54 protein-coding genes, 2 tRNA genes and 1 riboswitch (1 of these 57 only partly in view) are annotated in these 55,554 nt (G+C 66.4%); of the genes, 30 read left to right on the forward strand and 26 right to left on the reverse strand.

What is annotated here, in order from left to right:
* Both DXK21_RS03970 and DXK21_RS03975 read left to right on the forward strand, forming a co-directional pair.
* The coding region (locus DXK21_RS03970) for a FecCD family ABC transporter permease (protein ID WP_162790571.1) at positions 1-610 on the forward strand (610 nt) is incomplete at its 5' end.
* Positions 607-1,374 (forward strand): ABC transporter ATP-binding protein, encoded by a 768-nt coding sequence (locus tag DXK21_RS03975; RefSeq protein ID WP_170136949.1) that lies wholly within the window; start codon positions 607-609, stop codon positions 1,372-1,374. The genes DXK21_RS03970 and DXK21_RS03975, both read left to right, overlap by 4 nt.
* A gap of 397 nt (positions 1,375-1,771) precedes the next feature.
* Here DXK21_RS03975 and DXK21_RS03980 read toward each other — a convergent pair whose 3' ends face one another.
* On the reverse strand, positions 1,772-3,802 hold the full coding sequence (locus DXK21_RS03980; protein ID WP_245945093.1) for a lytic transglycosylase domain-containing protein: 2,031 nt from the start codon (positions 3,800-3,802) through the stop codon (positions 1,772-1,774).
* Between the two features lie 116 nt (positions 3,803-3,918).
* Here DXK21_RS03980 and dapA point away from each other — a divergent pair, with 116 nt between their 5' ends.
* The 4 genes from dapA (at position 3,919) to prfB (ending at position 9,006) form a co-directional block, all read left to right on the forward strand.
* A complete protein-coding gene (gene dapA / locus DXK21_RS03985; protein WP_114816487.1) occupies positions 3,919-4,803 on the forward strand; it encodes a 4-hydroxy-tetrahydrodipicolinate synthase in 885 nt (294 codons plus the stop codon).
* Positions 4,803-5,270, forward strand: a complete 468-nt coding sequence (smpB, locus tag DXK21_RS03990) for an SsrA-binding protein SmpB (RefSeq protein WP_114816488.1) — start codon at positions 4,803-4,805, stop codon at positions 5,268-5,270. The genes dapA and smpB overlap by 1 nt, the downstream gene beginning before the upstream one ends.
* 104 nt (positions 5,271-5,374) lie before the next feature.
* On the forward strand, positions 5,375-7,759 hold the full coding sequence (locus DXK21_RS03995) for a penicillin-binding protein 1A (protein ID WP_114816489.1): 2,385 nt from the start codon (positions 5,375-5,377) through the stop codon (positions 7,757-7,759).
* A 130-nt stretch (positions 7,760-7,889) separates the two neighbouring features.
* Positions 7,890-9,006, forward strand: a protein-coding gene (gene prfB, locus DXK21_RS04000) for a peptide chain release factor 2 (protein ID WP_114816490.1) whose coding sequence is annotated in 2 segments (ribosomal slippage) — positions 7,890-7,958 and positions 7,960-9,006 — 1,116 coding nt in all. Because the reading frame shifts where the segments join, the coding sequence is not laid out codon by codon here.
* A gap of 50 nt (positions 9,007-9,056) precedes the next feature.
* Here the strand turns inward: prfB and DXK21_RS04005 are convergent.
* The 3 genes from DXK21_RS04005 to tyrS form a co-directional block, all read right to left on the reverse strand.
* Positions 9,057-9,611 (reverse strand): bactofilin family protein, encoded by a 555-nt coding sequence (locus tag DXK21_RS04005; RefSeq protein ID WP_114816491.1) that lies wholly within the window; start codon positions 9,609-9,611, stop codon positions 9,057-9,059.
* Positions 9,612-9,738: 127 nt separating this feature from the next.
* A complete protein-coding gene (locus DXK21_RS04010; protein ID WP_114816492.1) occupies positions 9,739-10,206 on the reverse strand; it encodes a peroxiredoxin in 468 nt (155 codons plus the stop codon).
* 138 nt (positions 10,207-10,344) lie between these two features.
* The gene (tyrS, locus tag DXK21_RS04015) at positions 10,345-11,601 is read right to left on the reverse strand and encodes a tyrosine--tRNA ligase (RefSeq protein WP_114816493.1); all 1,257 of its coding nucleotides are present in this window, start codon (positions 11,599-11,601) and stop codon (positions 10,345-10,347) included.
* A 184-nt stretch (positions 11,602-11,785) separates the two neighbouring features.
* Here tyrS and DXK21_RS04020 point away from each other — a divergent pair, with 184 nt between their 5' ends.
* The 3 genes from DXK21_RS04020 to DXK21_RS04030 all read left to right on the forward strand — a co-directional run bounded on the left by DXK21_RS04020 (position 11,786) and on the right by DXK21_RS04030 (position 15,561).
* Positions 11,786-12,928, forward strand: coding sequence for an anhydro-N-acetylmuramic acid kinase (locus DXK21_RS04020; RefSeq protein ID WP_114816494.1), 1,143 nt, complete (start codon positions 11,786-11,788; stop codon positions 12,926-12,928).
* Positions 12,929-12,933: 5 nt separating this feature from the next.
* Entirely contained in the window at positions 12,934-13,875 is a 942-nt protein-coding gene (locus DXK21_RS04025) for a DMT family transporter (protein WP_114816598.1), read from the forward strand.
* A gap of 126 nt (positions 13,876-14,001) precedes the next feature.
* The gene (locus tag DXK21_RS04030) at positions 14,002-15,561 is read left to right on the forward strand and encodes a GNAT family N-acetyltransferase (RefSeq protein ID WP_114816495.1); all 1,560 of its coding nucleotides are present in this window, start codon (positions 14,002-14,004) and stop codon (positions 15,559-15,561) included.
* A 177-nt stretch (positions 15,562-15,738) separates the two neighbouring features.
* On the opposite strand, the gene DXK21_RS04035 is transcribed toward DXK21_RS04030, so the two are convergent.
* Positions 15,739-15,812, reverse strand: a tRNA-Gln gene (locus DXK21_RS04035).
* A 211-nt stretch (positions 15,813-16,023) separates the two neighbouring features.
* On the opposite strand from DXK21_RS04035, the gene DXK21_RS04040 reads away from it, so the two are divergent.
* From DXK21_RS04040 to DXK21_RS04080, 9 genes are all read left to right on the forward strand, one after another.
* Positions 16,024-16,100 (forward strand) — tRNA-Pro (locus DXK21_RS04040).
* Positions 16,101-16,176: 76 nt separating this feature from the next.
* A complete protein-coding gene (locus DXK21_RS04045) occupies positions 16,177-16,725 on the forward strand; it encodes a DUF924 family protein (RefSeq protein WP_162790572.1) in 549 nt (182 codons plus the stop codon).
* A gap of 79 nt (positions 16,726-16,804) precedes the next feature.
* Positions 16,805-17,959: an SH3 domain-containing protein gene (locus tag DXK21_RS04050; protein ID WP_114816497.1), complete on the forward strand. Its 1,155-nt coding sequence runs from the start codon at positions 16,805-16,807 to the stop codon at positions 17,957-17,959.
* 74 nt (positions 17,960-18,033) lie between these two features.
* Positions 18,034-18,981, forward strand: a complete 948-nt coding sequence (locus tag DXK21_RS04055) for an SH3 domain-containing protein (protein WP_245945094.1) — start codon at positions 18,034-18,036, stop codon at positions 18,979-18,981.
* A 265-nt stretch (positions 18,982-19,246) separates the two neighbouring features.
* Complete coding sequence (locus DXK21_RS04060; RefSeq protein WP_114816498.1) at positions 19,247-20,104, forward strand: thymidylate synthase; 858 nt, start codon at positions 19,247-19,249, stop codon at positions 20,102-20,104.
* 5 nt (positions 20,105-20,109) lie between these two features.
* Positions 20,110-20,424, forward strand: a complete 315-nt coding sequence (locus tag DXK21_RS04065) for a nucleoside triphosphate pyrophosphohydrolase family protein (RefSeq protein WP_114816499.1) — start codon at positions 20,110-20,112, stop codon at positions 20,422-20,424.
* A gap of 91 nt (positions 20,425-20,515) precedes the next feature.
* Entirely contained in the window at positions 20,516-21,187 is a 672-nt protein-coding gene (locus DXK21_RS04070; protein WP_211305963.1) for an aquaporin, read from the forward strand.
* A 51-nt stretch (positions 21,188-21,238) separates the two neighbouring features.
* Positions 21,239-21,766 (forward strand): dihydrofolate reductase, encoded by a 528-nt coding sequence (locus DXK21_RS04075; protein WP_114816500.1) that lies wholly within the window; start codon positions 21,239-21,241, stop codon positions 21,764-21,766.
* 15 nt (positions 21,767-21,781) lie between these two features.
* Positions 21,782-22,102, forward strand: coding sequence for a YbjQ family protein (locus DXK21_RS04080; RefSeq protein ID WP_114816501.1), 321 nt, complete (start codon positions 21,782-21,784; stop codon positions 22,100-22,102).
* Positions 22,103-22,106: 4 nt separating this feature from the next.
* Here the strand turns inward: DXK21_RS04080 and DXK21_RS04085 are convergent, their stop codons facing one another.
* The 12 genes from DXK21_RS04085 to DXK21_RS04135 are packed head-to-tail and all read right to left on the reverse strand — an operon-like array spanning position 22,107 to position 31,937.
* Positions 22,107-22,910 carry a MetQ/NlpA family ABC transporter substrate-binding protein gene (locus tag DXK21_RS04085; protein WP_114816502.1) on the reverse strand — a complete coding sequence of 268 codons (804 nt, stop codon included), beginning with the start codon at positions 22,908-22,910 and terminating at the stop codon, positions 22,107-22,109.
* Positions 22,911-22,924: 14 nt separating this feature from the next.
* Positions 22,925-23,581 (reverse strand): methionine ABC transporter permease, encoded by a 657-nt coding sequence (locus tag DXK21_RS04090; RefSeq protein ID WP_114816503.1) that lies wholly within the window; start codon positions 23,579-23,581, stop codon positions 22,925-22,927.
* Positions 23,581-24,570, reverse strand: coding sequence for a methionine ABC transporter ATP-binding protein (locus DXK21_RS04095; RefSeq protein WP_114816504.1), 990 nt, complete (start codon positions 24,568-24,570; stop codon positions 23,581-23,583). The genes DXK21_RS04090 and DXK21_RS04095 overlap by 1 nt, the downstream gene beginning before the upstream one ends.
* Before the next feature lies 1 nt (position 24,571).
* A complete protein-coding gene (locus DXK21_RS04100; protein ID WP_114816505.1) occupies positions 24,572-24,970 on the reverse strand; it encodes a HesB/IscA family protein in 399 nt (132 codons plus the stop codon).
* Between the two features lie 10 nt (positions 24,971-24,980).
* Positions 24,981-25,379, reverse strand: coding sequence for an SUF system Fe-S cluster assembly protein (locus tag DXK21_RS04105; RefSeq protein ID WP_114816506.1), 399 nt, complete (start codon positions 25,377-25,379; stop codon positions 24,981-24,983).
* 5 nt (positions 25,380-25,384) lie between these two features.
* Complete coding sequence (locus DXK21_RS04110) at positions 25,385-26,638, reverse strand: aminotransferase class V-fold PLP-dependent enzyme (RefSeq protein ID WP_114816507.1); 1,254 nt, start codon at positions 26,636-26,638, stop codon at positions 25,385-25,387.
* Positions 26,617-27,639 (reverse strand): Fe-S cluster assembly protein SufD, encoded by a 1,023-nt coding sequence (sufD, locus tag DXK21_RS04115; protein WP_114816508.1) that lies wholly within the window; start codon positions 27,637-27,639, stop codon positions 26,617-26,619. The genes DXK21_RS04110 and sufD overlap by 22 nt, the downstream gene beginning before the upstream one ends.
* Complete coding sequence (gene sufC / locus DXK21_RS04120) at positions 27,636-28,385, reverse strand: Fe-S cluster assembly ATPase SufC (protein ID WP_114816601.1); 750 nt, start codon at positions 28,383-28,385, stop codon at positions 27,636-27,638. The genes sufD and sufC overlap by 4 nt, the downstream gene beginning before the upstream one ends.
* 5 nt (positions 28,386-28,390) lie before the next feature.
* Entirely contained in the window at positions 28,391-28,837 is a 447-nt protein-coding gene (locus DXK21_RS16455) for a hypothetical protein (RefSeq protein ID WP_162790573.1), read from the reverse strand.
* 26 nt (positions 28,838-28,863) lie between these two features.
* Entirely contained in the window at positions 28,864-30,330 is a 1,467-nt protein-coding gene (sufB, locus tag DXK21_RS04125; RefSeq protein ID WP_114816509.1) for a Fe-S cluster assembly protein SufB, read from the reverse strand.
* A gap of 3 nt (positions 30,331-30,333) precedes the next feature.
* Entirely contained in the window at positions 30,334-31,470 is a 1,137-nt protein-coding gene (locus DXK21_RS04130; RefSeq protein WP_114816510.1) for a cysteine desulfurase family protein, read from the reverse strand.
* Positions 31,467-31,937, reverse strand: a complete 471-nt coding sequence (locus tag DXK21_RS04135) for an Rrf2 family transcriptional regulator (protein WP_114816511.1) — start codon at positions 31,935-31,937, stop codon at positions 31,467-31,469. The genes DXK21_RS04130 and DXK21_RS04135 overlap by 4 nt, the downstream gene beginning before the upstream one ends.
* Positions 31,938-32,098: 161 nt before the next feature.
* On the opposite strand from DXK21_RS04135, the gene DXK21_RS04140 reads away from it, so the two are divergent.
* Positions 32,099-32,749: an alpha/beta hydrolase gene (locus DXK21_RS04140; protein ID WP_114816512.1), complete on the forward strand. Its 651-nt coding sequence runs from the start codon at positions 32,099-32,101 to the stop codon at positions 32,747-32,749.
* A 7-nt stretch (positions 32,750-32,756) separates the two neighbouring features.
* Here the strand turns inward: DXK21_RS04140 and DXK21_RS04145 are convergent, their stop codons facing one another.
* Positions 32,757-33,734 carry a TerC family protein gene (locus DXK21_RS04145; RefSeq protein WP_114816513.1) on the reverse strand — a complete coding sequence of 326 codons (978 nt, stop codon included), beginning with the start codon at positions 33,732-33,734 and terminating at the stop codon, positions 32,757-32,759.
* A gap of 405 nt (positions 33,735-34,139) precedes the next feature.
* On the opposite strand from DXK21_RS04145, the gene DXK21_RS04150 reads away from it, so the two are divergent.
* Genes DXK21_RS04150 through DXK21_RS04160 form a run of 3 tightly spaced genes read left to right on the forward strand, consistent with a single transcriptional unit; the run spans position 34,140 to position 38,934 of the window.
* Entirely contained in the window at positions 34,140-35,540 is a 1,401-nt protein-coding gene (locus tag DXK21_RS04150) for a TolC family protein (protein WP_245945095.1), read from the forward strand.
* Complete coding sequence (locus DXK21_RS04155; RefSeq protein WP_114816514.1) at positions 35,537-36,592, forward strand: HlyD family secretion protein; 1,056 nt, start codon at positions 35,537-35,539, stop codon at positions 36,590-36,592. Before DXK21_RS04150 ends, DXK21_RS04155 begins: the two co-directional genes overlap by 4 nt.
* Positions 36,589-38,934, forward strand: a complete 2,346-nt coding sequence (locus tag DXK21_RS04160) for an ABC transporter permease (RefSeq protein WP_114816515.1) — start codon at positions 36,589-36,591, stop codon at positions 38,932-38,934. Before DXK21_RS04155 ends, DXK21_RS04160 begins: the two co-directional genes overlap by 4 nt.
* Here the strand turns inward: DXK21_RS04160 and DXK21_RS04165 are convergent.
* The 4 genes from DXK21_RS04165 to DXK21_RS04180 all read right to left on the reverse strand — a co-directional run bounded on the left by DXK21_RS04165 (position 38,859) and on the right by DXK21_RS04180 (position 46,215).
* Positions 38,859-39,836 (reverse strand): amidohydrolase family protein, encoded by a 978-nt coding sequence (locus DXK21_RS04165; RefSeq protein ID WP_114816516.1) that lies wholly within the window; start codon positions 39,834-39,836, stop codon positions 38,859-38,861. The genes DXK21_RS04160 and DXK21_RS04165 overlap by 76 nt on opposite strands.
* A gap of 61 nt (positions 39,837-39,897) precedes the next feature.
* A complete protein-coding gene (locus DXK21_RS04170; RefSeq protein WP_114816517.1) occupies positions 39,898-41,838 on the reverse strand; it encodes a S9 family peptidase in 1,941 nt (646 codons plus the stop codon).
* Between the two features lie 107 nt (positions 41,839-41,945).
* On the reverse strand, positions 41,946-44,654 hold the full coding sequence (locus DXK21_RS04175; RefSeq protein ID WP_245945096.1) for a TonB-dependent receptor domain-containing protein: 2,709 nt from the start codon (positions 44,652-44,654) through the stop codon (positions 41,946-41,948).
* A 179-nt stretch (positions 44,655-44,833) separates the two neighbouring features.
* Positions 44,834-44,922: riboswitch (glycine riboswitch) on the reverse strand.
* 210 nt (positions 44,923-45,132) lie between these two features.
* Entirely contained in the window at positions 45,133-46,215 is a 1,083-nt protein-coding gene (locus tag DXK21_RS04180; RefSeq protein WP_162790574.1) for an ABC transporter substrate-binding protein, read from the reverse strand.
* 79 nt (positions 46,216-46,294) lie between these two features.
* Here DXK21_RS04180 and DXK21_RS04185 point away from each other — a divergent pair, with 79 nt between their 5' ends.
* Both DXK21_RS04185 and DXK21_RS04190 read left to right on the forward strand, forming a co-directional pair.
* Positions 46,295-46,957 carry a response regulator transcription factor gene (locus tag DXK21_RS04185; protein ID WP_114816520.1) on the forward strand — a complete coding sequence of 221 codons (663 nt, stop codon included), beginning with the start codon at positions 46,295-46,297 and terminating at the stop codon, positions 46,955-46,957.
* Positions 46,954-48,333 carry a sensor histidine kinase gene (locus DXK21_RS04190; RefSeq protein WP_114816521.1) on the forward strand — a complete coding sequence of 460 codons (1,380 nt, stop codon included), beginning with the start codon at positions 46,954-46,956 and terminating at the stop codon, positions 48,331-48,333. Before DXK21_RS04185 ends, DXK21_RS04190 begins: the two co-directional genes overlap by 4 nt.
* A 152-nt stretch (positions 48,334-48,485) precedes the next feature.
* Here the strand turns inward: DXK21_RS04190 and DXK21_RS04195 are convergent, their stop codons facing one another.
* Positions 48,486-49,226, reverse strand: coding sequence for a hypothetical protein (locus DXK21_RS04195; protein ID WP_114816522.1), 741 nt, complete (start codon positions 49,224-49,226; stop codon positions 48,486-48,488).
* Positions 49,227-49,308: 82 nt separating this feature from the next.
* Between DXK21_RS04195 and DXK21_RS04200 the strand changes: the two genes are divergently transcribed.
* Both DXK21_RS04200 and DXK21_RS04205 read left to right on the forward strand, forming a co-directional pair.
* On the forward strand, positions 49,309-49,914 hold the full coding sequence (locus DXK21_RS04200) for an LOG family protein (protein WP_114816523.1): 606 nt from the start codon (positions 49,309-49,311) through the stop codon (positions 49,912-49,914).
* Between the two features lie 117 nt (positions 49,915-50,031).
* A complete protein-coding gene (locus tag DXK21_RS04205) occupies positions 50,032-50,328 on the forward strand; it encodes a DUF8200 family protein (RefSeq protein WP_114816524.1) in 297 nt (98 codons plus the stop codon).
* 85 nt (positions 50,329-50,413) lie between these two features.
* Here the strand turns inward: DXK21_RS04205 and gltX are convergent, their stop codons facing one another.
* The 3 genes from gltX to DXK21_RS04220 all read right to left on the reverse strand — a co-directional run bounded on the left by gltX (position 50,414) and on the right by DXK21_RS04220 (position 52,878).
* On the reverse strand, positions 50,414-51,748 hold the full coding sequence (gene gltX, locus DXK21_RS04210) for a glutamate--tRNA ligase (protein ID WP_114816525.1): 1,335 nt from the start codon (positions 51,746-51,748) through the stop codon (positions 50,414-50,416).
* A gap of 84 nt (positions 51,749-51,832) precedes the next feature.
* Complete coding sequence (gene dksA, locus DXK21_RS04215; protein ID WP_114816526.1) at positions 51,833-52,267, reverse strand: RNA polymerase-binding protein DksA; 435 nt, start codon at positions 52,265-52,267, stop codon at positions 51,833-51,835.
* Positions 52,268-52,452: 185 nt separating this feature from the next.
* On the reverse strand, positions 52,453-52,878 hold the full coding sequence (locus DXK21_RS04220; RefSeq protein ID WP_114816527.1) for a flagellar assembly protein FliX: 426 nt from the start codon (positions 52,876-52,878) through the stop codon (positions 52,453-52,455).
* Between the two features lie 181 nt (positions 52,879-53,059).
* On the opposite strand from DXK21_RS04220, the gene DXK21_RS04225 reads away from it, so the two are divergent.
* The 4 genes in view from DXK21_RS04225 to DXK21_RS04240 are tightly spaced (at most 55 nt apart) and all read left to right on the forward strand, a layout consistent with a single transcriptional unit that may run on beyond the window.
* Positions 53,060-54,178, forward strand: a complete 1,119-nt coding sequence (locus DXK21_RS04225; protein WP_114816528.1) for a flagellar basal body P-ring protein FlgI — start codon at positions 53,060-53,062, stop codon at positions 54,176-54,178.
* Positions 54,178-54,483 (forward strand): rod-binding protein, encoded by a 306-nt coding sequence (locus tag DXK21_RS04230; protein ID WP_114816529.1) that lies wholly within the window; start codon positions 54,178-54,180, stop codon positions 54,481-54,483. The genes DXK21_RS04225 and DXK21_RS04230 overlap by 1 nt, the downstream gene beginning before the upstream one ends.
* Positions 54,480-54,920: a flagellar basal-body protein FlbY gene (locus DXK21_RS04235; RefSeq protein ID WP_114816530.1), complete on the forward strand. Its 441-nt coding sequence runs from the start codon at positions 54,480-54,482 to the stop codon at positions 54,918-54,920. Before DXK21_RS04230 ends, DXK21_RS04235 begins: the two co-directional genes overlap by 4 nt.
* Before the next feature lie 55 nt (positions 54,921-54,975).
* Positions 54,976-55,554, forward strand: the 5' end (the start) of a protein-coding gene (locus tag DXK21_RS04240) for an EAL domain-containing protein (RefSeq protein WP_114816531.1). 1,011 nt of this gene lie beyond the right edge of the window; the window shows 579 of its 1,590 coding nt (coding positions 1-579); the start codon lies at positions 54,976-54,978; its stop codon lies beyond the right edge, outside the window.

Genomic DNA, 55,554 nt, shown 5'->3' on the forward strand with positions numbered 1-55,554 from the left:
GTTGCTGGTGGCCATTGCGACCAGGGTGCGGGCGCCCGAGGCGCTGATCCTGTTCGGGGTGGCGCTGTCGAGCTTTGCGGGGGCGCTGACGGCCCTGATATTCAACCTGTCGCCGTCGCCCATCGCCTCGGCTGAGGTGATGAACTGGCTGCTGGGCTCTGTGCAGAACCGCAGCTGGATCGACGTGGCCTGGGTGTCGCCGGCGCTGGCGGTGGCCGCTGTCTTTGCGGCGGGGGCGTCGCCGGGCTTGCGGATGCTGACCCTGGGCGGGGAAGCCGCGCGGGCGTCGGGTCTGTCGATGGGACGGATGCGGGTTCTGGCCTTGATCGCCTCGGCGGTAGCGGCGGGGGCGGCGGTGGCCGTGGCGGGGGTGATCGGCTTTGTCGGTCTGGCGGCGCCGCATCTGGTGCGGGCGGCGGTGCGCGGTGATCCGGGGCGGCTGCTTTGGCCCTCGGCGCTGGCGGGCGGGCTGATGCTGGTGCTGGCCGATCTGGCCGCGCGGCTGATGCCGACGGATCAGGAGCTGAAGCTGGGCGTGTTCACAGCCCTGGTCGGGGCGCCGCTGTTCGCCCTGATCGCCTGGCGCGCGGCGCGGGAGTGGCGGCTGTGAGCGCCTTGCTGGAGCTGGACGGCGTCGTGGCGCGCATCGGTGCGGCGACCGTGCTGGACGGGGTCAGCCTGTCGGTCGGGTCGGGTGAACTGGTCGCCCTGTGCGGGCCGAACGGGGCGGGCAAGTCCAGCGCCATACGCGCGGGGCTGGGACTGACGGCCTTGCACAGCGGCGTGGCGAAGCTGGGCAACGAGGATGTGCGGCGTCTGTCGGAGCGCGAACGCGGGACGCGGGCGGCCTATCTGCCGCAGGAGCGGCATACCGCGTGGAACCTGCCGGCCATCGAGGTGGCGGCGCTGGGCGCGCCCTTCCTGTCAGGCGCCGAGGCGCTGGAGCGGGCGAGTGCGGCGCTGGACGAGGTCGGGGCGGCCCATCTGGCGGAACGCGGCGTGGCCGAGATGTCGGGCGGCGAGCGGGCGCGGGTGCTGCTGGCGCGGGCGCTGGTGGTTCAGGCGCCCTTGCTGCTGGCCGATGAGCCGATCGCCGGGCTGGACCCGGACGCGCAGTTGCTGGTGCTGGAGCGGCTGCGGGCGCGAGCCGATGCGGGCGGGGGCGTGCTGGTCAGCCTGCACGACCTGACGCTGGCGGCGCGGGTCGCGGACCGGGTGGTGGTGCTGGACGCCGGGCGGGTGGTCGCGGATGCGGCGCCGGTCGAGGCTCTGTCGCCGGGGGTGCTGCGGTCGGTCTTTGGTCTGGGCGGGGTTTGGGTCGAGGGACCCGACGGGCCGCTGCTGGCGGGGCGGCGGCTTTCCGGCGGCGGCTGAGCGGCGGGCTGATTGCACTGTGCGGCGAAAAAAACAGTGCAATTGGTGCAATGGGCCGCCCTGCCACGCCGTCATTCTCGGGCTTGACCCGAGGATCGGACGGTCCGCCTGCGCGACCTTGGCGAGGGTGAGCGCGCCCTTGCGCTCGATCCTCGGGTCAAGCCCGAGGATGACGGCATTTGGGGAAGCGGGATCAGGTTGAGGGTATCGCTAGAGCGGCGTCGGAGGTTTCGCTGCAATGTCAAAGACCGGGAAGGCGATCCTAGCCCGGGTTCTGAGTGCGGCGCGCTGAAGGCTGGAAATGGGGCTGGAACGCCCGCCGTGGCTGGATCGGGCCTGCTGAAGATAAAAAGATGGCGGTCGCCCCTCTCGTGATCCGAAAGGGGCGATGCGCGCGTTACGGCTGATAGGAACGCGGGCCGCTGTTGGGCGGGGTGCCGCGGGCTAGGTCGGCGGACGGCGTCAGCGGGGCCGAGCCGCCGTTCAGGCGGGCCCGATAGACCTGCATGTTTTCCATCACCCGCATCATGTAGTTGCGCGTCTCGGTGAAGGGCGCGCATTCGATGAAGTCGATGGGATCGACCTGCTGGCTGCGCGGGTCGCCGCAGCGGGCCACCCATTGCGGCGGACGGGCGGGACCGGCGTTGTAGCCGACCGTCGCCAGCAGGGGCGAACCGCCGAAGTTGTTGGTCAGTTCCGCCAGATGATAGCTGCCCAGACGCATGTTGACGTCGGGGTCCCACAGTTGATCCGGCGAGAAGGGGAGGCCCATGCGGCGGGCTACGCCCTGGGCCGTGGCGGGCAGGAACTGCATCATGCCGCGTGCATCCGCCCCGGAGCGCGCCATGGGATCGAAGCTGGATTCCTGGCGCGTGATGGCCAGGGTGAACTCCAGCGGCGCCGCGCCCGAGGTCTGGGGCGGGATGCGCACCGGATACATGCGTTCAGGCATGACGAAGCCGCGCTGGCTGGCGGCGCGACCGACCATCATCGAGCCGAACTGGTCGCCATAGCCCTGCATCAGGTCGAACAGCTGCGACAGGTCGTAGGGCGAGGGCAGGGTGTCGTCGAGGTGATAGGCGAAGACCCGCATCAGGGTCTTTTCACCCGCCGCGCCCAGGATGCGGGTGGCGCGGACGACCTCATTGCTCTCGAAGCGGTTGACGTCCTCCGGCGTCGGGGCGGGTTCGCCGGGCAGGGTCAGGGTGGTGATCCCGGCCTTTTCGGCGGCGAGCTGGCCGTAGAAGGTCTGCCAGTGCTCCGCGCCCGCCTGATACCAGCGTTGGGCGCCCGCGCGGTCGCCGCGGGCCTCGGCGGCGCGGCCCAGCCAGTAGAGGGCGCGCCCCTGGGTGATCGGGGTGGAGGAGCTGTTGCGCAGGACCTCGAAGTGTTGGGCCGCGGTCGCGGGGTCGTTCAGCTTGGTCAGGGCGACCCAGCCGGCGAAGAACTCGGCGTCCACCTTGCGCTCGCCCGCGGGGAAGCCGTGGCCGTTCATGGCGGCGTAGGCGGCGCGGGGGTCGCCCTGTTGCAGGGCGTCGAGGAAGTAGTTGCGGCGCTCGCTCCACAGGGTGTCCTGGCCTTCCTTGTGCGAGGGGGCGGGGGGCAGGGCGGACAGCAGGGGGAAGGCCTCTGACTGGCGACCGGCCGAGCGCAGCAGGCGTGCGCGCTCCAGCACTACGGCCGGGTCATTGGCGACAGCGGGGCTGAGGCCGGCCACGAGGGCGTCGGGAGAATAGGCGGTGCGCAGGGCCATGACGGCGTTGGCGACGGCCTGACGGTCGGCGGGGACCATATAGACCATGGCGCGGGTCGCCGGGCCGTGCGGACCGAGCAGCAGCATGTTCAGCCGGGCGACATGATCGTCGGCGTTCAGCCATCCACCCCAGCGGTTGGCGATCGTGGATTGCTGCGCTTCTTCGAACGAACGGGTGCGCCACCAGTCGCGGATCAGGGCCTGGGCTTCGCGGCGCTGGCCTTTTTGCTCCAGGGCGCCGGCCAGGGCGATTGCGCCCTCGGCGGTCGTCGGGGCCGCGCCGTTGAAGAAGGCCAGAACTGCGTCCGGCGAGGCGTTTGCCATGCCCAGGGCGCGCTCGCCCGCCGCCCGGCGCGAATCACCGCGCGGCCAGTTGGCGAGGTCGGTTTGGGCGCGGGCCAGATCGGTGAAGGACAGTTGCTTGTCCGAAGTGTCGACCAGGGCCCATTCGACCAGCTTCCTCGCCGTGGGGTCGGAAATACGGCTCATGATCGACTGCGTGCCGATCACGTCACGGGCGCGGGCCGAGGCCAGACCTTGCTGGAACAGGGCCATGTCCTGGCCGCTGATGACGCCGTTCTGGCTGGAGGCATAGGGCGCAGGCGTGCTGTTCAGCACGTCCTGGGTTGGCGGAGTCAGAATCGCCAGGGCGGCGGCCACGGTCGTCGCGATCATCAGATGTCCGATCCTCATTCATCACTGGTTGCGGCCGAGCGGCGAGCAACCTACGCTCTCTGCCTCTTCAAAAGGGCGGCGTGCCGCCCGAAACTCCGCGCAGGTAACTTGTTTCAATGACCGCCCCCTTGTTCAAGGGCGTGATCACCGCCTTGATCACACCTCTTCGTGACGGAAACGTGGACGAAGGGGCTTTTGAAAAACTCCTGGAACGCCAGATCGCTGCCGGCGTCCATGGCGTGGTCCCTGTCGGCACGACGGGGGAGAGCGCCACCTTGCGCATGGACGAGCACAAGCGGGTGATCGAGCAGTGCGTGAACATCGCCGCGGGCCGCGTGCGCGTGATCGCCGGCGCCGGATCGAACGCCACCCATGAGGCCATCGAGCTTTCGGCCTTCGCCAAGCAGGTCGGGGCTGATGCGACCCTGGTGGTGACGCCCTATTACAACAAGCCGTCTCAGGAAGGCATGATCGCCCACTTCGAGGCGATTTCTGACGCCGTTCAGATTCCCATGATCCTCTACAACGTGCCGAGCCGTTGCGGGGTTGATCTGTCGAACGAGGCGGTCGCGCACCTGGCGAACAATCCGAACATCGTCGGCATCAAGGACGCGACCAGCGATATCTCGCGGGTCAGCTGGATGCGCAGCCATATCAACGGACCGTTCGACCTGATCAGCGGCGACGACGCCACCTGGCTGGGCTATGCCGCCAGCGGGGGCGTGGGCGTGATTTCGGTGACGTCCAATGTCGCGCCGGAAGCCATGGTCGCCATGTATGACGCGGTTGCGGCGGGCGACTACGCGACGGCGCGGACCTGGCAGGACCGTCTGATCAGCCTGCACAAGGCCCTGTTCCTCGACAACTCGCCGTCGCCGGCCAAGTACGCCCTGGCGAAGCTGGGCCTGTGCAGCGAGGAAGTCCGCCTGCCGCTGTCGCTGACCCGCGACGCCGTCAAGCCGCAGATCGACCAGGCCATGGCGGAAGCCGGGGTTAGCTGATGTCCGCTGATGCGCCCAAGAAGGTGATCGCCGAGAACCGGCGCGCGCGCTTCGACTATTTCCTTGAGGACTATATCGAGGCCGGAATCCAGCTGCTGGGGACCGAGATCAAGGCGCTGCGCGACGGTCGGGCCAATATCGCCGAAAGCTATGCGGCGGTGGAGGGGCGCGAGATCGTCCTGATCAACTCGGACATTCCGCCCTACAAGCAGGCCAATCGCTTCAATCACGAGCCGCGCCGCCACCGGAAGCTGCTGCTGCACCGCAAGCAGATCGACAAGCTGATCGGCGCCGTCCAGCGTGATGGACGGACCATCATTCCGGTCCGGCTGTACCTGAACGAAAAAGGCAAGGCCAAGCTGGAGATCGCTCTGGCCAAGGGCAAGAAGCTGCACGACAAGCGCGAGGCCTCGGCTGAGCGCGACTGGCAGCGCGACAAGGCCCGCCTGATGCGCGACAAGGGCTGAGTTTGCGGTACCGCTTTGCGGCGGGACCGACGCGCGATAAACGACGATTTCATGGGGCGCGTCTTGCGGAGTTCACGGTGAAGATAGCCGAACGCTGGTTCGTTATGGCGGGCGTCGCCTTGCTTGGCGGCATCGCTCTGGCCGGGCTGGTCGTGGCCGTCTATGCGGCCTGGGTTCTGCATGACATGCCGGATGCGTCCGAGCTGGCGGACTATCGCCCGGCGACGGCCACGCGCGTCTTTGCGGGCGACGGGACCCTGATAGGCGAATTCTCGGACGAACGCCGAATCTACGTCACCTATGACCAGGTGCCGGAGCAGGTGATCCACGCCTTCCTGGCCGCTGAAGACAGCCACTTCTTCCAGCACGGCGGCATAGACGTGTCCGGCATCGGCCGGGCCATGTTCAAGAACGTCTTCAATGTCGTGTCGGGGCGGCGGCTGGAGGGCGGTTCGACCATCACCCAACAGGTGGCCAAGAACGTCCTGCTGACCAACGAATCCAGCCTGAACCGCAAGCTGAAAGAGGCGATTCTTTCGAGCCGTCTTGAAGCGACCCTGACCAAGGAGCAGATCCTTGAGCTGTATTTGAACGAGATCTACCTCGGCTATCGCTCCTATGGCGTGGCCTCGGCGGCCTACAACTATTTCGGCAAGTCGCTGAATCAGCTGACGCCGGATGAGGCGGCCTTCCTGGCGGCCCTGCCCAAGGGGCCGAACAACTATAATCCGAAACGCCACCCCGAGGCCGCCAAGGGCCGCCTCGACTGGGTTCTGGGCGAGATGGCCGACAACAAGTGGCTGTCGCAGGAAGAGTTGGCGACGGCCCTGGCGCGGCCGCTGAACACCCGTGCGGCGCCGCGTCGGGCCGAATACGCCGACGCCGACTTCTTCGTCGAGGAGGCGCGCCGTCGCGCCATCGGCCTGTTCGGTCAGGAAGAGGTCAACCGCGGCGGCTATTACCTGCGCACGACGCTGGACCCCAAGCTGCAGTCCGCCGCGCGCGATGCCCTGATGAACGGCCTGGAACGCTATGACCGCCGCCACGGCTGGCGCGGCGCCTGGGGCACGACCGATTTCGCACCGGGCTGGCAGGCCGCCGCCCTGAAGAAGAACACCCCGCCGGAACGCCGCACCTGGCAAGCCGCCGCCGTCGAAAGCGTCAGCGGCAACAATGTGCGCGTCCGTTCGGCCAAGGATGACCGCACGGGTTCGCTGATCGTATCCGACGCCGCCTGGGCCAACGCCAACCGTCCGCTGAAGCGCGGCGACCTGATCTTTGTCGAACCGCAAGGCGGCCAGTATGCGCTGAAGCAGGTGCCGGCGGTGAACGGCGCCCTGGTGGCCATCGAGCCGCAGTCGGGCCGGGTCCTGGCCATGGTCGGCGGCTATTCCTACGCCCTGTCCAGCTTCAACCGCGCGACCCAGGCCAAGCGTCAGCCGGGCTCGGCCTACAAGCCCTTCGTCTATGCGGCGGCGCTGGAGGGGGACTTCAACCCGGCCAGCATCGTTCTGGACGCCCCGATCAGCTTCCCCGGCGGCGCCAACGGCGGTCGCTGGACGCCTGAGAACTACAGCCGTCAGTACTATGGCCCCCAGACCGTTCGTCGCGGGCTGGAGCTGTCGCGCAACGTCATGACCGTGCGTCTGGCCCAGGCGGTAGGTATGAGGAACATCGTCGATCTGTCCAAGAAGATGGGCGTGGTCGACGACATGTCGCCTAACCTGGCTATGTCGCTGGGGGCAGGGGAGACGACGCCCTATCGCATCACCGCCGCCTACGCCGCCTTCGTCAACGGCGGTCGCCGGGTCGATCCCTATTTGATCGAGATGGTGCAGGACCGGAACGGCCAGACCATCCACCGCGCCGACCGTCGCCAGTGCCGCGACTGCGGCCGGGGCTTCAGCGGCCAGGAGTCGCCGCGTCTGCAGGATCGCGGGACCCAGGTCATCGACCCGATCACCGCCTATCAGATGAGCTCCATGCTGGAAGGCGTCATCCAGCGCGGCACCGGGGCCGGGGCGCGCAGCCTGGGTCCCTGGGTTGGCGGCAAGACCGGCACCACCAACGAATACCGCTCGGCCTGGTTCGTCGGCTTCTCCAGCGACATCGTGGTCGGCGTCTTCGTCGGCTTTGACGACAACCGCTCGCTCGGCGGCGGCGAGGCCGGTGCGGCGACCGCGGTGCCGATCTTCACCGACTTCATGACGGTCGCCCTGAAGGAACGCCCCGCGCGGCCCTTCGTGCGCCCCAAGAACGCCGTCTTCCGCACGGTCAACGGCATCGAGGAAGCCTTCCGTCCGGGCACTGAGCGTCAGATCCGTGAAGAGGCGCCGCGTCCGGTTCAGCCAGTGGGTCCGCAGAACTATAACGACGTGATCCGCCGCGAGCAGGAAGCTGCGCAGGCCCCTGCGGCCGCGGCGCCGGCGGTCGTCGCGCCCCCGCCGCCGAAGAAGCAGCCCGCCGAGGACTTGAGCGGGCTCTATTGAACCTCTAGTTAGGCCCATTAATCCGGCGCGCCTGTTCGCAGGCGCGCCGTTTATTTTCGTTGCTTTCCCTATCGGTCCGCACGCGGTGCGGCCCTGCTTAAGGGAAGGCGTTGTTTCGCAGGAGATTGCGATGAGACCGGATGTCGAGGCCATGAAGGCCGACATCGAGCAGAGCGCCGCTCTGCTCAGGAGGCGTCTTTGACTGGGATGTCTCGCTTCGAAAACTGGATGAGCTGAACGCTCGGGTCGAAGATCCGACCCTTTGGGACAACCCGGAACAGGCCCAGGCCGTCAGCCGCGATCGCTCGCGTCTGGAAGCCCAGATCAACAGCGTCCGTGAACTGGAAAGCGCCCTGGAAGAGGGCGTCATGCTGGCTGAAATGGCCGATGAAGAGGGCGACGAGGCCACCCTCGAGGAGGCTCGTGAACAGCTGCGCGCCGTGAAGGAACGCGCCGCGCGCGCCGAACTGGAAGCCCTGCTGTCCGGCGAGGCCGACGGCAACGACGCCTATCTGGAAGTGAACTCCGGCGCCGGCGGCACCGAGTCCAACGACTGGGCCGGGATGTTGCTGCGCATGTACTCACGCTGGGCCAAGGCCCACGGCTATGAGGTCACGATCGAGGCCATGGAAGAGGGTGAACAGGCGGGGGTCAAGTCGGCCACCATCCTGATCGAGGGACCCAACGCCTATGGCTGGCTGAAGTCGGAATCGGGCGTGCACCGCCTGGTCCGCATCAGCCCCTATGACGCGGCGGCCAAGCGGCACACCAGCTTCGCCTCTATCGGCGTCTCGCCGGTCGTGGACGATACGATTGAGATCGACATCAACCCGTCGGACGTGCGCACCGACACCTATCGCGCGTCCGGCGCGGGCGGTCAGCACATCAACAAGACCGACTCGGCGGTGCGACTGACGCACATTCCGACCAATACGGTTGTGGCCTGTCAGGCCGGTCGTTCGCAGCACCAGAACCGCGACATGGCGTGGAAGATGCTGCGAGCCCGTCTGTACGAACTGGAGCTGCAGAAGCGCGAGGCGGCGGCTCAGGCCCTGGCGGACGCCAAGACGGACATCGGCTGGGGACACCAGATCCGATCCTACGTCCTGCAGCCCTATCAGATGGTGAAGGACCTGCGGACCGAGGTCGAGACTTCGGATACGCAAGGGGTTCTGGACGGCGATCTGGACGCCTTCATGGGCGCCGCCCTGGCGGCCCGGGTCGGCGAGACCCGCGACGGGAACTAAAAAAGGGGCGGCCTGCGGGCCGCCCCTTTTCATATGTGCGAGGCGCCGGATCAGGCGGCGGGCTTGGCCTCGACTTTGTCGGTTTTGGGGGCGGCGAGAGCGGCGGGCTTTTCCGGGGCGTCCAGCATGGAGGCGCCGGGCGTGTCGCGCTTGGCCTGGGTGCAGCGGCCCTGGAACCAGGCGCCTTGTTCGATGGACAGTTGCTCCTGAGTGATGTCGCCTTCGATACGGGCGGTGGTGAACAGCTTGACCTGCTTGGCGACGATGGCGCCCGAGACACGACCGCGCACATCCAGAACGTCGGCGTGGACCGTACCCTCGACCGAGCCGCCTTCGCCGATGGTGACGCGCACCACGCGGATGTCGCCCTTCAGCGAGCCGTCGACCTGAAGTTCGCCTGCGCCCGAGATGTTGCCTTCATATTTCACGCCGGACGACAGGGTCGACAGGCTGGACGAACGCGAGGCGGCGGGGCGCGACGGTTCAGACGCGCGCGGCGCGGTGGCCGAGGCCGAAGGCGCGGCGGTCGGCGCAGGCTCCGGCGCGGGCGGGATGCCCAACCCGCCGGACGGGCCGTTGTCGAAGGGTTTGCTCTTGTTGAACATGGTGCTCTCCGCATCTCGCCAGCAAGGCCGGCCTAATCCTACTGTTAGCCCCTTGGGCGGCAGTTAGGGTCAGGTTGGCGACCGAGGCAAGCTTGGCCTCAGAGCATTGCGTGGATCAAAGCGCCCGTCAGAGAGATTGAGCCGCTTCGAGCACCTGTTCGGCGTGTCCCTTGACCTTGACGTTGCGCCAGACGCGGCGGACCAGGCCCGCGCCGTCGATCAGGAAGGTGGCGCGTTCGACGCCCATATATTCACGGCCATAGAGCTTCTTCATCACCCAGGTTCCGTAGGGCTCGCAGACCACGCCGTCCTCGTCCGAGCCGAGAATGACCTTGAGGTCGTGCTTGGCCTTGAAGCGGTCCAGCTTCTTCACCGCATCGCGCGAGACGCCGATGACGACGGTGTTGGCGGCGGCGAACTGGTCGGCCAGGGCCGAGAAGTCCAGACCCTCGGTCGTGCAGCCGGGTGTGTCGGCCTTGGGGTAGAAGTAGAGGACCACCGACTTGCCCTCCAGGCCGGCCAGGGTGACGCGGCCGTCGCCGTCGGTGGCGAGATCGAACGCGGGGGCGGCTTGGCCTTCGGTGATGTCGGTCATTTTTGATCTCCGCTCATCCCGGCGGACGCCGGGACCCGGTGAGAGCCCCGACGACGCCGGTTGAGTAATTTGCAGCGAAACCAAGGGCTGCGTTTGAAGCCAAAGCACTGGGTCCCGGCGTCCGCCGGGATGAACGGGTTAAACGGGGCGCACCAGGACGATTTTCTTCTTGCCGGCGGCCAGCTTGAACACGCCTTCGGCGTTGACGTCGGCGTCTTCGATCAGGCGCGCGCCGTCGGCGATGGCTTCGTCGTTGAGGCGCAGACCGCCGCCCTGGGCCAGGCGACGGGCCTCGCCGTTGGAGGTGCTGAGCCCGGCCTTGGTGACGACGGCGGCGATCATGGCGCCGATCACCTCATCACGCGGCAGCTCGACGGTGGGCAGGTCGGCCGAAAGCTGGCCCTTTTCGAAGGCGGCCTCGGCGGCGGCGCGGGCGGCGTGGGCGGCCTCCGAGCCGTGCAGCATGGAGGTGGCGGCGTCGGCCAGGGCCTTCTTGGCCTCGTTGATGCCGGCGCCTTCCAGCGTCTCATAACGCTCGATCTGGTCGAGCGGCATATCGGTGAACAGGCGCATGAAGCGGCCGACATCGCCGTCTTCGGTGTTGCGCCAGTATTGCCAGTAGTCAAACGGCGAAAGGGCGTCGGCATTCAGCCAGACTGCGCCGCCCACGGTCTTGCCCATCTTCTGGCCAGAGGCCGTCGAGAGCAGGGGCGTGGTCAGGCCGAAGGCCGATTTTTGATCGACTTTTCGGGTCAACTCGACGCCGTTGATGATGTTGCCCCACTGGTCCGAGCCGCCCATCTGCAGGGTGCAGCCGTAGCGACGGTTCAGCTCCAGGAAGTCGGTCGCCTGCATCAGCATGTAGTTGAACTCGAGGAAGGTCAGCGGCTGTTCACGCTCAAGGCGCAGCTTGACCGAGTCGAAGCTCAGCATCCGATTAACGGTGAAATGGGTGCCGTAGTCGCGCAGGAATTCCAAATAGCCCAGTTTTGACAGCCATTCGTCGTTGTCGACCATCACCGCATCCGTCGGGCCGTCCCCGAAGGTCAGAAACTTCTCGAACACGCCTTTGATGCCAGCGATGTTTTCGGTGATCTTTTCTTCGGTCAGCAGAGGGCGCTGGGTGTCCTTGAACGACGGATCGCCGACCTTGGTCGTGCCGCCGCCCATCAGGACGATCGGCTTGTGGCCCGCCTGTTGGAGGCGGCGCAGCAACATGATCTGGATCAGGTGGCCGACGTGCAGGCTCGGCGCCGTAGCGTCAAAGCCGATGTAGCCAGTGACCACGCTGGAGCTGGCCGCCTCGTCCAGTTCGACGGGGTGGGTGATCTGGTGGATATAGCCGCGCGCCTGCATCAGGCGCAGGAAGTCGGATTTGAAGGCTTGGTCGGTCATGGACGGCTCCGTAGCAGGGATGCCGGCGGCCGTCTTCCTTACCGAGGAAGTCGCACCGCCAGCGAAGGCGGCACGAGATCGCGGCCGCTCGCTAGCTCAGCGAACGGTAATACAGGCCGGAAATGGCGCGGGCGGCGATCATGGGCGCTAGCTACGGCGTGCGTGACGTGGCAGTCAACCCGCCATGACGACCTCCTCCTCGACAAAGACCCTTCGCGTGCTCGGTTTCATGACCGGCACCTCGCTCGACGCCGTGGACATGGCGGTGATCGAAACCGACGGCGAAAACATCATCAGCTTCGGCCCCGCGGGCGAGATGAAGCTGGACGCCGAGACGCGCGCCATCGTCGAGGACGCCATCGAGGACGCCCTGGACTGGGAGCGTGACGAGGAAGAACCCGACAGCTTCGAGGACGCCCGCATGGCGGTGGCCGACGCCCACCTGGCGGCGGCGCTCAGTTTCATGGCGGTAAACGGCGTCAAGGCCAGCACCCTGGATCTGATCGGGGTGCATGGCCAGACGGTTCTGCACGAGGCGCCGACGCCGGACCTGCCGGGCCGCACGGTGCAGTTGATCGACGCCCTGAGCGTGGCCGAGGGGCTGGGCGTGCGCACGGCGTATGATTTCCGCAGCGCCGACGTCGCGGCGGGCGGGCAGGGGGCTCCGCTGGCCCCAGTCTATCACGCGGCCCTGGTGCGGAAATCAGGTCTGTGCGGGCCGGTCGCGGTGCTGAACCTGGGCGGGGTGGGGAACATCACCCTGGTCCGCGCCGATGGGGGGCTGGAGGCCTTCGACACCGGGCCGGCCAACGGCATGGTGGACCTGCTGGTGCAGTCGCGCGGCAAGAAGCGCATGGACGAAGGCGGCAGGCTGGCGGCGGCGGGGACCGTCGATCAGTCCGCGCTGGCGGCCTATCTGGCGCATCCGTATTTCGCCTCGACGGGGCCGAAGTCTCTGGATCGGTTTGACTTCTCGCTGGACCCGGTTGCGAGCCTGTCGCTGGAAGACGCGGCGGCGACGCTGACGGCCTTTGCGGCCGAGGCGGCAGCGCTGGGCGTGGGGCGCTGTTCCGAGAAGCCGACCAAGGTCGTGGCCTGCGGCGGCGGACGGCATAATCCAGTCCTGCTGGCGGCGATCCGCGAGCGTGCGGGCGTGCCGGTGACGACCGCCGAGGACGAGGGCTGGCGCGGGGATTCCATCGAGGCCGAGGCCTTCGCCTTCCTGGCCGCGCGCTGCCTGCTGGGCCTGCCGATCAGCTTCCCCGGCACGACGGGCGTGGCCGAGCCCCTGACCGGCGGCCGCATCGTGGAGCCCGGCGAGCCGTGAGCCTGATGCAGTCCCAACGCTTTTGGGGCGTCGCCAGCGGTCTGGCGGCGGGCGCTCTGTGGGGGCTGGTCTTCCTGGCGCCCAAGGTCGCGCCGGAGGCTTCGCCGATGATGCTGACGGCGGGGCGCTATCTCGCCTATGGCCTGATCGCCGCCCTGCTGATCGCGCCGCGCTGGCGGCGGGTCACGGCGGCGCTGGATTTCAAGGCGTGGCGGGCGCTGGCCTGGCTGAGCCTGGCCGGGAACATCGTCTATTTCGTCTTCCTGGTGGTCAGCGTCCATTTCGCGGGGGTCGGGGCCTCGGCCCTGATCGTCGGCATGGTGCCGGTCGTGGTCGCTCTGTGGGGGCTGAAGGACAAGGATTCGCCGCCGTTGAAACGCGTGGCGCCGCCGATCGCGGTCGCGGCCCTGGCGGTCGGCCTGATCGGCTGGGAGTCCATGAGCCAGGGCGGCGGGGCGGGCCACGACGGGGCTCAGATCCTGATGGGTCTGGTCTGTGCGCTGGCGGCCCTGTTGTCCTGGTCGGCCTTCGCCATCGGCAACAGCCGCTGGATGGGGCGGCTGCCCGAGGTTTCTCCTCACGACTGGTCGCTGCTGACCGGGGTGGTGACGGGTGGTTTCGCCCTGGTGCTGGCGGTTCCAGCATTGCTGACCATGGGCGTCTGGTCAGGCGAGGCCTGGGGGCGGTTTCTCGGCGTCAGCGTGGGCGTGGCGATCTTCGCCTCCATCATCGGCAATGCCTTCTGGAACCAGGCCAGCCGTCTGCTGCCCCTGACCATGCTGGGCCAGATGATCGTGTCCGAGACCCTGTTCGCCTTCCTCTACGGCTTCCTGTGGGAAGGGCGCGGACCGACCGTGATCGAGATCGCCGCCATGATCCTGATGGTGGTCAGCGTCGTCTGGTGCGTTCGCGCGCATCGCCTGGGGGCGATCCTGAGTGAGCACTAGGATGGAACAGATATTTATCGTCTAAGATATATTATGCGAAATTGAAGCGTAACAGAGTTCCTCCAGCTGGAACCAAAGCGATCACGGCCCCGTTGGTCGCACGGCTGAGCTGCAAGGGGTTGTGCGATGAACGTCGACGTCATCGAGGATTTCGGTGCGCTCAGGAGCGTGCGCGACGACTGGGACGCCGCCTATGCGGCCGACCCCGAGGCGAGTTTTTTCATGTCATGGAGCTGGATCGCGGACTGGCTGGCGGTGCGCCAGACAGTCTGGCTGGTGCTGGCGGCCAAGCCGACCCAGGCGGATGATCGCTATGTCGCCTTCCTGCCCCTGCGGCTACGAGTGCATTTTGACAAGGCGCGAGGCTTCTTCAACGTGGTCTATCTGGCCGGCAGCGGATTTTCCGACCACGCGGGCGTTCTGACCCATCCCGATTTCGAGGCAGAAGCGGTTTCAGCCTTCACTGATTTTCTGCGAAAAAAGCTCAGCTGGACCAAGCTGATCATGAGCAACTTGTGGATGTCCGACAGGCGCCGCCGGCTCTTTTTGGCGGCTTTTGACCCGCTTCGTTTCGTCCACAAGGATATCGAGTATCTCGACAAGATCACGAATACGGACGTCAGCGTTTGCCCGTTTGTCGCCTTGCCGTCTGATTGGGACGCCTATCTGACGAAACTGAGCGCCAACAACAGGCAAAAGATTCGCCGCTGGCTGCGCAAGGTCGAGGCGGGCGAAGAGTACGACATCACCGCGTCCAACGACGAAACCTTTGCCCGCGACATCGACATTCTGCTTGGCTTTTGGAAGACCAAATGGGCGCATCGCAAGGGCGCTAGAACCGATGACATCGCCCAGTATAATCGCGCCATGCTGATGCGTTGCGCACAGAACGGGACCCTGTTCCTGCCAGTGTTTCGGCACAGGGGGCGTCCGGTGGCGGCCTTGGCGATCCTGGTCGACGCCGCCAAGAAAACGATGCTCTTCTTCATCGCCGGTCGGGACGAGACCTATGACGAGGCGCCTGCGGGCTACCTATTGCATGCCTACAGCATCCGCCACGCCATCGCCCAGGGGTACGCCACCTATGATTTCCTGCGAGGCGACGAGCCCTATAAGTACCTGTTCGGCCCGCAGGAACGGCGATTGAAGGCCTGTTCCGTGACGACCAGAAACGGTCGCAACCTGGGCGGCGTGCCGGACCCGCGCGGTCTGGAGGCCATGCGCGACAAAGCGTTCGAATTCGACAAGAAGGACGAGATCGCCGTCGCCGAGCGAGCTTATCGCCAAATCCTGGCCCTGCAGCCGGACGATGCGTTGACGCTTTACCGCCTGGGCCGCTTGTTGGCGAGGCAGGGCGATCACACCGAGGCCGCGCGGCTGTTCTCCCGCTCGGTGGCGGTCGAGCCGGCGGGTGAACACGCCTGGCTGAAGCTGGCGCATTCGCTGCACGCCTTGGGGGATGAGGTTGCGGCGCGCAATGCTTGTCGCGAAGTCCTCCGCTTGCAGCCGAAGAATGAAGAGGCCGAGCGGCTGATCCTGCAACTCGCCCTTTCTGCTCCAAGGGCGCTCACCATCGCCAAGCCATTGTCGGCTCAAGGCGAGCAGATACCCGTCTGGATGCGCCCTGCCCCGCCCGTATGGGGCGTTCCTCAATCAGAAATCGTCCGTGCGACCGCAAGGTCTTGAAGGTCGCGGCTGACCAACAATGCCGTGTCCGTGACCGTCGAACGTTCAAATGACGGTATTGTCGCTCAATTTGAGCAAAGCCGACGGCAACGAACGAATACTGCGCCTGTAAACCGGACGGTAACTTAGGTTGTTAGGGAGTGTGGCCCTAAAGGGCGACTGCTTAAACAAAGGCAATGGCTGGGGAACTAGGACTCGAACCTAGAATGACGGTACCAAAAACCGTAGTGTTACCATTACACCATTCCCCAGCAGGATCAGTGCGCCGCCGCAGTTCGTTGCGGCGAGGAGCGGTGAGATACGCCAAGCTTTTCGGGGATGCAACACTGAAAACAAAAGAATTTTCATTGAGCGGCGACTTTTTAAAAACCACAAATTCCCCGCTTGCGAGGTCCGAAACACGTGGCTATAAGCCCCCTCCTCGGCGCAACAACGGCCTCTGGCCTGCGTCGGGTAAAATGTCGGAGTGTGGCTCAGTCTGGTAGAGCACTGCGTTCGGGACGCAGGGGTCGGAGGTTCGAATCCTCTCACTCCGACCATTTTTCCTCACATCATCAGATGATTTCCCCCTCGCGGGGCCGTGCATTTGTTCGCGCGCGAGCTAAGCTCGGCGGCATGAATACGCTGATTGAACCCGCTGACGTCGTCGCTTTCTGGATCGAAGCCGGACCCGAAAAGTGGTTCGCCAAAGACGCCGCCTTTGATGCGGCCTTCACTGCGCGATGCCGCGACACGCATTTCGCCGCCGCCCGTCGAGAACTTGACGCCTGGGCCGAGACGCCTGAAGGCGCGCTGGCCCTCATCCTCGTGCTGGACCAACTGCCGCGCAACGCCTTCCGCGACACTGCGCATATGTTCGCCACTGATCCGTTGGCCCTGATGTTCGCCAAGGCGGCTATTGCGGCGGGCCATGACCGAGGGGTGGCGGGCGAGCTGCGCCCCTTCATCCTGATGCCGCTGATGCACTCCGAATCCCTGGCGGATCAGGATGAGCTTCTGACCCTGCTGGACGAGGCCGAGGCGCCCGAGACCTTCAAGTTCGCCGTCATCCATCGCGACATCATCGCCCGCTTCGGACGCTACCCGCATCGCAACGCCTGCCTGGGTCGCGAAACAACGGCGGAGGAAGCGATCTTTTTGAAATCCGGTGGGTTTGCTGGCTAAACCGGCAAGACCACGGTTGAAGTTTCCGTATGGCAAAGCTAGAGAAATGAGGCTTTTTCAACAACCATAAGCCAGAATCATGCCTCATTTTGCACGCGGCCTGACCGCTGTCGCCGCCTTGACCGTCATGCTGACGACGCCGGCCGAAGCGCAGATCTTCGGTCGCCGCAGCAATAGCGCGGACGCTTCGGTGATCAACGAGACGCCGCGTTGCACGCAAAACCTGGGCACGGTGACGATCGCCGACACTCAGAGCGCTCTGTTCAGTCAATTGGGCGTGGGCGCGCCGTCCGAGCTGCTGCGTTATCTGGTCCGCGAATCCGGCTGCTTCACCTTGATCGAACGCGGTCCGGGCATGGACGTGGTTGAGCGCGAGCGCGGTCTGGGCGCCGCCGGGCGTATCCGCACCGCGGATTTCGTCCTAGTCGCCGAACTGGCCAATCCGATCGAGGCGGACAGCGGCGACAGCGGTCGCGGGCTGCTCGGCTCCCTGGCTTCCAGCGGCGGGCGCTTGCTGCTGCAAGCCGGCGTCGCGGCGGTCACTCAGGGCCAAGGGGCCGATATGGGAGCCGGCATGGCCCAGATGCTCTCCGCAGGCGCCAACGTCGCCGGCAATCAGCTGGATCAGGCGCTGAGCAATCGCACGGTCGACGCCATCAAGGACCTGAAGAAGGACCTCGCCAAGGGCAAGGAAGACGCCCAGGTCGTCTTTTCCCTGTCCAGCGTGCCCCTGGCCGAGACGGTCGGCTACACTCGCGCTGTCGCCAACAAGGACGACTGGCGCCGCCTGCGCATCCGCGACAATCATTTCGGCGGCCGTGTCGGCGCCGGCTATGAGACCGAGGATGAGGGCAAGACCCTGGCCCTGGCCTTCGTGCGCGGCTACGCCGACCTCGTGACCAGCCTGGGCGGCACGGGCTCGACCGTCCCGGAAGTCACCCTCGCCAACCGCGAGGCGCTCCGCGCCGAGGCGGCTGCGCAAGAAGCCAAGACCGCCCGCCCGACCCGTGGAGGTCAGGAACAGCGCAGCGCCGTGCGTCCCGCCGTCACGCGCTACGCACTGGCCAGGGCGTCGGTCCTGCGCAGCGCGCCAGACGGCGATGTCGTTCGCACCATGGCCGCTGAGGACACCGTCTTCCCGACGGGCGCCCAGGACGGCGACTGGGTCGAGGTTCTGGACGCCGACGACAACGTCGGCTGGCTCCAGCGCGATCGCCTGGCGACCGAAGACTGAACACCAAGCACTGAACACCGTCCTGCCCTCTCGCATCAGAGCGGCAGCGCTTGAATATCCCAGGAGTTTTCCCCTTGAATATCCGTATGATGGCCCCTGCCCTGGCCGCGCTCATGGCCGCCTCCGTCCTGCCGACCGCGTCTGAAGCCCAGGCGCGTCGCAGCGGCGCCCAACGCACCCAGGACGCACAGATGGCGCAAATCCCGCGCTGCGCCCGCAGCCTGGGCACGGTTACGCTGGCTGACGGCCAGTCCGACTATTGGCGCGAGTTGCAGCTTTCGCCGCCGCAAAGCCTGCTGCGCGTGGTGATCCAGCGCTCGGGCTGCTTCACCCTGGTCGACCGCGGCATGGGCATGAGCGTCGCCCAGCGCGAACGTGAACTGGCTTCCGGCGGCGACCTGCAACGCGGCTCCAACGTCGGCGGCGGCCAGGTGCGGGCGGCGGACTTTGTCCTGGTCGGCGAGATCGCCAGCCAGAACGCGAACTCGGGCGGCAGCGCCCTGGCCGGCCTGGCCGGCGCCGCCATCGGCGGACGCGCCGGCGCCATCGTCGGCGGTCTGCGCACACGCCGGATGGAGGCCAATACGGTCCTGTCCCTGACCAACGTCCGCACCTCGGAAACCGCCGCCGTGGCCGAGGGCTACGCTTCCAAGAGCGACATGAGCTGGGGTCTGGGCGCTGGCGGCTTCGGCGCGGGCGCTCTCGGCGGCGGCAGCTACGAGAACACCGAGATCGGCCGCATCGTGTCGCAGGCCTTCATCCAGGCCTATACCGACATGGTCATGCAGATGGGCGGGCTGGAAGGCGGCTCGCCGGCTCAGGAAGCGCCGGTCCAGACCTACACGGTCCAGCAGGCCGCCACCCTGCGCTCCAGGCCGAACGGCGGCTCGGTCGTGCGCGCCCTGCCCGCGGGCCTGCGCCTCTATCCGACCGGAAATCGCGACGGCGTCTGGTGGGAGGTGCTCGACGACAACGACAACCTCGGCTGGGTGCTGAACGAGCGTCTGGCTCCCGGTCGCTGATCCCGGCCGAACCGACCAAATGGAAGAGCGCCCGCCGATCCCATCGGCGGGCGCTTTTCTGTCGCCCTCTCACGACCGCTCATCCCGGCGGACGCCGGGATCCAGTAAGAGCCACTGCACACAGAGCCGAAATGACCTGGATGCAGCCAAAGGACTGGATCCCGGCGTCCGCCGGGATGAGCGGGGATAAGGAACCCGACTTTTCTGTGAGCAAGCGAATCGGACGTCTGCCCAGCGACACGAATCAGAGGCATCCTCTCTTCCCATGACCGCCGCTCTCGCCCTCGCCGATCTGGAAACCCGCAGCGGGGCGGCCCCGGCCGATCACCCCGAATGGCAGTATCTCAACCTGCTGCGCGACATCCTCGACAACGGCGTGCGCCGCGACGACCGTACCGGCACCGGCACGCTCGGCGTCTTCGGTCGGCAGATCCGGTTTGACCTGTCCAAGGGCTTTCCGCTTCTGACCACCAAGAAGCTGCACACGCGCTCGATCTTCATCGAGCTGCTGTGGTTCCTTCGCGGCGACACCAATATCGGCTGGCTCAAGGACAACGGCGTCGGCATCTGGGACGAATGGGCGGACGCAAATGGCGACCTCGGCCCCGTCTATGGCAAGCAGTGGCGCTCCTGGGCCTCGCCGAACGGCCAGAGCATCGACCAGATTCAGAAGCTGATCCACGGTCTCAAGACCAACCCCAACAGCCGCCGCCACATCGTCAGCGCCTGGAACCCGGCTGACGTGGACGACATGGCCCTGCCGCCCTGCCACTGCCTGTTTCAATTCTTCGTCGCGGACGGAAAGCTGAGCTGCCAACTGTATCAGCGCAGCGCCGACGTCTTCCTCGGCGTGCCGTTCAACATCGCCTCCTACGCCCTGCTGACCCTGATGCTGGCCCAGGTGCTGGGGCTTGAGCCCGGCGACTTCGTCCACACCTTCGGCGACGCCCACCTGTACCTGAACCATCTGGAGCAGGCCGAGCTGCAACTGACCCGCCAGCCCCTGCCCCTGCCTACCCTGACCGTCGCGCCCAAATCCGACCTGTTCGCCTATGAGCTGTCGGACTTCGTGCTGAGCGACTACGCGCCCTGGCCGCATATCAAGGCCGCCGTCGCGGTCTGACCCCCATGAAGATCGCTGACCTCAAGGCGGACGTCCTCCGCATCTCCGACATCTATGCGCGTGAGCATTCCATCGACCGTGACCGCGACTGGGCCTTGCTGAAGCTGCAGGAAGAACTGGGTGAACTGACCAAGGAGCACCTGAACCTTTCAGGTCGCGCCCGAGGCAAGCCCGACGCCGAGGCCCTGGCCGACGAAGCCGCCGATGTCCTGGGGATGCTGCTCATCTACTGCGAGCGCGCCGGGATCGACATTGAAACCGCCATGCAACGCAAATGGCTGAAGTGGCTTGAGCCTGAAGCGCTCAAGACCGAAGCGTAAACTCCCGTAACGCCGTCTGGCGAGCGCCAGAGACTCGGCGCACCCTCCCCTGATCCGCGTTGATGCGGGGGCATGAAACGGGAGGGTTGTCATGTTGAAGAAGTTTGCGGCCGAACTGGTCGGGACGATGGTGCTGGTGCTGTTCGGGTGCGGGGCCGCTGTGCTGGGCGGGTTCGACCATGTGGGGCAGTTGGGCATCGCCCTGGCCTTTGGCTTCGCCATTATCGCCATGGCCTATGGCATTGGGCCGGTGTCGGGCTGTCACGTCAATCCGGCGGTCAGCCTGGGCGTCTTCGTCGCCGGACGGATGAGCGCCAAGGACATGCTGATCTACTGGATCGCCCAGTTCATCGGCGCCGTCATCGGCGCGGCCATCCTCGGCCTGATCGCCAAGACCGGCTTCGCCAGCCTGGGGCAGAACGGCTTCGACGCCGGGTCGCCGGGCGGATACGGTCTGCACGCCGCCCTGATCTTCGAGGTCGTGGCGACCGCCATCTTCATCATCACCATCCTGGGCGTGACCGGGGCCAAGGGCCACGGCGCCTTCGCCGGCGTCGCCATCGGCATCACCCTGGCCGTCATCCACATCGTCGGCATTCAGGTGACCGGCGTGTCGGTCAATCCGGCCCGCAGCTTCGGTCCGGCCCTGCTGGTCGGCGGCCAGGCCCTGAGCCAGGTCTGGGTCTTCTTCGTCGCCCCGGCTGTCGGCGCTGTGATCGGCGCGCTCTTCTTCCGCTTGAAACTGTTGGAGCCTGAGGCCTAAGTCCGATTAGGGGGCGGTGTTCATCCGCCCCCGTCTTTCGGAGCCTGCCCAGTGTCTATTCCCAAGATCGCCCTTGTCGTCGCCCGCGCCCGTAACGGCGTCATCGGCCACAAAGGCGACCTGCCGTGGCGTCTGCGGTCGGACCTGCAACGCTTCAAGGCCATCACCGTCGGCAAGCCCTGCATCATGGGCCGCAAGACCTGGGAGAGCCTGCCGCTCAAGCCCCTGCCCGGCCGTCTGAACATCGTCCTGACCAAGGATGGGTCCTACGAGACCGAAGGCATGTCCAGGGGCGCCCTGGTCTGCTCCAACCTGGGCGAGGCCCTGTCCATCGCGCGCGAGACGGCGGAAGAGGACGGCGTGGACGAGGTCTGCATCATCGGCGGCACCGCCCTGTTCGAGATGGCCCTGCCCCGCGCCCAGCGCCTCTACATCACCGAGGTTGAGGCCGAGCCCGAGGGCGACGCCCACTTCCCGACCTTTGACGAAACCGCCTTTTTCGAGGTCGCGTCCGAGCCCCATCCGGCGGGAGAGAAGGACGACCACGCCTTCACCTTCCGCACCCTTGACCGCCGCTGAACCGGAGACCCGACCATGATCGTCGCCACCACCAATGACCTGACCGGCCATCGCATCGTCCGCCATATCGGCATGGTGCGCGGCGTCACCGTGCGCTCGCGCAACGTCATTTCTGACGCCATCGGCGGGGTGCAGTCGATGATCGGCGGGCGCGTCGGCGCCTATGTGAAGCTGGCCGAGGCCGCGCGTCAGGAAGCCTATGACGAACTGGTCGCCCATGCGCGCGACATGGGCGCCAACGCCATCCTGGCCATGCGCTATGACGCAAATGAGATCATGCCGGGCGTGACCGAGGTCCTGGCCTATGGCACCGCCGTGGTGGTCGAACCGGCCTGACGGATCAGGCGGCGGGAATGACTGCGCCGTCGTACTTCTTGGCGATGAAGTCCTTGACCGCCTGGCTGCGCAGGGCGTTGGCCAGGGCCTGAACGCGCGGGTCGTTCTGGTTGTCCGGGCGCGCCACCAGATAGTTGACGTAGGGGCTGTCGGCGCCTTCCAGCGACAGGGCGTCCGTCTTCGGCTTCAACCCGGCGTCCAGCGCATAGTTGGTGTTGATCACCGCCGCATCGACCTGAGGCAGGATGCGCGGGATGGTGGCGGCCTCGACCTCCTGGAACTTCAGTCCCTTGGGGTTGGTCGCGATGTCGCGCACCGTCTGCAGCGGGTTGGTCGGATCACGCAGGGTGATCAGGCCCGCGCCTTGCAGCAGCAGCAGCGAGCGCCCGGTATTGGACGCATCGTTCGGCAGCACCACCTGCGCCCCATTCGGGATCGCCGCCAGCGTCGTGTGCTTCTTCGAATAGATGCCCAGCGGCTCGACGTGGACGCCTGCGACCGTCAAGAGGTCGGCGCCACGCGCAATATTGAATTCGTCCAGATAGGGCTTGGTCTGAAAATAGTTCACATCCAGCCGTTTTTCAGCCAGTTGCACGTTTGGCTGAACGTAGTCGTTGAAGACCTTGATCTCGATCGGCACGCCCTCGGCGGCCAGGATCGGCTTCACCACCTCCAGGATTTCGGCGTGCGGCACAGCAGTCGCGCCGACCAGGAGCGGGGCGGCGCCCGCCTTCTTTTCCGCCCCCTGCCCGCACGCGGCGAGCATCAGAACGGCGGTGGCGGACAGCAGAAGCGAACGGCGGATCATGGCGTCTCTCTAACTCAACGGTGCGAGACCTTAGCGACCAGACGGTCGCCGATCATCTGCAGAATTTGTACGAGAACCAGCAGCAGAACTACGGTCACGACCATGACGTCGGTCTGGAAGCGCTGATAGCCGAAGCGCACGGCCAGGTCGCCCAGACCGCCCGCGCCGACCACGCCCGCCATGGCGGTGTAGCTGACCAGGGCGATGGCCGTGACCGTGGCCCCGGCGATGATGCCCGGCATGGCCTCGGGCAGCAGGGCCCTCGTCACGATCTGGAAGGTCGAGCCGCCCATGGCCTGGGTCGCCTCGACCACGCCCTTGTCCACTTCGCGCAGGGCCGTCTCGACCAGTCGCGCATAGAAGGGCGCGGCCCCCACGACCAGCGGCGGAATGGCCCCGGCTACCCCCAGCGAGGTGCCGACCAGCAGCACCGTCACCGGCAGCATGACGATCAGCAGGATGATGAAGGGCACCGAACGCAGCACGTTGACGATCAGCGACAGCATGGCGTTCAGCACCGGATTGGCCGCCAGCCGTCCCTTGCCCGACAGATAGAGCAGCACGCCCAGCGGTATGCCGAGGATCACGGTCAGCACCAATGATCCGCCCAGCATCAGCAGGGTGTCCACGGTCGCGCGGCCGATCTCGGCCCAATCTACGTTATCGAACATCAGGCTGCCTCCACCGTCACGCCGCGCGCAGTCAGTTGCGCCACGGCCGCTTCGGCGTCGCCGCCGGTGAAGGCCACGACCAGCTGGCCATAGGGCTCGCCCCGGATGCGGCTGATGCGACCCGACAGGATCGAATAGTCCACGCCCACCGTCCGCGCGACGCGGCTCAGTTCCGGCTCATAGGTGGAGCCGCCGCGGAAGGTCAGTTTGGCCATGCGCGCGCCGGCGGGCACGATCGAGGCGTCGAACGCCTCTTCACCCTCGGCCAGCATGGCGCGGGTCACAGCGTGTTGCGGGTGCAGGAAAACGTCGGCCGTCGCGCCCTGCTCCACGATCCGGCCATCCTTCAGCACCGCCACGCGGTCGCAGACCCGGCGCACCACCTCCATCTGGTGGGTGATCAGGACGATGGTCAAACCCAGATCACGGTTCAGCCCGTCCAGCAGGGTCAGGATGTCCTCGGTCGTTTCCGGGTCCAGGGCGCTGGTCGCCTCGTCGCACAGCAGGACGCTGGGGCCGCAGGCCAGGGCGCGGGCGATGCCTACGCGCTGCTTCTGGCCGCCCGACAGCTGAGACGGATGCTTCTTCGCGTGCTCGGCCAGACCCAACTGGGCCAGCAGTTCCCCCGTCCGCGCCTTGACCTCGGCCTCGGGCCGTCCCTCCAGCCTCAGGGGAAAGGCGACATTGTCCTCGATGGTCTTGGCGTTCAGCAGGTTGAAGTGCTGGAAGATCATACCGATCCGACGCCGCGCGGCGCGCAGCTCGGCGGGATTCAGCGCCGTGATCTCCTGGTCGTCGACGAAGATCCGCCCCGCGTCGGGCGTTTCCAGCCGGTTGATGGCGCGGATCAGGGTCGACTTCCCGGCGCCCGAACGCCCGACCACCCCGAACACTTCGCCGCGCCCGATGGTCAGATCCACGGCGTCCAGCGCCGTGCGCTCGCCCGCCGCGCTGCGATAGCGCCGGGTCACACCCTCCAGTCGGATCATTCTAGTCGGCGTCCAGGGCGGCGGCGGGGATGATGGTCACGCTCTCGCCGCAGCCGCAGGCGTCGGTCTCGTTCGGATTGCGGAAGACGAACTTGGACGCCAGCTTGGTCGTCTCGTAATCGATTTCTGAGCCGATCAGGAACAGCACGGCCTTGGGCTCGATTAGGATGGTGACGCCCTTGTCCTCGACCACCTCGTCCAGCGGCTCGATCTGTTCGGCATAGGCGAAGGTGTATTCCTGCCCGGCGCAGCCGCCGTTCTTCACGCCCACCCGCAAGCCGACATAGTCCTTTTCGGCATTGGCCATGATCTCGCGCACGCGCGCGGCGGCGGCGTCGGTCAGGGTCACGGCCTTGGGCCGGGGCCTGCGAGGTCGGGCGGCGGTCTGAAGCTCGGTCATCGACGCATCCCTAGAACATGTTCAGGGCCAGCTTGGCCTCGTCGCTCATCTTGGAGGAGTCCCACGGCGGGTCGAACACCAGGTTGGCCCGCGCGGACTTCACCCCCTCGACCTTCTTCACCGCATCCTCGACCCAGCCCGGCATTTCGCCGGCCACGGGACAGCCCGGCGCCGTCAGCGTCATCTCGATCAGGACGTCGCGGTCGTCGGAGACATCGACCTTGTAGATCAGGCCTAACTCATAGATGTCGACCGGGATTTCCGGGTCGTACACCGTCTTCAGCGCCTCGATCAGGTCGTCGGTCAGCTTGTCCAGCTCAGCCTGTGACAAGGCGCTCTTCTGCGGCTCGTCCCAGGTCGCGGCGAAGGCGTCGCTGTCGCTGATGGCGTTGTCGGTCTTGGCGTCCATACTCATCACACGAAGAAGTTCCGCGCCTTGATCAGCGCATCCACGAAGGCGTCTGTATCCTCCACGGTGTTATATAGGGCGAAGGAGGCGCGCGTGCTCGAGGTCACGCCCAGTCTTTTCGCCAGGGGTTCGGCGCAGTGCAGACCGGCCCGCACGGCCACGCCGTAACGGTCCATGATCTGGGCCACGTCATGGGCGTGGGCGCCCTCGACGGCGAAGGTCAGCAGCGCCCCCTTGCCCTCGGCCTCGCCCAGGACCCGCAGCCAGCCGGCGTCGGCCAGCCGCGCCCGCGCGTGGTCATAGAGCGCCATCTCGTGCGCGGCGACGGCTTGCTGGTTAAAGCCCGACAGCCATTCCAGCGCCGCGCCCAGACCAATAGCCTCCAGGATCGGCGGCGTGCCGGCTTCGAACCGATGCGGCGGCGGCGCGTAGGTCACGCGCTCCTTCTCGACCGTCTCGATCATCTCGCCCCCGCCCTGATAGGGCGGCAGGCTCTCCAGAGCCTCGGTCGTGCCGTACAGGACGCCGATCCCGGTCGGCCCGAACAGCTTGTGGCCGGTGACGACGTACCAGTCGCAGCCGACCGCCTGAACGTCTGGCGTCGCGTGAACCGCGCCCTGGCAGCCGTCGACCAGCACCCGCGCCCCGGCCGCATGGGCCAGACGGGTGATCTCGGCGATCGGGTTGATGGTGCCCAGCACATTCGACATGTGGGTGACGGCGACGATCTTGGTCCTAGGCCCCAGCAGTTCGGCGAAGGCTTCCATGTCCAGCGAGCCGTCGTCCTTGATCGGCGCCCATTTCAGCACCGCGCCCTTGCGCTCGCGCAGCAGGTGCCAGGGAACGATGTTGGAGTGGTGCTCCATCTCAGTGACGATGATCTCGTCGCCCGGCTCGATGCTCAGGCCGATGCCGTTGGCGACCAGATTGATCGCCTCGGTCCCGCCCTTGGTCCAGACGATGTTCTCGCCCGATGGCGCGTTCAGGAAGCGGGCGACGATCTCGCGCGCCGCCTCGAACGCCTCGGTCGCCTCGTTCGACAGGGTGTGCAGACCCCGGTGGACGTTGGCGTAGCTGCCCTCCATCGACGCGACCATGGCGTCGATCACCGCACGCGGTTTCTGCGCCGAGGCGGCGTTGTCCAGATAGACCAGCGGCTTGCCGTTCACCTGTCGCGACAGGATCGGGAACTGCGCCCGCGTGGCGTAGGGATCAAAGGGTCTCACAGACACGCCTTTCAGAGTCTGGCCGTCAGCCATGCGCGCACAACCTCCTTCGCCGCCTCATCCTCGATGCGGTCGATGACCTCGAACAGGAAGGCCTGGACCAGCAGGGCGCGGGCCTCATCGGCCGGAATGCCGCGCTGCTGGATGTAGAAGAGCGCGCTCTCGTCCAGCGTCCCGACCGTATTGCCGTGGGCGCACTGCACGTCGTCGGCATAGATGATCAGCTCGGGCTTAGCGTCGATCTCGCCGCGCTCGGACGTGATCAGGGCGTTGTGGGCCATGCGGGCGTCGGTGCCGTCAGCCCCCCGCTCGACGATGATCTTGCCCTGAAACACGCCGCGCGCCGTGTCGTGAACGACGCCCTTGGTCAGTTGGCTGGTCGTGCCGTCGGCGGCGCGGTGATCGACCACGGTCGTCAGGTCCGCATGGCGCGACCCCTTCAACAGATAGAGACCGTCCAGACGGGCGTCTGCGCCCTCGGCTCCGTGGCTCAGCTGCGTCTCGATGCGTTGCAGCTTGGCGCCGGTCGTGACCACGGTCTGACGATAGCGCCCGCCGGCCTCCAGCCGCACCTCGGCGTTGACCACCGAGATAGCGTCCTCGGGCTCATCGATCAGGACGATACGCGTGACCTCGGCGTCGCGGGCCACGTCGATCTCGACCTTGTTGTGAGCGACATAGGCCGAGCCCTTGCCCTCGTGCGTTTCCAGCAGCAGCAGGCGCGAGCCTGGGCGAGCGACGATGCGGGCCGCCGCCGTGTGGCCGGTTCCGATCGCATCCGACAAGAAACGCAGGCGCAGGGTCTGGACGCCTGATGCGATGAAGTCCGTGACGCCGACCGGACGCCCGTTGGCGAAGACGATCGCCTCTCCGCCCAGGTCGTAAAATGGCCCCGGCGCCCCGACCAGCGCCGTGCCGGAGGGCTCAGGCGCTTCACGAAGCCAGCGCTTCAGGTCGCTGTATTTCCACGCCTCCGTGCGCCGCGACGGAAAGGTCTCGGCGTTGGTAAGGTCGATTTGCGGCGCCGCGCTCATGCCGCGGTCGGCAGGAACTTGTCGTACCCTTCCGCCTCCAGCTCCAGCGCCAGTTCAGGCCCGCCCGAGGCGACGATGCGACCGGCGGCCAGCACATGCACCTTGTCCGGTTTGATGTAGTCCAGCAGGCGCTGATAGTGGGTGATGACCAGCATGGAGCGGTCGGCGCGGCGCAGGGCGTTCACGCCCTCCGACACGATGCGCAGGGCGTCGATGTCGAGGCCGGAGTCCGTCTCGTCCAGGATCAGCAGCGACGGCTCCAGCAGGGCCATCTGCAGGATTTCCATCCGCTTCTTCTCACCGCCCGAGAAGCCGACGTTCAGCGGCCGCTTCAGCATGTCGAAGTCCATCTTCAGCGCCTGCGACGCCGCCTTGACCTGCTTCAGGAAGGCGGGGGCCGAGATCTCCTCCTCGCCGCGCGCGCGCTTCTGGGCGTTCAGCGCCGTGCGGATGAAGGTCATGGCCGGCACGCCGGGGATCTCCATCGGATACTGGAAGGACAGGAAGACGCCCTTGGCCGCGCGCTCGGCGGGGTCCAGGTCCAGCAGGTCCTGACCGTTCCACGACGCCGAACCGGCCGTGACCTCATAGCCGGGACGGCCCGACAGGCTGTAGCCCAGCGTCGACTTGCCGGCCCCATTCGGTCCCATGACGGCATGGACTTCGCCCGCCGGCACTTCGAGCGTCAGGCCCTTGAGGATCGGCTTGTCCGCGACCGAGACATGGAGGTTGTTAATGGAGAGCATATTCATCAATCAACGATTGCAAATGGGTCCCGTTCAAACGTAGCCGTTTGCCCGGAAGCGCTTGTTAGCGTGAGGATAGAGCCATCAAGCCCGGTTAACTTGCCGCCATCCGCGACCATCGTCCGAAGCTGGGCCAGGTATTCTATGTCCTTGGACGAACACGTCCGATTGGAAGGCGATGGATCGCGCAACTGCTTGATCACGCCGTCAGCCTGAACGGCCCCAAAGCCGCAACCCGACTGAACTTCGACGCCACCTTTAGTCACCCAAATATTGATCCGACCCGCCAATCGCGCATCACGGGTCTCAGAGGATGACAGCTCTGGTCGAACCGGGGTGCCGCTGATCGTAAGTAAAGTCCCCATGAAGAGATCACGATCGACATGCTCGGACTGTGAACCTTCAGGAGCAGAAGCGGCCTCAGAGCAGGCCGACAAGATACCGATCGCCAAGATTGAAACGAACTGACGAAGCGCCCTCACCCCACGCTCCCCTCAAGGCTGATCGCCACCAGCTTCTGCGCCTCTACGGCGAATTCCATCGGCAGCTTCTGCATCACGTCGCGGACGAAGCCATTGACCAGCAGGGCCACGGCCTCTTCCTCCGACAAGCCGCGCTGCTGGGCGTAGAAGAGCTGGTCTTCCGACAGGCGGGTCGTCGTCGCCTCGTGCTCCAGCTGGGCCGAGCCGTTGCGGGCCTCGATATAGGGGATGGTGTGCGAGCCGCACTCCTTGCCGATCAGCAGGCTGTCGCACTGGGTGAAGTTGCGCACGCCCGTCGCCTTGGGGTGCACCGAGACCAGGCCGCGATAGGTCGAGTCCGACTTGCCCGCCGACACCGCCTTGGCGATGATCCGCGACTTCGAGTTCTTGCCCAGGTGGATCATCTTGGTGCCGGTGTCGGCCTGCTGATGCCCATTGGTGATGGCGATGGAGTAGAACTCGCCCGAGCTTTCCTCGCCCTTCAGGATGCAGGACGGGTATTTCCAGGTGACGGCCGAGCCGGTCTCGACCTGGGTCCAGCTGACCTTCGAGCGGTCGCCGCGGCAGTCCGCGCGCTTGGTCACGAAGTTGTAGATGCCGCCCTTGCCCTCGGCGTCGCCGGGGTACCAGTTCTGAACCGTCGAGTATTTCACCTCGGCGTCGTCCAGAGCCACGATCTCCACGACCGCCGCGTGCAGCTGGTTCTCGTCGCGCATCGGCGCGGTGCAGCCTTCCAGATAGGAAACATAGCTGCCCTTGTCGGCGATGATCAGGGTGCGCTCGAACTGGCCGGTCTGGCTGGCGTTGATGCGGAAGTAGGTTGACAACTCCATCGGGCAGCGCACGCCCGGCGGGATATAGACGAAGGACCCGTCGGAAAAGACCGCGCTGTTCAGGGCCGCGAAATAGTTGTCCGACACGGGCACCACCGATCCCAGATACTGACGCACCAGATCAGGATATTCGCGCAAGGCCTCGGAAATCGGCATGAAAATCACGCCGACCTTGGCCAGTTCGGCCTTGAAGGTCGTGACCACGCTGACGCTGTCGAATACGGCGTCCACGGCATAGCGCGGCGCGCCCTCGACCCCGGCCAGCACCGCCTGTTCGCCCAACGGGATGCCCAGCTTGGCATAGACGGCCAGCAGTTCGGGATCGACCTCGTCGAGCGACTTGGGCCCCTCCTTCTGCTTGGGCGCCGCGTAGTAGAACAGGTCCTGATAATCGACCGGCTCATACTTCACCGAGGCCCAGGTCGGCTCTTCCATGGCCAGCCAGCGCTCATAGGCGGCCAGACGCCATTCCAGCATCCATTCCGGCTCGCCCTTCTTCTCGGAGATGAAGCGGATGATGTCGGCGTTCAGGCCGCGCGGCGCATATTCCGTTTCGATGTCCGAGGTGAAGCCGTGCTCATACTTCTCGAGCGCGGCGACAGCATCGACAGTTTCCTTAACAGCAGCCATGACTTACGCGACTTCCTTCACGCGCTCAGACAGGCGCGCTTGATGCTTGTTCCAGGCTGTAATCCAAGCCTCGGCGAACCGATCCCAGTCGCCCTGCGTCGTGCCCCAGCCCCCGGAAACGCGCACGCCCCCGGTCGCCAGGTGATCCAGGCCCATGGCGCTGATCGTCTTGGACGGCTTCACCTTGCCCGACGAACAGGCCGAGCCGGCCGAGACCATGACCCCGACCAGATCCAGGGTGATCAACTGCTGCGGGCTGTCCCAGCCCTCGACGGCCATGAACAGGGTGTTGGGCAGACGCGGCGCCGCGCCGCCGATGATGGTCGCGCCCGCCGCCTTGACCTTGGCCTCAGCCGCATCACGCCAGGCGGCGTGCGCCATGGCCGCGTCCAGATCGCGTGCGGCGCAATCCGCCGCTGCTCCGAATCCGGTGATGCCCGGCACGTTCTCGGTCCCGGCGCGCAGGCCGCGCTCCTGACCCGCGCCATGCAGGATGCGCACGGCGGCGACGCCTTCCTTGAGCACCAGAGCGCCCACGCCCTGCGGTCCGCCCAGCTTGTGCGCCGACAGGGTCAAGCTGTCCGCATCCAGCGCCCGCATGTCGACCGGCACCTTGCCCGCCGACTGGATGGCGTCGACGTGCAGCCAGCCGCCCGCCGCGCGCACCAGAGCCGCCGCCTCGGCGATAGGCTGGATCACGCCGCTTTCGTTGTTGGCATGGTGGATGGCGACCACGGCCCGGCCCGGCCGCGCCAGCGCCTGGGCCAGCCAGACCAGATCGACCACGCCGTCTTCATCGACGGGCAGAACCTCGACCGGCGCGCCGCTGACGGCGGCGGCTTCGGCCACGCACGGATGCTCTGTCGCGCCGACGATCAGTCGCTCGCAACCCGCCGCAAGCGCGCTGACGATGGCCTGGGCGTTGGCCTCCGTCCCGCCAGAAGAGAAGACCACGGCGGTCGGGTCCGCCCCGACCAGTTCGGCCACCTGGGCTCGCGCTGTCTCGACCCGAGCCCGCGCCCGACGCCCGGCGGCGTGGACCGCCGACGGATTGCCGTTGTCGGCCAGGGCCTTGGCCATGATTTCCTGCACTTCGGGCCGCACCAGACCCGAGGCGTTGTAGTCGAGGTAGATGCTCACGCCGCCGCCTCCATGCCGACCGCCGCGGGGGCCGCGCCCATGCGCGCCTGACCCGTGCGGTTCTGGATCACGTCATCCAGACTGACGCTGGCGAGATAGCGGTGAATCTCCTGCCCCAGGTCTTCCCACAGGTGGTGGGTGATGCAGCGTTCGCCCTTGATCATGCAGCCCTTGGGCGACCCGGCGCCGACGCAGCGGGTGGCGCGGATCGGCTCATCGACCGCCAGAACGATCTCGGCCACCGCCGTCTCATGCGCCTCGCGCGCCAGGCGATAGCCGCCGCCGGGACCGCGTACGCTCTTGACCAGACCGCTTTTGCGCAGCCGCGCAAACAGCTGCTCCAGATAGCTGAGCGAGATTTCCTGACGCGTCGCGATCTCGGCCAAAGACACCGCCCGGTCCGCGCCATTGCGCGCCAGATCGGCCATCGCCATCACGGCGTATCGTCCCTTTGTCGACAGGCGCATAGAAAGCCCTCAAAAATTTCACGCTTTTCGGGGCTCTTGTGTTAGAACCCGCGCCCTCGCAGACAAGTGCGCAACGCTGGCTCGACTTAGAAAGTCCTACTGCGTTGGTCAAGTATTGTCCGCCCGCGAAACGACAGTTGAAGACAGGATTCCGCTGATCCATGCCTGAAGTCATTCTTCCCGGCGCCTCGGGCCGCATCGAAGGCCGCTATTCGCCCGGCAAGCGTCCGAACGCGCCGATCGCCCTGATCCTGCATCCGCACCCCAAGGCGGGCGGGCATATGAACAACCCGGTGGCTGTGACCCTGCACCAGCTGTTCGTCCAGCGTGGCTTCGCCACCCTGCGCTACAACTCGCGCGGCGTCGGCAAGTCGCAGGGCGAGTTCGACAGCGGCATCGGCGAACTGGCCGACGCGGCCACCGCTCTCGACTGGCTGCAGGCGAACAACCCCGCCGCCACCCAGACCTGGGTCGCCGGCTATCAGTTCGGCGCCTATATCGGCATGCAACTGCTGATGCGCCGCCCGGAGACGGACGGCTTCATCTCGGTGTCGCCGCCGTCGAACATGTACGACTTCAGCTTCCTGGCCCCCTGCCCGGCCTCCGGCCTCTTTCTGCACGGCACCAACGACACCGTCGTGCCGCCGGTCGAGGTCGAGCGCGTGGTCAACAAGCTGCGCACCCAGAAGGGCATCGTCATCGACTACGAACTGGAAGAGGGCGCGAGCCACTTCTGGCAGGACCACATCGGCGCGGTCGAGCGTCGCGTCGGCGCCTATCTGGACAAGCGTCTGGAAGAAAACCCGGCCTGATAAGGCCCTATGTGTCGATCCGGGTTTCGGCCCGGGTCTTCCACAGCGACCACACGACGCCTCCGATCAGGATGGCGGCCGTCACGCCGAGCGAAATCGCCGGCGGAAACTTCTCCAGCCCCATCAGCGGCGCGGCGATGACCTTCCCTCCGATAAAGACCAGCAGGATGGCTAGCGCCTGCTTCAGATAGGCGAAGCGGTGGATCACCGCCGCCAGCGCGAAATACAGCGCCCTCAGGCCCAGAATGGCGAAGATATTGGACGTGTAGACGATGTAGGGGTCGGTCGTGATGGCGAAGATCGCCGGCACCGAATCCACGGCGAAGATCACGTCGGCGAACTCGATCGTCACCAGGGCCAGGAACAGAGGCGTGGCGTGCCAGATCATTCGCCCCGCCGCATTGGGCTCTCGCACGAAAAACTTCGAGCCGTGCAGTGCCTCCGTCACGGGCATATGCTGCCTCAGCCATTTGACGAGACCCTGCCCCGTCGCCGCCTCCTCCGTGGGGCTGGTTGCGATCATTCGGCCTCCGGTGAAGATCAGGAAGGCAGCGAAGACATACAGCGCCCACTCATATCGGCTGACCAGGGCCGCCCCGGCCGCGATCATCACCGCCCTCAGGATGATGACCCCCAGAACGCCCCAGAACAGCACCCGGTGCTGATGCAGGCGTGGAATTCCGAAAGCGGTGAAAATCAGTGCGATGACGAAGACATTGTCCATCGCCAGGCTCTTTTCGATGGCGAAGCCGGTCAGGTAGTCCAGCCCGCTGTCCGCCCCCAACCGCGCCCAGACCCAGGCTCCGAACAACAGGGCGACGCCGATATAGAAGGCTGACAGCAGCAGGCTTTCCCTCACCCCGATCTCGTGCGCCTTGCGGTGCAGGACGCCCAGGTCGAAGGCCAGCAAGGCGATCACGACCAACAGAAAGCTCGCCCACATCCACGCAGGCTTGCCCATCCACTCGACCGCCAGCAACTCCATCAGCGCCTTTCGCCAGCCTGCATCGCCGCTCTCCCAATGGTTGGCGTGCGAGGTTCAGGGATCACGTCAAAGACTCGCATCGGAACGCTGGATGTGTCCCTCATCCCGACTTCAACATCTGGTCCAAAATGGGGTTCCGCAAAGTCGCCATGATCCTGCCGTGATTTCGCCAAGGCGTCCCGTACGACCCGCGATGCAACCCGAAGCGCTTTAACGCGATTTAAGGTCAAGCTCGCCTAGACGCGGGCGCGGCGCGTTGCGAAACCGCACGACTTGAGGGGGACGCCTTCGTTGAAGAGATCGGAAGCGAGAGCGCGAGGTCTCTGGCGCCGGAGCGCGGGGCTGCTCGTCCTGACCGCTGCTGCGTCTGGCGTTTTGACGTCAGCAGCGCAGGCTCAGGATACAGTGCCCTACAGTTTCGAAGCCGCCATGGCCCGGCTGGACGCAACCTCCAGCATCCGCAGGGCCTCCAGCGCCGACGTGACGGCGGCCGAAGAACAGGCGGCGGCGACGCGCACGCTCAACCGTCCGACCATCGCCGTCGACGCCCAGCTGCTGCGCTATCAGAAGACCTTCGACATCTCCCTGACCGACGCCTTGGGCCAGGTCGAGGGCGTGGCCAACCAGTTGCTGCCCGGCATCATCGGCGACCTGCCGGGCGTGCCGGGCGACATTCTCCAGGCCATCAATGACCGGCTGGAAACCGCCCTGCCCGAGTTCTTCGCCAGCCTGCCCGGCAGCGTGCGGCTGAAGACCGCCGACACCAGTTTCCGCCCCGTCGCCACCGCCGTCATGCCGATCTACACCGGCGGGGCCATCCCGGCCCTTCGCGACGCGGCGGGGGCCAATGTCGACATGGCCCGCGCCCGTCAGGCCGAGGCCGGCAATCTTCAAAGTGTCAATCTGGTCCGGGTCTATTTCGGCCAGACCCTGACGCGCGAGGCTCTGACCATCGCCCGCGACACGCGCGACGGCTTCGACCTGCACCTGCGCAACGCCCAGGCCATGGAGCGCGAGGGCTTCCTCAGCGCCGCGCAACGTCTGCAGGTTCAGGTCGCCCGCGACGCCGCCCAGCGTCAGTTGGATCGCGCCGAGCTGGAGCATGACACGGCGGTCCAGAGCCTGGCCCGGATGCTGGATGTGACGGCCCCCGTCGCCCCGACCAGTCCCCTGTTCGTCAACTCGACGCCGCCCGGCCCTGTCGACGGCTTCATTGAGGACGGGGTCGCCGACCATCCGCGTGTCGCCTTGGCCGGCGCGGGTCGCGAACTGGCCGACGCCGGCGTGGACCTGGCGCGGTCGAGACTGCGTCCGTCGGTCTATGCCTTCGGGGCCTACAACCTGAACCGCGAGGACGCTCTCCCGACCGAGCCGGACTGGGCCGTCGGCGTCGGCGCCCGCTATACCCTGATGTCCTCGTTGGACCGGGGCCGCATGGTCAGCGCGGCTCGCGCCCGGTCCCAAGCCGCCGAGCAGCTTCAGCGTCAGGCCCGCGACGAGGTCCGCATCCTGATCATCCGCACCTATAATCTGGTCGAGCTGTCGCGCCGTCAGTTCCTGTCGCTGGACTCCAGCCTGGAGGCCGCGACCGAGAACCTGCGGGTTCAAGACCTGTCCTTCCGCGAGGGCGAAGCGCCCGCCTCCGCCGTCATCGACGCGCGCAACCTGCTGGGCACGGCCCGCTTGCAACGCGCGGCGGCGGCCTATGAGTATGAACTGGCTCTGGCCGCCCTGCTGGCCGCCAGCGACCGCAGCGACGAATTCATCAGCTACCTGCAACGCGCCGACCGGGTGATCGCCCCATGACCGAGACCACCCCCGCCGGTGATAATGCCGCTGATCCGGTCCCGCCGCCGCCCCGTCGGCGCAGCCGTCCGCCGTTAAAGTCCCTGCTGATCGGCGTCGCGGCGCTGGCCGTGCTGATCTTCGTCGTCGTCGGCCTGTTCCTGGCCGCCCGCCCGGCCCCGCCGCAGGTGCAGGGCATGGTCGAGGCCGAGACATTCACCGTCGCCACCAAGGCCCCCGCCCGTGTCGAGAAGATGCTGGCCTCAGCGGGCGACCGCGTCGCCAAGGGCCAGGTTCTCGCCATTCTCTCCAGCCCCGAGATCACCGCCGGCGATCAACAGGCCGCCGCCGCCCTGCAAGGCGCTCAGGCCATTCAGGAGCTCAGCCGCGTCGGCGCGCGGCCCGAAGACATCCGCTCTCTGGAATCCATCTGGCGCAGCGCCCAGGCCGCCGCCCAACTGGCGGCGCAGACCGCTCGCCGGGCCGAGAACCTGTTCGCCGAGGGCGTCATCTCGGCCCAGCGCCGCGACGAGGCCGTCGCCGCGCGCGCCGCCACCGCCGCCCAGTCCGAGGCCGCCCGACAGCAGTATCTGAAGGCCGTGGCCGGGACCCGCAGCGAGGAAAAGGCCATCGCCGACGCCCAGGTCGCCGCCGCCCGCGCCGGGGTGGGCGAAATGGCGGCGCTGCAAGCCGAAACCCGCCTGATCGCCCCTGCGGCGGGCGAGATCGCCGAACGCTTTTCCAATCCCGGCGAACTGGTGCTGATCGGGGTGCCGGTCTTCACCGTGGTGGATCTGGATCACGCCTGGGTCGCCTTCAACCTGCGGGAGGACCAGTTCAACGGCCTGAAGATCGGCCACACGGTGCGCGGCGACATTCCCGCGCTGAACCGCAAGGCCGTGGCCTTCCGCATCAGCTTCATCAGCCCCCAGGGCGACTTCGCCACTTGGCGCGCCACGCGCCAGTCGCGCGGCTATGACGTCCGCAGCTTCGAGATCCATGCCAAGCCCGTGGCTCCGGTCGAGGGCCTGCGTCCCGGCATGAGCGTCCTGTTCGACTGGCCCGCCCAGTGACGACGCCGACCTGCGGCGTCTTCGGTCGCGCCCTGCGCGCCGAGATCGCGCATCTGGCCCGCAGCCGCTGGGACCTGATCCTGCTAATCGTCATACCGGTCGTGCTGATGGTCGTGGTCGGGGCCATGCTGTTTCAGGGCGTGGTGCGTGACGTCCCAGTCGCCGTCGTCGATCAGGACCATTCCGCCTTCAGCCACGCCGCCATCCGTAACATGGAGGCCAGCCCCGGCGTGCGCGTGGTGGCCCAGCCCACCGATCTGGAGGCCGCATGGCCCCTGATGCGGTCGGGCCGGATCTACAGCCTCGCCTACATCCCGCGCGACGCCGAGAAGAACGCCTTTCGCCAGCCGGATGCCGCGATCGTCTATTACAACGGCGCCTTCCAGACCGTCGGTTCGCTCGCCGCCTCGGCCCAGACCACGGCCCTGACCGACGCCGCCGCTCCCCTGATCCTGGACCGCGCCCGAGCGCTGGGCGTCCCCGCCGCACGGCTGAAGACCCCCGCCGTTCAGGTGACTATCCTGGGCAATCCGCAGCTCAGTTTCGAGCTCTTCCTCGGCGGGCTGATCATACCCGGCGTCCTGCATCTGCTGATGGCCTGCGCCGCCGTCATGGGGGTGGGGCGAGAACTGCGCGGCGGTTCACTGAAGGACTGGTCAACGCGGATGGACGGGCGGCTGACAGCGGCGCTGGCGGGCAAGCTGACCCCCTATGTCCTAGTCTTCACCCTGTGGGGCGCGGTCTGGGTCGCCTGGCTGTGCGGCTGGCGCGGTTGGGGCGTCGAAGGCAGCCTGCTGATGCTGCTGGGCGGGTTGTTCGCCCTGATGGCGGCCACGGCCGGCGTCTCGGCCCTGCTGATCGCCCTGACCGGCGACATGGATGTCGGCTTCTCGGCCACGGCGGTCTATGCGGGCTCGGCTATCGCCTTTTCCAACGGCACCCTGCCCCTACTGCACGGCCCGGCCTTCGCCCAGGTGTGGAGCGCCATCCTGCCCTTCACCCACTACTTGCGGCTGCAGAACGAGCAGATGGTGCTGGGCTCGGACGTTGCCGCCTCGCTGGGGCCGCTGATGATCCTGCTGGCTGTCGCGGTCGGGACCTTCGCCCTGTCCGTCCCCCTCGCCCATCGCCGCGCCCGACGCGCACCCAAGCCGGAAGACCTCAGCCTGCACCTCCCCGCCCGCAGTTTCGGCGGCGCCTTCGTTGGGACCTTTGCCGGCATTTTCAAGCACCGCCCCCTGTCCAGCACCATTCTCTTGGCCGTGGTCGCCTACGCCTTCTATTATCCCATGGCCTATGTCGGTCAGACGCCGGTCAAGCTGCCGGTCGCCGTCGTCGATCAGGATCATTCGGCCCTCAGTCGCCGCCTGGTGCAGGAAATGAACGCCACGCGCGCGCTGGACGCCTCGGTCGTCACCGCCTCGCCTTCCGAGGCCGAACGAATGCTGCGCAATGGCGAGGTCGACGCCGTCATGCACATCCCGGAAAAGTTCGAGTCGTCGCTGATCCACGGCGACGCCAAGGGGGTCGGCCTCTATCTGAACGGCGCCTATCTGGTTCGCGCCACGGCCATGGGCAAGGCGCTGGGCGGCGCGGCCGCCGCCGCGGCCGAAAAGGTCCTGACCCCGGCGATCGAGGCCACGCGCCTGCTGGAACGCGCGCCGACCGTCGTGCAGCGCCCGCTCTACAACACCACGGACGGCTACGGCAGCTATGCGGTCCCGGCGGTCAGCGCCATCATTCTGCAACAGACCCTGCTGCTGGGCGCCGCCCTGTTCGCCGGACTGCGTCGAGAGACGGGCGCGCAACCGCTGTCGACCCGCAGCTTCCTCGGCCTGTGGGCCGCCCTGACCCTGATCGGCAGCGTCGCCAGCCTCTTCTATTTCGGCTTCGTCTTCTGGTTTCAGGACTATCCGCGCATGGGCGACCTGCTTGGGATCATCCTCGCCGTGCCGGTCTTCGCCGCCAGCGTTTCGGCCTTAGGGCTGGCGATCGGCAGCCTGTTCGACCGACATGAGCGCGCCATGCAGATCCTGGTCGGAACCTCGGTGCCGCTCTTCTTCCTCGGCGGCGCCGCCTGGCCCCTGTTCCTGATGCCTCAGCCCCTGGCCTGGCTGGCCCGCCTGTCGCCCTCGACCTCAGCCATTCAGGCCTTCGTCAAGTTGAACGCCGCGGGCGCCAGCGTCGCCGAGGTCGCGCCGGAGTTGCTGACGCTGGCCGTCCTAGCGGTGCTGTTTGGCGTCACGGCGTGGTGGCGTCTAACCCATCAGAGGCGCGCCGACCGTATGCGCTCAGCCTCGGCCGGCGTCAGCGGCAGGCGTGCGAAGACGTCGTTCAGATAGGCGTTCAGTGGCCCCGAGAAAGGCCAGTCTGATCCGGCGACAAAGCGATCAATCCCGATGCGCCGCATCAAGGCGACCAGCCGCAGCAGGTCAGCCTCCGAGGTTTCCGCGTCGAAGACCTGGGCGAGATCGAAGGACAGGCTCCGGCTCGTTTCCGGGTGCTCTTCGAGCGCCTCGGCGAAGGCCGTCATGGCGGCCCAGGTATTGTCATCCAACCCGCCCCAGCCCCCTGAATGAGCGATCATGACCGGCACGCCCTGAGCCTGAGGCAGCACCTGATCAAGGAAGACGCCGACATCCTTGGCCCCATAGTCCTCGGCTCGGGTCCGCATATGGATCATGATGGTCATGTCCCCCGCCGCCGCCGCGCGGAAGACCCGAGCCAGCGCCGCCACATCGTCGGGATCGCGCAGATTAACGTCGGAATTGGTCAGGTGCAGCTTCACCCCTGCGGCAAAGGGATCATCCGCCCAGCGCGCGATTTCTGGGAGGGCTGTCGGCGTCAGCGGGTTGACGCTGACGAAGGCGCTCAGTCGGTCCGGATGGCGGCGCGCCAGATCGACCGTGAAATCATTGGCTGCTCGGATCAGGTCGGGCGCGTCAGGGTGCGCGGGAACCATCATCGGGCTCTCGGCCAGATAGGCGGTCGACATCAAGAAGGCCCGCCTCACCCCCGCCGCATCCATGTCGGTCAGCAGGTCATCGACGGTCAGCGGTCGGGTGAAGACCTCGGGACAGGCGCTGATCCTCCCCAGGCTGCCGCAATAGGCCGGCAGGAAGTCCAGGATCGCCGGGGAATGGACATGGACATGATGATCCGTGGCCACCGGCTCAGCCATGGCGGGGCCAGAGGCAAGCATCATCGTGGACGCCGCCAGCGCGGCGGCGAGGTTCAAACGCATCTCGAAATTCTCGGAAAGAAAAAGGGGGCCGGTCAGACCGGCCCCCGTAAACGCGTCGCGATCAGCGCGGCGTATCGGCCAGAAGCGTCTGTTTCCAGAACTGCAGACTGGTCCAGAAGTAGTAGTCCTCGTTTTCCTTCTTGTGGAAACCGTGGCCCTCGTTCTGCGCGAGAAGGTGCCAGGCCGTGCCGCCGTTGGCGCGGACGGCGGCGACGATCTGATCGGCTTCCGAGGCCGGCACGCGGGGGTCGTTGCCGCCCGTCGCCACCAGCAGGGGGATGGTGATCTTGTCGACGCTGGTCAGCGGCGAGATGGCCTGTAGCTGCGCGCGTTGAGCCGGATCACGCTCGTCGCCGTATTCCACACGACGCAGGTCGCGACGATAGGACTGGGTGTTCTCCAGGAAGGTCACGAAGTTGGAGATGGCGACATAGCAGTTCGCCCCCTTCAACCGATCACTGTAGTGGACCGCCGTGGCGTAACACATATAGCCGCCGTAGGAGACGCCGGTGACCGCGAAACGGTCGGCGTCCAGGCCGGGGTTCTTCTCCAGATTGTCGAGGAAGGCGCCGATGTCCTTCACCGAATTCTCGCGCTGGAACGGTCCGTTGTCGAGGTTGACGAACCGCGTGCCATAGCCCGACGAACCGCGCACGTTGGGGAAGAAGATCGCCACGCCCAGTTCGTTCAGCAGATAGTTCTGCGAGCCGAGGAAGTCAGGGCGCGTCTGGCCTTCCGGGCCGCCGTGGATGTCGATGATCAGCGGACGCTTGCCCGGGAACCTGGTCGCGTCCGGCTGATAGAGGAAGCCGGAGACCGTCTCGCCGTCAAAGCTCTTCACCTCGACCAGGGTCGGCTCGACGTTGATCGAGGGGTCCAGTCCGCCGGTCTCGCTGTGCGTCCACTGGGTCACGGCCAGGGTCTTGGGGTCGACCGAGAAGGCGTCGCCCGCCACACGCGCGGACGACAGGCTGAGGCCGATCGCGCCCCAGGGGGCGATGTCGATGGTCGCGCCTATGCTGTAGGGAATGACGCCGTTGGGCAGGCCGTCCACCGCACGCACCGCACCGCTCGCCACATCCAGAACACGCAGCTTGGACGCGCCGGCCTCGTTGACGGCATAGGCGATGAAGCTGCCGTCCGGGGCGATGGCGTAGTCGCTGACGTCCCAGCGGGCCTCAGTCGACACCGGGCGGAAGTCCCCGCCCTCGATGCGGCCTAGACGCAGGAAGTCGGACCCCTTGTTAGACGCCGCCCAGACGGCGCCGTTCGGCGCATACTGCGGATCGACATAGGAAACCTGGGCCTCGGGATCGGTCAGCGGCGTCATGCGGCCGCTGGCGATGTCCAGCTCATAGACCGCCGCATGGTTGATCGACATCCGGTTCAGCACCAGTGCCCTGGACCCGTCCGCCGAGAAGTCAGAGATGTTCCAGCCGCCCCCCGACACCTGGGCGACCAGGCGGTCGGTCGCGGGATCGCGCGGATCGACGACATAGAGGTCCATGTCCGCACCGTTGCGACGCGAGGAGGCGTAGCCGACACGCTTGCCGTCCCGGCTCCAGGCGCCGAACCAGTTGCGGCTCTTGCCGTCGGTCACGCGCGTCAGACGACCGTTGGCCAGCGTATAGAGTTGATAGAACTCGTCCCCGCCGTTGTCCTTCTGGACCAGCAGGACATCGCCAGAGGGCGACGGGGCGCCGGCCATGACCGGCTCGGCCTCAAAGCTGATCTGCCGACGGGCGCCGCCGGGGGCGCTGACCACGTGGATCTGGTCCGTGGCGCCGAAGCGGGTCTTGATCAGCATCGACCGATCGGCCGCGTCCCAGCCGACAAAGGCGGCGCGGCGGCTCTGAAGATAGGGCAAGGTGGCCGCCGCCAGGTCGTCGGGAACGGCAGGCAGACCATCGGCGACGACGGCGGCGGGCTTGGGGATTTCGGCGACGGCAGGCGCGGCGCACAGGGCCAGGCTCAGCGCCATCAGGGAAACGCGAGAAATCATAGGGCAACACCCTCTCACAAGAGACCCTCAATCAAGAGGAAGGGTGTCGCCGGCTCCATATCGCGAACGATGGGGGAGGAGCCGGCGACGGGAACACGGCGCCAGAACTAAAAGCGGTACCGTGCTCCAACCGTGACGTAGCGGCCGATCACATCGTAATAGGGCGAGAAGAGCGAACCCTCCGGCGGATCACGATCGAACAGATTGGTCGCATTGGCGTAGAGTTCCACGCCGTCCGCGCCGAAGCGCGACAGGTCGGCCGTCACGCCGAGATCGAAGTAGGTGTAGGCGTCGATCTCGTTGTTCACGATCTTGATGGTCGAGTTGTATTGACCATCCGAGATGTAGCGAGCGCGCAGGTTGGCGCTGAAGACCTCGCCCTTCCAGCCTGCCGAGGCGTTGAGGCGCAGCTCAGGCACGCCCAGACCGAAGGCATAGCCCTGCGAGCCCACATATTGGATCTCGGTCACGCCATCATTGGTGGTCAGGCTGTTGGTCCAAGTCCCGACCAGGCGCAGGTTGATGCGGCCCGAGGCATCGGCGAAGAAGCGACCCAGCGGCGCGGTGTAGGACACCTCGGCGTCAACACCATCGGTCTTGTACTCGGCCAGATTGAGGAAGGTGGACATGGTGCGAACCAGATCACCTGCAGCATCACGTTCAACCTTGTCGCACAGAGCCTTGTTGCCGTTGAAGCAACGCGTCACCAGGTCCTGCGGCGCGATGGTGGTGATCACGTCGTCGATCTTGATGCTGTAATAGTCGATCGACATATTCAGACCCGGCACGGACGGCGGCGAATAGGTGAAGCCCAGCGTCAAGGTGTCCGCTGTTTCCGGCGTCAGGTTCGGGTTGCCGCCCCCATTGTTCAGGACATAGACCGTGGCGTTTTTGACCGGGTCGTTGATGTTGTTGTAGCCCGTGGTGGTCTGAGTATAGAGCTCGCTCAGGTTGGCCGAACGGATGTCACGCGACTGGGTGATACGACCACGGAAGCCAGGGAAGAACTCATTGGTGGCGCCCACCTTCCACGACCAGATCGATCCGGTAGTGTCATATTCCGAAACCCGGACGGCGGCGTTGAACTGCAGGTCATTGAAGACCGGCACATCCTTGACCAGCGGCAGCAGGACTTCAGCGAACGCTTCCTTGACCGCAAACTCACCGGACATGGCCGAGAAGCTGAACGAACGGAAAGCCTTGGCGGCGTCCAGTTCACCCACGGTCTGGTCGATGGACTCCTTGCGGGCCTCGACACCGAAGGCGACAGAAACATCACCGGCCGGCAGGCTGAAGGGCTCGCCGCGCATGCTGAAGCCCACGCTGTCCAGCTTGGTCGTCGACCGCTGCATCGGCGTGCCGGTGACATAGTCAACTGCAGCCTGCGACGGGGCGCCCAGGCCGAACAGGTTGATCGGCACGCAGGTGCTGTTCGGATTGGTCAGGGCGTCACGACAGATCGCCTGGCCCGTGGCCGGATTGATCACCGAGTCCACGGCCTTGGCCCACTCATTCTTCAGAATGAAGCCTGGGGTGTCGATGTCGTTGTTGAACTCGCCGTGGCTGTAATAGGCGCCCCAGCGCCATTTGCTGCCGAGCTCGCCGTCCAGGGCCAGAGTGGCCTGGGTCGTGACCCGCTCAAAGTCGATGGTGGGGAAGTTGATGTCCGAGTTGAAACGACCCATCGTCAGGGTTGTTTCGCCCGCCGCATCCATGGCCGCGCCCACGGCGCCCGGCAGGAAGGCGTTGTCGCGCTTGACCACCAGGTTGCCACGGTCGTGATCACCGAACCAGGTATAGGTGTTCCACATCTTCGAGTGGCGCACGTCTGCGGTGAAGCGCAGGTTGTCCTGGAGGTCATAGGTGAAGCTGGCCAGGGCGGCGTAGCGTTGCTGCGGCGTCACCAGCGGGCTGATGTCGTCGTTGGACGGACCTTCGCCGCCAACGCTCGAGGTGCCGACAACCTTGCCATAGTCAAAGTCGCGCAGCGAACCGTCCGGGTTGAAGGCCTTGCCCTTGAGCACGCCCGACATGATCAGGCCGCCATAGGCTGCGTTCGAGAAGCCGACATCCGGCACATTGACGAAGTTACCCGTGCCGTCGCCGGTCGAAACTTGCGACCAACGACCGACATTGGGACGCGAGGCGCGCGGGATGACACCCTCGTTGTCCAGGTACTCGCCGCCGATCACCACGTGACCGCGACCATCCAGAATGCTGCGGCCATAGGCCCCTTCAAAGCGGACCTGCTCAGCGTCGTCATAGGAAGAAACGCCATACTCGGCGCCCAGCTTGCCGCCCTCGAACTTGCGGTCCAGGGAGACGTTGACCACACCGGCGACAGCGCCCGAACCCCAGGCTGCCGAGGCCCCGCCAGTCACCACGTCCACACCCTTGATCAGCACGGTCGGGATCGAGTTCAGGTCGTTCTCGCTCGAAACACGACGACCGTCGATCAGGACCAGGGTGCGGCTGACGCCCAGGCCGCGCAGGTCAACCGGCGCACCGCCCGCCCCCGTATTGGTGCTGGTGGTCTGGGCCGACTGGGTGGCCCGAAACTGCGGCATGTCGTTCAGCGCCGCCGCCACATTCAGGCGCGCCCCCACCGACAAGTCTTCCGCCGTCAGGCGCACGGTCGGGGTCGGGGCCGTGAAGCCGGCGCGATCGATACGCGATGCGGTGACGACGATTTCGTCGATGGTGGTGGGGCTGCCCGCGGGCTCTTCGTCCTGCGACTGGGCGATTGCGCCGCCGGCGCATGCCAGCAGGGCCATGGCGCTACAGCAGCCGGTCAGATGGAGATGAAATCTAGACAAGACAAATCCTACTCATGCGACGACGGCGCCCCTCCCCAGGGAAGCCCGGTGACTGACGCTCTGACGGCGTCGTTTGATAGCCCCCGCTGTCATCGGGCCTGAGAGTTTCGGACCGGCGGGTCCTTGCTTCTTCGGCGAGGACGCGCCCCCGGCGGGTGCGCCCTTCTCTCCAGCGTTCATCCTGCAGCACGGTCCGTTTGCCTGAGCGTTTCCGGGGCGGTTGCGCCTTCGGCGTCGATGCGAGATCGAACTCTCCCGCGCTGCATATCCAGTAAGATCGGACCGCACGTCGCTGTCAAATGGCTGATTTGCGCAAAATAATTGCACGATTTATAAAATACCGACGATTTACGACCGCTCAACCTGAGTGCGGGACGTCGATCCGCGGATCTTGACCGTCAGCGACCACACCGTGACGGCGCGGTGACAGAAATGGGGCGAACGGAGGGGTCGAAACTTATCCACAGGTAAAGCCCGATCATGGCGCTTTTGGATCAGCCGGCGCGCGCGGCGCATCCCCCATGGCCAGTTTCCAGCGGTCAAGCAGACGTTCGCGACGCACGCGATCCAGATTGGCCAGAAGCCCAGGCCCCACGCGAATGGGCCGGGCGCCCGGCGAAGTTGCTCGCACCGTATCCCCGATGTCGTCGCGTACAGGCCGTATGCCGAGAACAGCAATGCCTCTCTGCCCTTCTCGCGACAGCAGATAATCGAGGAACAACCTCGCCGTATTCGGATGCGGCGCCGCACGCGGAATGAAGGCCACTCGGGATACCGACAGGTGATAATCGGAGGGCGTAACCAGCGCCACATCGGGATGGCGCAACGCCCAGCTCTCTCCGAACGACTGGTTCATATTATAGGCCAGCACCATCTTGCCCGAGGCGAGTTGCCCCATCATCCGCTGGCCCGACGTGTCCAGCCGCGGACGACTGCGACCCAGGGCCTCCATCAATTGCCACGCATCAGGATAGATCTGCACGTCCGCCGACAGGTGCATAAGCGCCACCCCGCTGCGTTCGGCGTCGTAGACAGTCGTTCGTCCGGCGAAAAGCTGGGGGTGGGCTTCCAGCAGGCGCAGCAGTTCCGCATGGCTCCCAGGCACGGCGTTCGCCGGCAGCAGGCGACGATTATAGGCGAAGACAATCGGTTCTGCAGTGATGCCGAATCCCTGATCGCGCCACACGGACCCGTCGGGCATGGCCCGCCGATGCGGCGAGCGATAGGCTTGGGCATAGCCGTCGTTGATCAACTTGATCTGCAGATCCATGGCTGAACTCCAGACCAGATCCGCCTTGGGCCGATTATCCTGCGTCTCGGCCACCACCCGTTCGGCGATGAGGGTGGAGTTCATGTCCTCCACCCTGACGGTGATGTCCGGGTATCGGCGACGGAAGTCCTCGATCAGAGGCTCCATCAGGCTGGTATTGGCGTATATTGTCAGCTCGCCTTCCTTTTGCGCCGCCCGTCGCACACTCGCCGACGTCGCCCCGTCCAGCGACTCGCCGCAGCCCGCCAGCAGGCAAAGCCCCGCCATCAGCCCCTTCAACAGCCAGGCCATCTTCACCGCCGCTGGTTTCCCGCTATGGTCACGGTATGCCCTCTCATCCCCCGCCCCCGCCCGGACGATTCCCGACGCCATGAGAGTCCTCGTTGTTGAAGATGACAAGGCGCTGCAACACTCCCTGACCGCCAGCCTTCGCGGCGCCGGGATGCAGACCCGCTGCACTCATCTGGGTGAAGAGGCCCTGATGCTCGAGGCCGTCGGCGATTTCGACGCCCTGATTCTGGACATCGGCCTACCTGACATTGACGGCTTTGAAATCCTGACGGCCCTTCGCGGGCGCGGCTCGACGACCCCGATCCTGATGTTGACCGCGCGCGACGCCGTCAGCGACCGTGTCGCGGGGCTGGAACTGGGCGCCGACGACTATCTGGTGAAGCCTTTCGCTCCGCCCGAGCTGGTGGCGCGCGTTCGCGCCATCGCCCGACGCAACAGGGGCCAGGCCGGCGGGGCCGTGACGATCGGCGCCCTGACCTGTGACTGGGAAGCGGGGCGGGCGCGTGTCGGCGACCGCGAACTGGACCTGCGTCCGCGCGAATGGGCCGCCCTGCGCGTCCTGATTTCCCGCGTGGGCCAGGTCGAGGAGCGCGATATGCTCGCCGCCGAAGTCTTCCATCAGGATGAAGCCGCCTCCCTCAACGCGCTCGAGGTACATGTCGGACGCCTGCGTCGTAAGCTCCAGCCGGACGGCCCCGGCGTCACCAATATTCGTGGTCGCGGCTATCGGCTGGACCCGTGACCGCACCCAGGTCGCCTCGTCCTCACAGCCTGCTCAAAAGGCTGTTCATCGCCCAGATCGCCCCCCTCAGCCTGGTGGCGGTCGTGCTTCTGGTGGCCGGGTCCTGGACGGCGCACCGCGTCGTAGAGCGCACGTCCGATCGCCTGCTGGCGGGCGCCACTCAGGCCATCCTTGAAACCGTATCCTTCAGCGACGCCCAGGTCACTGTCGATGTATCGCCCTGGTCCCTGGCCCTGCTGGACAGCCCGGAGCGCGATGCGGTCTTCTATAGCGTGCGCGAGGGCGACCGCCTGATTACCGGCTACGACGAACTCCCCATCCTGAGCGCCACAGGCGTCGACCAGCCCAGATTCGCCAATCTCACGGTTCGAGGTCTGCCGGTGCGGATGGCGCAACAATCGGTCGAAATTCCCGGCCAACCCTCCCCGGTCATCGTCTCGGTGGCTCAGAGCCTGGATTCGCGCCAGGCCAGCGTCCGTGAGTTGAACCTCAGCCTGCTGTTGCTGCCGGGGCTTCTGGTCGTGCTCGCGGCCCTCCTGATCTGGCCCGCTATCCAATGGGGTCTCTATTCCCTGAAGCGGTTAACGCGAGAACTGGCGTCACGCTCTCAAGCCGGCGCCACCGACTTTGCCCCTGCGCCGATCAACCTGGCGCCGCGAGAGCTGGCCTCGGCGCTCTCGGCCTTCAACACCTTGCTGGCGAGCCTGGAGAGATCCACCTCGGGCATGCAGCGTTTCTCGGCCGACGCCTCGCATCAGCTCAGGACGCCGCTCACCGTGGTCGCCGCCAACCTGGATCTTCTGGCGGGCTCACGCCGTCCCTGGTCCAAGGCGGATCGGCGCCTCTTGAGCGATTCCAAGGACGCCATCGCCGCCATGTCCCGGCTGATCAATCAGCTTCTGTCCACGGCGCGGGCCGACAGCGCTCCCGGACTGAACCAGGCGGACATCGGGCGGACCGTGCGCATCGCGGTGGAAAGCCTGCGCTCCAGCCTCCCCTGCGACGCCGTGCGTATGCGGCTGCCTGACGGCGTCGTCGCGGTCCAAGGCGATGAGAACCTGATCGTCGAACAGATGATCAACCTGCTGGACAACGCCTCACGCTACGGCGCGCCGCCTGTCATCGTTCATGTCGCCCGACGTGAAGGGCAGGTCCGTATCACCGTCTGGGACCACGGCCCCGGCGTCGATGACGCAGAACTGCCTCGCCTGCCCGAACGATTCTTCCGTAGCCGCACGGCGCCGCGGGCGACCGGATCAGGCCTGGGCCTGTCGATTGTCGCCAGCATGGCCAAGGCCCAGGGCGCCGAATTCCGCCTCGCCAATCGCGCTCGGCGGCCCGGACTGGTCGCGACCTTGACCTATCGCTCAGCCTAGAGGGCTCGACGGATCAAAAAAAGACCCGGCGCATTTCGCGCCGGGCTTAAAGTCGTTCGTTCGGTGATGGTGGGTGTCCTCGAAGAAAAGAAGACAGGGCCTTTGATCAACGTGTTTGGTTAATGAAATCTAAATTGTCCTAGATCGGCACATCACAGATCCGGGAACCAACTGGTCTGCCGCGCCGACGGCGACAGGGCGCGCGTCAGCCGCCATCCCGATCCCGACCGCTCGACCACACCAAGGCTCGCAGCGCCTGCCGGCCCCGGATAGGCGAAGGTCGCCTCCCCGACCGTGATGTCCATCGGTCGATCGCCCACGCCCGAGAGCGCAGCCGTCCAGCGACCGCTCGCGTCGGCGACAGCCTCGACCGCCACGCCGCCGTCTGCGGAAATGGCCACCCGTGCGCCAGGCTGCGCCCGTCCGGAGACCAGCAAGCCTCGCCCGTCGTCATCCACCGAATCCAGAACCGGACCGGCGGACAACCGACGACTGGCTCCGCCCTCGATCAACAGCGCCGCCAGATCGCCTCCGTCGCTCGCCAGGATCAATCGCTCGGGTCCTGGCGCCGGAAACTGACCGATCTGAACCTCAGGCGTCAGCAGCATGGCTGTCGGCAAGGCGCCGACGCGCAGTTCGAAGCGCCCTGCGGCGTCCGTTCCGGCGGCAAAGGCGACATCCTGATCGCCTCGCAGCACCACGCGCGCCCCCGGCGGCGCATCGCCGCGGACGATCAGACCCGCGCCCTGACGCACGACGGCGCTGATGCGCGGCGACGCCGTCCACCCGCCGTCCTGGCGGGCTTCTTCGCCCTTGTTGCGCTCGACCGGCGCGCTGCACCCTGCAAGAGCCAGCGCGACGCCTGCCCATGCGACGACAATCCGACGTTTCATCCTGACCCGCGTAGCGATATGCCTAGGTCCATCAGATAGCGCGGCGGACGCTGCCCTGTCTTCCTTCCTGTATCGAGGCCCCATGTCTTTGCCGCCCGCCACCATTGCTCCCTTCGACGGCCGTTCGGTCTGCCTGTTCTGCGGTTCGTCGGACGGAGCTGATCCGCAGTACGTCCAGGCCGCCAGCGCCTTCGGCAAGGCGACGGCCCAGGCGGGCTGGCGGCTGGTCTATGGCGGCGGCGGCGTCGGCCTGATGGGGGCCTCGGCGCGTGCGGCGCATGAAGCCGGCGGTCGCGTCGTCGGCATCATGCCGGCCTTCCTGCGCAGCCGCGAGCGCCTGTTCGACGACGTCGAGACCGTGGTCGTCACCTCGATGCATGAGCGCAAGCAGCTGATGTATGATCAATCCGACGTCTTCGTCGTGGCGCCCGGCGGCATTGGCACCCTGGAAGAAGCCATCGAGCTGTTGTCGTGGAAGCGGCTGGATCTGCACGCCAAGCCGGTCATCTTCCTGAACCTGAACGGTTTCTGGGAAAACTATTTCGCCCTCATCCGCCACAGCGTGCATGAAGGCATGACCCCGGCCAGCTTCCTCGACGCCTACATCAGCGTCGATACGGTCGAGGAGGCCGTCATCGCCATGAAAAAGGCCGACGAAACGCCGCACTTGAAACATGATCATCGGTAAGTAAACGTGGGTCAGTAAACGCCGATCCGTTGCCTCGAAACCGCATTGACAGTTTCCAAAGAAAACGGACTATGGCGTCACAAGGGCGTGCGCCCTGCCCATTTCGGAGTCTTGTCCATGCGTGCTCTTCTCGTCGCTGCAGCCCTGTTTGTCGCTGCCCCCGCCTTCGCTGCAGACGCCCCGGCCACCAGCCTGACGCTCGCGGACGCAGCCAAGGCTCCGGCCGGCCGCGTCATCGTCGACGGCGCCGCCTGGCGTTGCGAAGGCGCGTCCTGCACCGCCACCGGCGGGTCCAGTCAGCCCGCCGCCCGCGCCTGCCGCCGCGTCGTCGCCAAGCTCGGCCCGGTCACGGCCTTCAGCTACAAGGGCGAGGCTCTGGACGAACAGGCCCTGGTGACCTGCAACGCCGGCTGATCCAGCCGCCATAGCGCTGAAAACGAAAAAGGCCGCCTTCGCGACAAGGCGGCCTTTCTTGTATCTGGCTTGGAGCTTGAGGGGCTCAGCCCGCCTCGCCCTTCAGGCGACGCACGATGGCCTCGCGCCCGATCAGCGGAGCCATGGCCGCCATGTCCGGTCCGTGCGCCTGCCCTGTCAGGATCAGGCGCAGCGGCATGAACAGCCCCTTGCCCTTGGCGCCGGTCTTTTCCTTCACCGCCGTCGTCCAGGCCGACCATGCGCCCGCGTCGATGACCTCGGGCAGGACTTCCAGAGCCGCAGCCGCAAAGGCCGGGTCCTCGATCACCGGCGTGACCGGGCCGGTGACGATCCGCGCCATATCGGCCACGTCCGCGAACTTGTTCAGGTTGCCGCGCACGGTGTCCCAGAAGACCTCGCCCAGATCGACCCCCAGCCCCGCCAGACGCGGCTGCGCCTCGACATAGGTCATGGCGTGCAGGGCCTGGGCGTTCAGGCGGTCCAGGTCGGCGGTGTCGTAACGCGCTGGCGAACGCCCCATCTTGGAGAAGGCGAAGGCCTGGCCCAGGGCCTCGACCGAGGCCGCGATCTCCAGATTGTCCGAGGTGCCGATCTTGCCCAGGTGGCTGGTGATGGCGATGGGCTCATAGCCCTGATCGCGCATGTCGCTGATCGACAGCGAGCCCAGACGCTTGGACAGGGCCGCGCCGTCCGCGCCGACCAGCAGCGGCATGTGAGCGAAGCCCGGAACCTTGGCGTCCAGCGCTTCGAATATCTCGATCTGCGCCCCGGTGTTGGTGACGTGGTCCTCGCCCCGGATGATGTGGGTGATGTCCATATCGATGTCGTCGACGACCGACGGCAGCGTATAGAGGAACAGGCCGTCCTCGCGGATCAGCACCGGGTCCGACATCGAGGCGGTGTCCACCTCGGCGTGACCGCGCGCCAGATCTTCCCAGGCGACGCGCTTGCCGTCCAGCTTGAAGCGCCAGTGGGGACGACGACCTTCGGCCTCATAGGCGGCCTTCTCGGCCTCGGTCAGTTCCAGTGCTGCGCGGTCGTAGATCGGCGGCAGACCGCGCGACAACTGCACCTTGCGGCGGCGATCCAACTCGTCCGAGGTTTCATAGCAGGGATAGAGGCGGCCCGACGCCTTCAGGCGCGCGGCGGCCTCTTCATAGCGGTCGAACCGCTTGGACTGGTTGTAGCGCTCGTCCCAGACCAGACCCAGCCAGGTCAGGTCGGTCTCGATGCCGTCCTCGAACTCTTGCGTCGAACGCGCCAGATCGGTGTCGTCGATGCGCAGAACGAAAGAGCCGCCCTGCCCCTTGGCGAACAGCCAGTTCACCAGAGCGGTGCGGACATTGCCGACGTGCAGCTTACCCGTGGGAGACGGAGCGAAACGAACCTTGACGGACATGGGGGATCAACGACCTCGATAGGAAGGCGGCTTGGTCGCGCCGCCGTCCGCTCAAGTCAAGTCGATCCGCCCAATCAGTGCAGATCAGTCGTCGCGATGGACCCGTTCGCGGCGTTCGTGCCGCTCCTGGGCCTCGACCGACAGGGTCGCCGTCGGCCGCGCTTCCAGTCGGCCCAGACCGATCGGTTCGCCCGTGTCCTCACAATAGCCGTAGGACCCATCCTCGATCCGGCGCAGCGCATCCTCGATCTTGGAGATCAGCTTGCGTTGCCGGTCACGGGTCCGAAGTTCCAGCGCCCGGTCGGATTCCGACGAGGCCCGGTCCACCAGATCCGGGTGGTTCTCGGTCTCGGCTTTCAGATTAACAACAGTGCCCTTGGATTCGCGAAGGATCTCATCCTTCCACGCCAAGAGCTTGGCCTTGAAGTAGGCCAGCTGCCGCTCGTTCATAAACGGCTCGTCGTCGGTAGGACGGTAAACCACCGTATCCCCCTCGATCACAGACGCTAATGCGTTCATCGCACTCACGCTCATTTGTCTGCGCCCCCCTGCGGCGCAATGGCCGTATAGGCAAGCCGGAGAGTCGCGGCAATGGTGTTCGCGTCTCCGTGATATGGCGCAGCTAAACAAATGCGGCGGCAGTGTGGCAAAATGTCCTCACCCCGCCCGACCAGGCCGATTTTCAGCCCAGTATCCCGAGACGTCTAGGCGCGCGCCCGCGCCGCTTCCGCCTTCGCCATTTCCACGGAGGCGCGCAGATCAATCTGGTCCAGCACGCCCTTCAGCCCCGGATCGGCATCATCGGGACGTTCCTCGCGCAGGCTGCGCGCCAGTCGCTCCAGCGCCGGCGCCCCGTCCTGACCGTTCAGCAGCGCTAGTTTCAGTTCATCCAGCCGATCCAGCAGTCCGCCGCCGCGCCTGATCGCCCGACGACGACGCTCTGTGGCGTCCTCCACGCCTTGCAGGGCCATCAGAGCGGACACCCCCGCCACGCTGGACGCCGACGAGGTCGCAGCCGCCGAGGCCGGGCCCGAAGCCCCACCGCTGGCCGGCAGGCTGAAGCCGCCCGTCGAACGCGTGGGACGCGAGCCTTGCGAGGATGTTGTGCCCGAGGGGCCGGTGACCTTCATGATCCATGCTCCCGATCAGCCTGGACCATCGGGCACGACCGTCACCGCTTGGTTAACGCCTCGGCAAATTCTGCCGTTAGGCAAGGCGCAGAAACCTGACGGGCGCTGAAATCAAAGACTTTTTCTTACGGCACGAACTTCGCATGGTTAATCGCGAACGCCTCAACAGGACGTCTGTCGTATGCAGAAGTTGCTCACCGCCCTCATCGCCTCCGCTTCCGCCGCCCTGATTCTGGCGGCGGCGCCGAACGCGGCTGAGGCTCAGTCGCGCATCAAGGATATCGTCTCCATCGAAGGCGTCCGCACCAACCAGCTGGTCGGCTACGGCCTGGTGGTCGGCCTAAACGGCACCGGCGACTCCTTGCGCAACTCGCCCTTCACCCGCCAGTCGCTGGAAGGGATGATGGAGCGTCAGGGCGTCAACATCCGCGGCGCCAACCTGAACACCAAGAACGTGGCGGCGGTCATGATCACCGCCGACCTGCCGCCCTTCGCCACGCCGGGTTCGCGTCTGGACGTCGCCGTCTCGGCCATGGGCGACGCCAAGAGCCTGCTGGGCGGCACGCTTCTGGTCACAGCCCTCCAAGGCGCCGACGGCGAGATCTACGCTGTGGCCCAAGGGTCCGTTCAGACCGGCGCCGTCTCGGCTTCGGGCGGCTCCGGCTCCTCGGTGACGCGCGGCGTCCCCACCGCCGGCCGCATCGCCTCGGGCGGCGTGGTCGAGCGCGAGACCGGCTTCGACCTCTCGGCCATGCCTGTCGTGCGCCTGACCCTGCGCAACCCCGACTTCACCACGGCCCAGCGCGTCGCCGCCGCCATCAACCAGTCCTATCCCGAGAGCGCCTTCGCCGAGAACGGCACCGTCGTCGCCATCCGCGCGCCCCAGACCATGGGCATGGCCGGCTTCGTTAGCCGCGTCGAGAACCTGCCGGTCCGGGTCGACACCCCGGCCAAGGTCATCATCGACGAGGTCAACGGCGTCATCGTCATGGGCGACGCCGTCCGCATCTCCACCGTCGCCATCGCCCAGGGCAACCTGACCGTCTCGGTTCAGGAAAACCCCCTGGTCAGCCAGCCCGAGCCCTTCAGCCGGGGCGGCCAGACCGTCGTCGTGCCCCAGTCGAACATCTCGGTCGAAGAAGAAACCGGCCGCCAGATGCGCATCGTCAACGGCGGGACCTCGCTCTCGACCCTGGTCAACGGCCTGAATGCGCTGGGCGTCAGCCCGCGCGACATGATCAGCATCCTGCAGGCCATCAAGGCCGCCGGCGCTCTGCAAGCCGACATCGAGGTGATGTAATGGACGCCCTGCCCGTCGCCACCGGCTTCCTGCGCCCCGCCGACCCGACCGCCAAGCGCGGCCAGTCGCCGGAACAGATGCGCGAAACCGCCCAGGCCTTCGAGGCGAGCTTCCTGTCGCAGATGCTCAAGCCCATGTTCGAGGGCCTGGAAACCGACGGCCCCTTCGGCGGCGGCGAGGGCGAGGCCACCTGGCGCAGCTTCCTGATCGACGCCATGGCCAAGCAGGCCGTCAAGGCCGGCGGCATTGGTCTGGCCGACACCGTCATGTCCGAAATGCTCAAGATGCAGGAACAGCCCACGTGACCCCCGACGTCGAGACCTCCACCCTTCGCGCCCAGCAGCTGATCAACCTGACCCAGGCCCTGACCGCGCGCCTGAGCGCCGAAAGCGCCGCCTTCCGCGCCCATCGCGCCCAGGACGTCGCCGCGGGCATGGCCGAGACCCAGGAACTGGCCAACCTCTATCGTCGCGAGTCCGCCCAGGCCAAGGCTGCGCCCGCCTTCCTTCAGGTCATTCCCGCGGCCGAGCGAGACGCCCTGCTCGCCGCGACCGAGGCCTTCGAGGCCGTCCTGTCCGAACACGCCTCGGTCGTCGACGCCGCCCGTCAGGTGTCCGAAGGCCTGGTCCGCACCATCGCCGCCGCGGTCGCCGGCGCCCGCGCCCAGGGCGTCGGCTACGGCGCGTCAGGCCGCGCCACCGAGGGCGACGGCCGCGCCGTGGCGCTGAACCGCAAGGCCTGACGCAAGCCTGTCGCGATCCGTGGTTTATTAACGCCCCGCGGCGCATGCTTCAGCCATGAGCCTGAAATCCCGCCTCCTTGGCTTGGCCTTCGCCGCCGCCGACGCCCTGATCGAGGTCGACGGCGCCGGTCAGATCGCCTTCGCCCTGGGGTCCGGCCCGGTCGCCGGGCAAGGCTCCGCCGCCTGGATCGGCCAGCCGCTCAGCGCCCTGTTCGCCCCCGCCTGCCGCGCCGCTGTCGTCGAGGCCGCAAGCGCCCTCTCGGCGGGCGGACGTAGCCAGCCTATGGAAGTCCTGGTCGATTGCGGCGACGGTCGCGTGCGGCGCGCCATGTTCCGCGCCTTCATGCTGCCGGAACTAGCGCCGGCGGTTTCCTGCGCCTTCATCTATGAAGGCGCGCCTTTCGAGATCGCCGCTGAAGCGGACGCCTCGCCGATTTCAGATTCCTCAAGCTTCATGGACAGCGCTCGCGAGGGGCTAAGCGGCAAGTCCGGCGCCGCCCTGCAAAAGCTCGCCCTGGCCTTCATCGAGGTTCAGGGCCTGGCCGCCGCCAATGACGCCGCGAATGAGCGCATGGCGGCCCGCCTGGGCGCGCGCCTGCAACGGGTGTCCCACGACGGCGCCAGCGCGGGCCGG

Origin of the sequence: Brevundimonas bullata, assembly GCF_003350205.1 — a bacterium.
Taxonomy (GTDB): Bacteria; Pseudomonadota; Alphaproteobacteria; order Caulobacterales; family Caulobacteraceae; genus Brevundimonas; species Brevundimonas bullata.

What these genes read in the sequence shown, in the direction of transcription:
- DXK21_RS04080 (WP_114816501.1), top strand. Translation starts at nt 21,782, where the DNA reads ATGATCGTCGCCACCACCAATGACCTGACCGGCCATCGCATCGTCCGC.
- DXK21_RS04185 (WP_114816520.1), top strand. Translation starts at nt 46,295, where the DNA reads ATGAGAGTCCTCGTTGTTGAAGATGACAAGGCGCTGCAACACTCCCTG.
- sufD (WP_114816508.1), bottom strand. Translation starts at nt 27,639, where the DNA reads ATGAGCGCGGCGCCGCAAATCGACCTTACCAACGCCGAGACCTTTCCG.
- DXK21_RS04050 (WP_114816497.1), top strand. Translation starts at nt 16,805, where the DNA reads ATGCCTCATTTTGCACGCGGCCTGACCGCTGTCGCCGCCTTGACCGTC.
- gltX (WP_114816525.1), bottom strand. Translation starts at nt 51,748, where the DNA reads ATGTCCGTCAAGGTTCGTTTCGCTCCGTCTCCCACGGGTAAGCTGCAC.
- dksA (WP_114816526.1), bottom strand. Translation starts at nt 52,267, where the DNA reads ATGAACGCATTAGCGTCTGTGATCGAGGGGGATACGGTGGTTTACCGT.
- DXK21_RS04105 (WP_114816506.1), bottom strand. Translation starts at nt 25,379, where the DNA reads ATGGACGCCAAGACCGACAACGCCATCAGCGACAGCGACGCCTTCGCC.
- DXK21_RS04020 (WP_114816494.1), top strand. Translation starts at nt 11,786, where the DNA reads ATGACGACCTCCTCCTCGACAAAGACCCTTCGCGTGCTCGGTTTCATG.
- DXK21_RS04180 (WP_162790574.1), bottom strand. Translation starts at nt 46,215, where the DNA reads ATGGCCTGGCTGTTGAAGGGGCTGATGGCGGGGCTTTGCCTGCTGGCG.
- DXK21_RS04170 (WP_114816517.1), bottom strand. Translation starts at nt 41,838, where the DNA reads ATGATTTCTCGCGTTTCCCTGATGGCGCTGAGCCTGGCCCTGTGCGCC.
- DXK21_RS04025 (WP_114816598.1), top strand. Translation starts at nt 12,934, where the DNA reads ATGCAGTCCCAACGCTTTTGGGGCGTCGCCAGCGGTCTGGCGGCGGGC.
- DXK21_RS04230 (WP_114816529.1), top strand. Translation starts at nt 54,178, where the DNA reads ATGGACGCCCTGCCCGTCGCCACCGGCTTCCTGCGCCCCGCCGACCCG.
- DXK21_RS04090 (WP_114816503.1), bottom strand. Translation starts at nt 23,581, where the DNA reads ATGTTCGATAACGTAGATTGGGCCGAGATCGGCCGCGCGACCGTGGAC.
- DXK21_RS04065 (WP_114816499.1), top strand. Translation starts at nt 20,110, where the DNA reads ATGAAGATCGCTGACCTCAAGGCGGACGTCCTCCGCATCTCCGACATC.
- DXK21_RS04005 (WP_114816491.1), bottom strand. Translation starts at nt 9,611, where the DNA reads ATGTTCAACAAGAGCAAACCCTTCGACAACGGCCCGTCCGGCGGGTTG.
- DXK21_RS04145 (WP_114816513.1), bottom strand. Translation starts at nt 33,734, where the DNA reads ATGGAGTTGCTGGCGGTCGAGTGGATGGGCAAGCCTGCGTGGATGTGG.
- DXK21_RS03980 (WP_245945093.1), bottom strand. Translation starts at nt 3,802, where the DNA reads ATGATCGCGACGACCGTGGCCGCCGCCCTGGCGATTCTGACTCCGCCA.
- DXK21_RS04220 (WP_114816527.1), bottom strand. Translation starts at nt 52,878, where the DNA reads ATGAAGGTCACCGGCCCCTCGGGCACAACATCCTCGCAAGGCTCGCGT.
- DXK21_RS04165 (WP_114816516.1), bottom strand. Translation starts at nt 39,836, where the DNA reads ATGCGTTTGAACCTCGCCGCCGCGCTGGCGGCGTCCACGATGATGCTT.
- DXK21_RS04100 (WP_114816505.1), bottom strand. Translation starts at nt 24,970, where the DNA reads ATGACCGAGCTTCAGACCGCCGCCCGACCTCGCAGGCCCCGGCCCAAG.
- DXK21_RS04195 (WP_114816522.1), bottom strand. Translation starts at nt 49,226, where the DNA reads ATGAAACGTCGGATTGTCGTCGCATGGGCAGGCGTCGCGCTGGCTCTT.
- smpB (WP_114816488.1), top strand. Translation starts at nt 4,803, where the DNA reads ATGTCCGCTGATGCGCCCAAGAAGGTGATCGCCGAGAACCGGCGCGCG.
- sufC (WP_114816601.1), bottom strand. Translation starts at nt 28,385, where the DNA reads ATGCTCTCCATTAACAACCTCCATGTCTCGGTCGCGGACAAGCCGATC.
- DXK21_RS04030 (WP_114816495.1), top strand. Translation starts at nt 14,002, where the DNA reads ATGAACGTCGACGTCATCGAGGATTTCGGTGCGCTCAGGAGCGTGCGC.
- DXK21_RS04135 (WP_114816511.1), bottom strand. Translation starts at nt 31,937, where the DNA reads ATGCGCCTGTCGACAAAGGGACGATACGCCGTGATGGCGATGGCCGAT.
- DXK21_RS04225 (WP_114816528.1), top strand. Translation starts at nt 53,060, where the DNA reads ATGCAGAAGTTGCTCACCGCCCTCATCGCCTCCGCTTCCGCCGCCCTG.
- sufB (WP_114816509.1), bottom strand. Translation starts at nt 30,330, where the DNA reads ATGGCTGCTGTTAAGGAAACTGTCGATGCTGTCGCCGCGCTCGAGAAG.
- DXK21_RS04155 (WP_114816514.1), top strand. Translation starts at nt 35,537, where the DNA reads ATGACCGAGACCACCCCCGCCGGTGATAATGCCGCTGATCCGGTCCCG.
- dapA (WP_114816487.1), top strand. Translation starts at nt 3,919, where the DNA reads ATGACCGCCCCCTTGTTCAAGGGCGTGATCACCGCCTTGATCACACCT.
- DXK21_RS03995 (WP_114816489.1), top strand. Translation starts at nt 5,375, where the DNA reads ATGGCGGGCGTCGCCTTGCTTGGCGGCATCGCTCTGGCCGGGCTGGTC.
- tyrS (WP_114816493.1), bottom strand. Translation starts at nt 11,601, where the DNA reads ATGACCGACCAAGCCTTCAAATCCGACTTCCTGCGCCTGATGCAGGCG.
- DXK21_RS04140 (WP_114816512.1), top strand. Translation starts at nt 32,099, where the DNA reads ATGCCTGAAGTCATTCTTCCCGGCGCCTCGGGCCGCATCGAAGGCCGC.
- DXK21_RS04095 (WP_114816504.1), bottom strand. Translation starts at nt 24,570, where the DNA reads ATGATCCGACTGGAGGGTGTGACCCGGCGCTATCGCAGCGCGGCGGGC.
- DXK21_RS04045 (WP_162790572.1), top strand. Translation starts at nt 16,177, where the DNA reads ATGAATACGCTGATTGAACCCGCTGACGTCGTCGCTTTCTGGATCGAA.
- DXK21_RS04060 (WP_114816498.1), top strand. Translation starts at nt 19,247, where the DNA reads ATGACCGCCGCTCTCGCCCTCGCCGATCTGGAAACCCGCAGCGGGGCG.
- DXK21_RS04010 (WP_114816492.1), bottom strand. Translation starts at nt 10,206, where the DNA reads ATGACCGACATCACCGAAGGCCAAGCCGCCCCCGCGTTCGATCTCGCC.
- DXK21_RS04200 (WP_114816523.1), top strand. Translation starts at nt 49,309, where the DNA reads ATGTCTTTGCCGCCCGCCACCATTGCTCCCTTCGACGGCCGTTCGGTC.
- DXK21_RS04110 (WP_114816507.1), bottom strand. Translation starts at nt 26,638, where the DNA reads ATGGCTGACGGCCAGACTCTGAAAGGCGTGTCTGTGAGACCCTTTGAT.
- DXK21_RS04205 (WP_114816524.1), top strand. Translation starts at nt 50,032, where the DNA reads ATGCGTGCTCTTCTCGTCGCTGCAGCCCTGTTTGTCGCTGCCCCCGCC.
- DXK21_RS04070 (WP_211305963.1), top strand. Translation starts at nt 20,516, where the DNA reads ATGTTGAAGAAGTTTGCGGCCGAACTGGTCGGGACGATGGTGCTGGTG.
- DXK21_RS04085 (WP_114816502.1), bottom strand. Translation starts at nt 22,910, where the DNA reads ATGATCCGCCGTTCGCTTCTGCTGTCCGCCACCGCCGTTCTGATGCTC.